This window comes from Bacillus sp. AK124, assembly GCF_053903085.1.
Map to the genome: position 1 here is coordinate 2,383,272 of NZ_CP096378.1, position 57,671 is coordinate 2,440,942.

Below are 57,671 nucleotides of genomic sequence, written 5' to 3' on the forward strand. Positions count from 1 at the left end.
ATGTTTGTTTATAAAGTCTATAATTAATTCTTTAGTATTCATTGAGATCCACCTTTCAAGCTCTTTTCATATTGTTCAGCTCTCCACATCCAGTATTTTCTTCTGAAACTATCGTATTGTTGTTGCAGTTCAGGATTATTTCTAAAGCTATCCCCCTTCTCCACTAACTGGTGCAGTACTTTATGGTATTTTTTATGAGTGGTATGAAGTATCTCCAACATCGTCCCTGGCTCTTTTTGTATTAAATGATGTAAATTAATTGGTTTGCCATCTTCCCCAATGGGCGCTTTTCCGCTTTTCATTAATTCTAAATTAGTTATATTTTTATTTGGATGCTTCATGTTGAAGTCAATGTTTTTAAGTTGATAAATTCTTCTGTCAACATCTTTCAAATTTCCTTTTGGTTTTACTTTACCTTTAACTTCAACTGCATTGTACTTTTCTTTATTTAACCATGGTACTGAGATATTACCACCTGTAAACGGTTTTCTGCTTATATCAGAGACTTTCTTCGCAAACTGAATAAGACTGTCTTTTATATGCTCCCCATTAAGTGCATGATAAGGAACTTTACCCCCGCCTGCAAGCTGAACTTGCGGCGCAAAAGGGTTGTGTATTTGAATCCCTTTTATGTTTGAAGCAACCCTTTGCATCGATTTCTTGAAAGACGCTACGCTTTTTTCCAAAGCTTGTTTCGATACTTTTTTAGAAGCTTTAGTTGCTTTGGCAGCGACCTGCCCTACCTTCCCCGCTTTGGCGGCTTTTGCTGCTTTGTCAACGCCTTTAGAACCAACAATCGATGTCCCGACCATTCCAACGGCATAGCTAAACCATCTGGCTTGGGTGTAAGAATCACCATTGACGACATCTCGTTGATACGAGTCTTCAATTCCTTTTTTTATAATATTGAATGTGACATCAGGATGATGAAGTGTAAAGTTAATGCCCTCAATCGTTTCGTCTGCGTGAACGACCATGTCCCATAGGCCTACCGCAGTATCGACGACTGCATTTTTGAGTCCTTCAGCACTTCCTTTAATTGCGTTGCCAAAATCACGAGCGCCTTCAATTTGATTGAAATATCGCTGTTGCCAAGGGGAAAGGTTTTCGTACCCTATTTCCGCAGCCATCTCATAAAACTCTGAAGCCGTTGAAAAATTGAAATCATCAAGCTTCTTCTTGAGTTCAGAAATTTTATTATCCTGTTTGCTAACCTCGCTAACTTCTTTTTCAAGCTTTGATCTCTTATCCAGCTTATCCAACATGACGCCCATCGCTGTGTCTTGGCCACCACGTAAAGCATCCATCTCATCTGGCTTTAAAATCGAGCCCTTTTGGTAACCGGTGATTTCAATTTTAGGGCCTGTGTACATCTTTTCAAGCCTACTTATGTATCTCTGCATCGTTTCCAGGTCGTTTTCTGCGGTTTTTAGAGCGCTTGTCTGTTCCCTGTCGAACGTATGCAGCTTTTCAATTGTCTGATTGATTTCCTTTAAGGATTTCTGATTCTGTTCATGAAAGTCGCTGTCGTTTAAATCCGGCAAATCAACAATATGACTGACCTTCGCGATCGTGGCGTTCGATTTAGACACCAGGTGTTTGGTTGTTCGATTGGCCGCATTCAATCCTTGTTCTAGCTCGTGCTCAAGAAAGGTTTGCGAAATAAACCCGTTATGGTTTGGTTCCAGCGAATTCAATGCGGTTTTCATTTTCTTCAGCGTGGAACTGTATTCCTCTATGAAAGTATCATAGAACTGTAGAAAAGGGGTGTGGCACTCTTTGTAAAAGGCACGGATCGCGTCGCCGCCTTTTCCTTTTAAAGCATCATCTAGTGATGCGATTTCCTCAACGCTTTTTTGGACTTTGGCGAATTCGTCTGATTGATGTTTTAATTGTTCCAGGGTTTGATCAATGGCTTTGTGTAGCGCCTGAACATCCAAAGTCTTCATGGCACTCTCCTCTAATACTAAAGTTACAATCATTTTAGAGTTTACCACTTTATAGAAGTGAATTGGGGAATAAATCCTGATCATCCATGAAAATGATTCCTTAGAATTAGAAAAAAAAACTATTCAAAAAAGACGACCAAAAATCCGGTCGTCATGTTCTATAATAATTTTCAGCTGTGTAATATCTCCACTCCCAAAATGGCTGCCCATGACACATAACATATCGGTCTAAAAATATTTCAAAATTCAAATTAAGAGGCTTATACTCCAGACCATCCTCAAGTAAATAAAGGTAGTTGGGATCTCCTTCCTTGAGCCTGTCTCTGTCAATCATTAGATCGCACTCTTCCAGCAAATGTCCAATTGGAATACCGTTAACATCCGCATAAAATTCCTCATCTTTCAGTTCTGTATCAATTTCCTTGATGTTAAATAAATGCAGACCTCCGCCAATATTCACTCCATCTAAAAGACTATCAAAAATTCTAGCTCCATTATGTAGAGTTAAAAATTTTTTATAATCATCAGGAAGAGATAATTGGTGATGTGTTTCGAAAGCTCGTATATCGCTTTGAGAGGCTCCGCTGCCAGAGAATGTGACAAGAGCATCTGTAATTTCACCTTCAGAGCCAAGAATCCTAATGACTCCATTTTGATCTAATAAGCTCTTTAAACCATGCACGGTATTCTGAACAAAACTTGTCAAGTGCATCCCCTCGCATTTACAGATTATTTATTTCTCCAACAACATGAATCTTTCTTATGAGCATCTATTTGAAGAGGAAGCAAATTGTTCAGGATGTCGTAATCATCACAAGTTTGTCTTTTAAGGATTTCCAATTACCGTATTATGTGAATTCGGATTAATTAAGGTTATTTTATTTAAAAGTTTAGGGGTACACAGCAGCAAACCAATAGCTGCATGAAACAGCCTCCTTGCAAATCTAAACCCGACTTTCACTTGAACAAAAGGTACAGTCTTATGCTCAAATGTTTCCTCTGAGGCACAACTAAATCACTCCAGAAATATAATATCTTTTATTTCCGCTCTAAATCTTTGCTTTTCACTTCCTTTAATATCTCCCTAAGCAACTGTTGAGTTTCCTCGTTTTGTTTGCGATTTATCTTGTTTTCCTTTACCAATACGATCATGTAATATAAAAATAAAATGATAGCAGAAAGGATAAGCAAATTAGGCAGCAGCACACTTAACATCTTATATGTAAACCTCCTATTAAAAGATGGCAGTCAAACGATATAGACACCTTTTTCCATTGAATATGTGAATCCCCTTTTTGCTTGAGTGAACAGTTGCACTTTGCCGCTCTTTAAAAACTTGTTACATAAAACGAATTCTTCAAGCGGCGGTCACTGATCATATCAACTTTTAAAATGGAGTTTTTTATTTCTTCAAATTTTGACAAAAACAGGGCAGGTCTTGTTGAAACCTGCGCTTTCCCGAGAAATAATTGTGCGAGTCAAACCAATTTTTCATTTCTGTTTGCCTTTTCTGTAGATCAGCCATCCGGCCAGAATGATCAAAAGGCCTGATGCGTCATAGGCAAGGTCGAATAAGAGGCGGTTCGGGCTTAGCGGGTTGACGTGGTGAATCTGAAGAAGATGATGATTGATGATGCCCTCGAGGAAATTAAACCAGCCCGCTCCAAGCAAAGAGGCTCCCCAAAAGATGTGCTGCGGCCGGCTGCTGCTCAAGTCACCTTTGTTCCACAACAGGATCCCGCCGATAAAAAGGATGACGAGCGAAAACAGATGGAACAGTCCGTCGCTCATAATTTGGTGAGAGCGGTCTGTGTCCATGTACACGCTGTGCCATTGAAGCAATTGGTGAAAAACGATGCCGTCGATCATGGCGATGATGCCGACACCGAACAGAAAAGGTCCCCAAAACGCTTTTTTGTTTTTCATATGATTTGTCCTCCTTTATTTGCTAATCTGTTATGTACCCGCCGGCTTAAAAGATCAAACCGGTTATGTTTACATTCTCTCTCGAAAGCGATTATCCTCTTTTTACCATATGAGTATTTAAAAAGCTGATCCGAAAAGGTGTCTTCATTCCTTTCAGATCAGCTTTTTTATTTATGAAAGGCGGGAAGCCCGCACACGTTTTGTTTCCATGTCGTTAATAGTAAGTGTCTCGGGGTCAATCACGACACCGTAATCTTGCAATGCTGATTCAATGCTGACAAACTCATTGAAGACGTCGTCCAGCACCTTTTCCGGTTCACGTTCCAGCGGATTTCCCCAGCCTCCGCCGCCTGCACGGTAAAATTGGATGATGCCGCCCGCAGGCATTTCGACTTCAAAAGCCGTTTCCGCGATCTCTCTGGCTTCGTCTGTTCCATACCCGACGATCACCTTGTTGCTTGGTGCATCACCTGCTCCGCAAAAGCCTTTTGTTGTATTTCGGACCCCTGCCATCATGACGCTTGTCCGGCTTTCTTTTAAGTGCTGGATCTGAACGTCCAACCCGGGGGTGCCTCTCCATCGGCCTGCTCCCGTAAAATCGCTCGTATATTCATGCTTTAATACACGGCTCGGGTATTGAACTTCAGTCATTTCAATCGATGGCAGAATAACTCCTGTCATAACGGGAGGATAAAGCCCCCATCCGTCCGTTTCGTATGCAGCCCCCGCACCGCCGGTATAGCCGTAAAAATTCAGGTTCACCCACGGCTTCCCGTCGTCGTATTTTCCGTGAGAATAAGCGAGAGGAAGCTTATGGGCGTTCACTCCGACGCGTTTTGGCGCACATTGGGAAATAGCCTCGAGAACAGCTTCGGCTATTTCTGCTCCTACGCACGCAGTCGCGTGTCCGCACGGTGCCGGCAGCTGCGGGTTCACAACTGTTCCTAATGGCGCAGTTACTGTTACCGGATTCATATATCCTTCATTGATCGGAATATCCTCATCACAGCAAGTCGAAATACCGACAAAAGCAAACGAAGTCGTATTTGAAAGCGGGCTGTTGATGAAGCCCTTTACTTGCGGGGAGGAGCCGGTAAAGTCAATGTGAAGATCGCTGCCTTTGACGGTCACCGTTGCGCGAACCTTAATATCGCGGTTGCCTTGAAAGTCGTGATCAGCAAATGTTTCACCGACATAGGTGCCGTCCGGCCAGCTGCTGATTTCATCGCGAACCCTGTTTTCTGTATATTGAATCCGGTTGTCAATGGCCGTAATCACCTTCTCGGCGCCATACTTATCCAGCATCGTTTGGATTCGGGAGGCAGCGACCTTGCATGCCCCGATCATCGCGTTTAAGTCGCCTTCAAGCCAATGGGAAAGCCGGTTGTTTGCAACGATTAAATCGAATACATCCCTGCGCTTTTCTCCCCGCTCATAAATTTTTAATGGCGGAATCCGCAGCCCGTCATGCCAAATGTCTTTTGAGCGCGGATTGTACCCTCCGGCAACCGGACCTCCATTATCGGCCATATGGCTTCGGACAGCAGGAAGCAGGATCGGCTTGCGATTATAAAAAACCGGCATGACGATCGTCCAGTCAAGGCTGTGTGAGCCTCCATGATACGGATCATTCACCAGAAGAATATCTCCGGGGTGAAGATCGTACCGAAAGGCGTCCAATAAATGGTCAACTGCGCCTACTACCGCATAAAGGTGCAGCGTACAGCCCGGGGCTTGCGCGACAAGACGCGATTTTTTGCCGGAAAGGTCAAAGACGCCCGTCGTAAAATCGTGCGCTTCGTTAAACAATGGTGAACGGGCCGTTCTCGTAACAGTGGCGCTCATTTCCCTGGCAACCGCATCAAGAGAACCGCCGACCACCTGTGATAGAATAAAGTCCTGATTAATCATAGCTGCTCCTCCTTTTGAGAGTACGTAAAGACGAGGAGCTCGCCTTTTTTCACATGTTGGTTTACCGTGCTTTCATAAAAGATTTCCTCACGATCTCCCGTTCTTGACAGAGATCCGTATTCTCCCCTTTCGCTAAAAGGCAGAAGAAGGTTGAAATAAATATCGTCCTCCTGGTTAAGCAGAGACACTTTCATTTCCTCCCCATTATCCGTCCACTCCCGGGAAACCATTTTAAAACCGTGGTAAAGCTCCAATTCCTCTGCAGAGACAAGCATCCGTTGACCAAATAAAGCAGGCGGCCCGAAGCCTTTTGAAGCTGAAGGATACCCGGGCGCCAGAACGATTGATTTCGTTTCGGCTTCCGCGCCAAGCTCCGGATAAAAAACGGCCTGCGGGCCTGTCCCGTAAATCGGCGGAAATTCTTCATTGGTCCCTTGTCCGTTTTGAATGGCTTTATATACCGCTTCAGCGATGAAATGGCCGGTAATGCTTGGAGCTAATGCTGTCGCTGCAGGAAATTCCGGATCCAAAATCGTTCCCAGCCTCGTCTTCGTTTGAAAAGGTTGAAGCGTTCCTTCATTGATCGGTATATCATCTGCAATCCTCGCCAGGAACGGCCAAACGGCAAACGCCTTCGTTAAAGCGGCAGGCGAATTAACCGGCTTTACGGATTGCGCCGATGATCTGCTCAAATCGATCTCAACCGCATCGTCCTTCTTTGAGATTTGCACATGAATTGTACTCTTGCTTCCTTTGGAAACTTCAAACTCTTGGACAGCGCTCATTTCAGTTTCAGGCAGGTGAGAGACATGATGCTCAACCCTTTTTCGGCTGTATTCAAACATGCCGTCGATCGATTCGGTCACTGTTTTTTGGCCGTAGCTGCCAAGAAACGTTTTCAATTGCTGTTTGGCGCCATGCAAACATGTATACATCGCTTCCAAATCCGCTTTAAAAGAAGCGGGCACCCGGCTGTTTGATAATAAGAAACGAAGAATATCGGTCTGCAGAACACCTTGCTTATAAAGCTTCACCGGCGTAATTCTAATATTTTCCTGCCATACTTCAAATGCATCGGGATGGAATCCGCCCGGATACTCGCCGGCCAAATCGATCATCTGAGCGCGGACAGCGGGGAAGAGTACGAGCTCCCCTTCAAGGAATAACGGCGCCGCCATTGTGAGCGACTGTCCTTTCGTTCCGCCGCTGTATGGATCTGCCACGAGCAACACATCTCCATCTGCGATATCAAATGAAAAATAGTCGAACAGATTTTCCACGCTGTCTTTTAAGGCGAACAAATGTTCAGGCTCATATTGATGTTGAACCGCGATTTTCAGCTCATTCGTAAAAATCGCTGTAGCAAATGCCCGGTCTTGCGAAAGCAAAGGAGAACGGGAGATTCGCTGCAAATTATCCCCGACTTCTCTGCCGATCGATTGGAGCTTGCGATAAAGAATTTGAGCTTGGATCATGCATTTCCACCTCTTGTCGCCTGTTGAGAATGCTTGACTTCGATGACACAGTTGCGGTATGAATCGATTAGAGCCTCATGTCCCGGATAAACAACAATGGTCGTACCCCACTGCTCAATAATGGCCGGACCGACAATCAGGTTGCCCGGCTCAAGCATTGATCCGTTGAAAATAGGCGTTTTCGTCGGTTCGATGTCAAAATACATAACGCGTTCACCGGATTTCGCTTTTGAAGGATCCTCCTGCTCAAACGGCTCCTCCTTCAGCTTTAACGGCTCTCTGACCCCAACCAGGTCAAGGCGGAGATTTAAAATTTCAATGTCGTGCTCAGGGTCTTTATGGGCAAACATTCTTTCATGAAGGTCATGGAAATCAGCAACTGTTGCTTCAAGATTCAATTCTGTAATCCTCCGCGTCCTTGATTTCACCGGTACGGTTACTTCATGGACTTCCCCGGCATAGCGCATATCGATAAAGCGGCGGGTTTCATATTGATTGGTGACCGATTGGCCTCCAAGTTTCTCGCGGGCCGTCTGTTCCATCTTTTCAAAATCGGCGTTCATCGCTTGCAAATCAACGTTTTTCAAACTTTCAAAGCGCGTCCGGAGCTCCGTTACTTTAAGGTTTGCTGCTACATCTCCGAGCGCACAAAAAACCGGGGCAAGGGACGGAACAATAACGGTTTTAATGCCGAGGTCTTCCGCCTGCTTGCCTGCATGGATGGCTCCCGCACCGCCTACAGCCATCAGGGCGAAGTTCCTTGGATCATGGCCTCGCTGTGTCGTCACAAAGTGGACTGCATTTGACATATCGCTATTGACGATTTGCGAGATCGCAAGCGCTGCTTCCACTGTCGAAATCCCGAGCGGTTCGGCAATTCGTGTACGGATCGCCTTTTCAGCCAGTGAACGGTCAAGCTTCATTTCTCCGCCTAGAAAGTTATCTGGGTTAATATAGCCTAAGAAAACATTCACGTCCGTAACAGTCGGTTCTTCTCCGCCTCTTCCGTAGCAGGCCGGCCCCGGATTGGAGCCTGCGCTTCGCGGACCGACTTGTAAAGCTCCGCCGCTATCAATCCAGGCGATGCTTCCGCCGCCGGAGCCGATCGTGTGGATATCCATCATTGGCAAAGCAACCCGGTATCTGCTGATCCAGTTTTCCGTCGTGATCGCCGGATTTAATTTTTCGATAACCGAGACATCATAGCTTGTTCCGCCCATGTCTACGGTAATGACGTTCTCGTAGCCTGACTTTTCACCGATAAAGGAAGCAGCTGTCACTCCTCCGGCGGGACCTGAGAGAAGGCCTCCTGCGGCAAACTTCCCGCTTTGAATGACATTTTGCACCCCGCCATTTGATTGCATGACAAACAGTTCTCCAGTAAATCCGTCTTCGCGAAGCCGTTCGTCAAGATGGTTCAAATAGCTTTGCATGGAAGGGCCTGTGAACGCATTGACAATGGTCGTGCTTACCCGTTCAAATTCCCGAATCTGCGGCAGCACTTCATATGATAACGATACAAACATGCCGGGAGCTTCCTCATGAATAATCTCTTTAACACGGATTTCATGTGAAGGATTCATGAAGCTGAACAGAAAGCACACAGCAACCGCCTCGATCCCCTCTTGGATAAACCCGCGGACTGCCTGGCGGACGGCTTCTTCATCAAGCTCAGTTACGACATTTCCTGTATGATCCAATCGTTCAGGAATCCCCACACGATACCTTCTTGGGACAATTTGATAAGGAGCTTCCAAGCGCGGAGAAAACACGCTTTCTTTGTACGCGCGGCGGAATTCGATTTCGTCCCGAAACCCATCCGTTGTGAGAAGCCCCACCTTTGCTCCGTTATATTCCAGCAAGGCATTAGTGGCAACTGTTGTTCCATGGACAACCAATGGACTATTGGCTAACAGATCCTTTACGTCTATTCCGATGATTTCAGCCATTTTTTTAATCCCGTTCATCACACCATCAGACTGGTCAGGGGTTGAAGGCGTCTTCGTCGAAACCATTTTTCCACCCTTGTTGACAGCCACTAAATCTGTAAACGTCCCGCCGACATCAATTCCAAATACCCATTGGTTTTTTTCATTCATCATTGAAAACCTTTCCTCCTTATCCGCTTAAAAACCAGACGATTCCTCTGTCACTTCTCCGATTTCGTAACGGAGATTTAATTTTGTGAAAATAAACGTAAAAATGATATAAATCAAAAATGCAAGTACAGTAGAGTTAATCGGCCCGATGCCGAACGTTATCTTTGAAGCGGTAAAACCTCCGATGATCACCGAAAGAATCGCCGCAACGTTCAGCTTCGAATAAGTTGTTCCAGCCCCGAATTGATAGTGTTTTTTCTTGATGACAGGTGCTGTGATCCAATGATCGGCGATCATCACTCCTGCGATCGGGGGAACATACAAACCTAAAAATGTTAAGAATGGCACAAACATATTTTGGACACCTAATAATGCAATAATAATTCCGATCACACCCATGATCGCCACAAGTGCTTTCTTAGGAATGTTCACAACATTGCGAAGCCCAAGAGATCCGGTATACAAATTGTTATCATTCGTCGTCCACTGCGCAAAAACGATGATGAAAAATGCCAAAAATCCAAGCCCAAGCTTGCTCATAGCGGCTGGAATATTCGGTGTTGACCCGATATCCGGAACATTCGCGGCAATGGCCATTGCCGCTCCTGCAACAAGACAGAAAACACCCCCAAGGAAATAACCTACAGACGCGCCTATTCCTCCTGAAACCACTCCTTTTGCATATCTTGTCACATCAGGAAAAACAACCGCACCCAATGCAGCATTTCCAACTACAATTGTAATTCCGGCAAATATCGTCATAGGGTCCCCTGTCGGATGAAACGTCAGCAAGTTATGCCAGCTTCCAGAATAATTGACAGCACTCACAATGCCCCATATAGAAAAGATCACGACTAAAGGTACAGCGATAAAGCTTAAAGCGGCAAGTCCGCGATATCCTATAAAAGCGGTAAGTATCATTAAAATGCCGCCCCAAACGATGGCGACTTCAGGCTTTGCAAGCCAAACACCCGGAAACATTTCAGAAATGGTCGTGCCGAAAAAAGCAACCTGCCAGCCAAACCAGCCGATTCCCAGCGTCAGCGCCAAGATGATTCCAAAAAGGCCCGATCCGTAGCGTCCAAAAGCCTGACGGGCAAGAACGGTTGTCGATATTCCGTATTTTGCACCCATTACACCTTGAAAAAAGCCATAGACCGCAAGAATCAGCATACCTAAGACGGCAGCCAAAACGGCGTGCGCAAAATTCAATCCCTGGATCAGCGCTCCTCCAGTCACAATCGTCGACAATGAGATAATCCAGGCACAGCTTGTAATCGTAATGTTAAAAATCGATTTTCTTTTATTTTCAGGCACTGATGTAACAGCAAAATCATCAGCATTTGTATAGGAAGGTTTTTTACTGTTGTTTTCCATTTTCATGCTCCTTCGTTTCATCATGTAGGTTGTTACACCATATTCGTATCAATCGTTACCCCTCGTTTTAACGTATTGCCGATTGTACATGCCCTTTCAGCAGAGGTGATTAATTTCTTTTTATAGTCGGTCGGAAGATGCTCGGGCAATTTGACGCTAACCGTACATTTTTCAACACGGGACGGGCCATCGGGCGCTTTAGCGGCGGAAACAGAAACTGAAAATTCATCCTCCTGCACTTCTATGCCGTCCCTTTCAAACATCCTTTGCAAAGAAATGGTGATACACATCCCTAATGAAGCTTCCAACAGCTCAATCGGCGAAAGGCCGTCTGAATTCGGAGTGAAAGACCCCTTGGCCTGCATACCGGCTTCATGAAAAATCCCAAACTCTCCATTTGTTTTTTGAATAATAGACAAGTTTAATTCCTCCTTTGGCCAATCAGCCCGAAAAATTCAAAATGAACCAATTCTTCAGTCATTTCATCAACTGAAAACTTGGGGACATAATTCAGATCATGCTTTGGCCCAAACAGCCATTTTGATAGTGTGCCCAACACAAGACTTGTTAACATGGTGGCCTGCAGATCAGTATTATGGGAGGAATTTAGCATGCCAAGCTCTGTAGCCCTTTGGATGTTCTTTTTAAATGCTTGTTCAACACTGATCAGCGCCTCTTCGATTGCCTCCCTGATTTCCGGATCGGCGCCTTGTCCCTTGACTAATAAAAACGTCATTAAGTTTCGGTTCTCCTGTGCAAACGTAAAAATTCTTTTCATAAGGGCTGTCGTGGATTGGATCATGTCATCTGTAAGAGCAAACGTCTGCCTGTAGCCTTGATGAATGGCTGCAAGAAGGTTTTCTTTCCCCTTGTCTATGATTTCCTTGGCGATTTCTTCTTTGCTTTTGAAGTGCCAGTAAAAAGTTCCCTGTGCAACGCCAGCCTGTTTTACGATGTCTGATATTTTTGTCGCATGATATCCTTTCGTAGCAAAAATCTCAAGCGCGATATGTAGCAATTCTTCTCTTGTATCCGTATTTCCCAAGTGTTTCCCTCCTTACCCTCAATCTCGATTGACAAGTCAGTCAGTTTTAGGGCCGTTAATCCTATTGGATTTGTAAGAATAATCTTATACAATGTTTTTTTCCTAGTCAAGTTGCTAACCTTTCCATTTTTCGCGCAATTACAAAATATGAGCAAAGCAAAACCTCTATTTCATTCTTTCATCCCTCTCACGGCCACTGGATCAAACGGCTTTCGGTTTATTTTTTCAAGAGATTTACAGTTTCATCGACTAATTCTAATAACGTTTTTTTATGATGTGATGATGAAACTTTTTGATGATCTAATTCCCGCAGCCTCGAATAAATGTCTTTCCGCTCATTTTGGAGTTCGCGTATGGCTTGTATCTCGGCATTGTTCAGTTGTTCCAGTCTTAATCGGAGCGCCTCTCTTTCGTTGAACACGTTCCCACCCCCTAACAAAATATTACTTGTAGTTTATAGGACTTTTTTCAGTTTAACAATTCTTCTTTCATGAAAATTTGCTTGTACGATTTGGATGAGCTGAATTTTGCCGGGATTCCAACTTGCTTTTTATGGAGAGATTTTACGGCTTTGAACACGAGGAACCGGACTTACAAAAACCAAAGAGAACTCAGCCGGAGTCCTCTTTGGTTTTTTTATCGCTACATCACCTTATTGAATCTCAAAATCTTCTTGAAACATGATTTTCAAAAAAGAAAAACATGATATAGATACAAAGCTGCAAATTTTGAATTCTTTTCATCAATCAGCACTTGCATCATGAACTCCTTTTCGCCAAAATACAAAGTGTCCCTCAAAAACAACAAGACTTTCAGCTTTGAAATAATCGTTCCAATTACCGCAAAAAGGAGTTTTTAAAAATATGATCATTTTAATACTTATAGCCGGGATTTTGGCCGGAATGGCCATTCCTGTTCAAACCTCAATTAATTCACGGCTAGGCATGAAGATCGGGTCTCCTTACGGGGCGGCGGCCATATCTTTTTTTGCCGGTACGCTTATCCTGGTCATTGTCGCCTTAGTGACAGAGCGCCATTTTTTGTCTATCATCGGACTTCTCCCTTCCATCCCCTTGTGGATCCTCATTGGAGGCGGATGTTTAGGCGTTTTTTATTTAACTTCAAATATTTTGTTGCTTCCGCGTCTTGGATCAGCACTGACAGTTGTCGTCACTTTGCTTGGACAGATGGTGATGGCTCTGGCCATCGATCACTTCGGATGGTTTCATATTCCCGTTCATGAATTAAACTTTCCTAGAATCATCGGCATTTTGTTCATCATCTCCGGGGTTTTCATTATCAAAAAATATTAATAGCAAGGGAGTTCATCACCGATGAAAAACAACACTATGAACGTTTTTCTTTACATGATGCTCGGGCTTTTTGCCGGAATGGCATCACCGATTCAAACATCTATTAATTCAGAGCTGAGAAATGCTCTCCAATCACCTTTTATCGCTTCACTTATTTCGTTTTTGGTTGGAATGGTCATTCTTCTCTTTCTTACGTCGATCATTGAACATCGGCGGTTATTTCATTTAAACAATTTACATACAGCAAAAACCTTTATCACGGGCAGCCCTTGGTGGCTCTGGACTGGCGGAATACTTGGCGTCATCTTTATCACATCCAATATTTTGCTTTTGCCGATTGTCGGAGCGTCACTTACTGTTGTTTTGGCTTTAAGCGGCCAAATGATCATCGCCCTCATCATCGATCATTTTGGCTGGTTCGGAACCCCCAAACACCGCTTAAATGTGCAGCGCATGCTGGGAATTGTCCTGATGATCACGGGAATTATCATCATTCAGCATTTTTGATGCCAGTCATTTTTGCACCTTCTACTTGCTGGAATTCAGGCATTCGTTTTTCTTTAAAATGAATAAAAGGGCGGTGTCCGCCCTTTATTTACAGCAAGTTAGTTTACATAAAACATTTACAGTAAACCGATTTTAAGCAAATAAAAAAAGCCATTTTATTCAAATGACTTAAGTGAAGTGCTGCAATTGCCGTATGCAAGTAAGAAAGTTTTAAACCACACTCCTCAAAGTGGGTGTCTGCAGAAACGTTCCTGTCGTCCTTTCGAGGAAGGCATGACATTCCGGTTCCGATATAAAACTCCCTATTACAGCTTAAAGGTTAAAACTTAATTATCATTACGTACAATGCAGCGTAATTGAATTATATGATAAAAACATTAAAAATGCAACCTCTTGCCTGAAGAGAATATGACGCTCTATAATAAGTTGAATATTTACAAAATTCTGCAATATCGTGGCGTTCGTACAACCCTTCATGTCCATCTGTTCATAGACTGTCTATTGAGGTGATGTCTTGTGGTAAAAATTTTTATCGATCCCGGCCATGGCGGGACTGATACAGGTGCTTCAGCTAATGGTTTGCAAGAAAAACAGTTAACATTGCAAACCGCCTTGGCTTTAAGAAACATGCTGCTGAATGAATATCAAAATGTTTCAGTCCTGTTGAGCAGGACAAGCGACCAAACCGTCAGTCTGACGCAACGCACGAACGCCGCGAACAGCTGGGGAGCGGACTACTTTCTATCGATTCACATGAATGCCGGGGGCGGGACAGGTTTCGAGGATTACATTTATCCCGGCGTCGGCGCACCTACCACCACCTATCGGGATATCATGCATGAAGAGATTTTAAAAGTTGTCGATTTCAGGGATCGCGGCAAGAAAACGGCCAATTTTCATGTTCTAAGAGAAACAGCCATGCCCGCACTCCTTACGGAAAATGGCTTTGTAGACAATACAAGCGACGCCGAGAAACTGAAGTCTTCCGCGTTTATTCAATCCATTGCCAGAGGCCACGCCAACGGACTCGCAAGGGCATTTAACCTTTCCAAAAACGCAGCATCTCTCTATAAAGTGCAGATCGGCGCTTTCAGGACCAAAGCCAATGCCGATTCGCTTGCCGCTCAAGCGGAAGCGAAAGGGTTTGATGCCCTTGTGATTTACAGGGACAGCCTTTACAAAGTGCAAATTGGCGCTTTTTCTTCAAAAGAAAATGCCGAAGCGCTCGTTCAGCAAGCCAAAAACGCCGGATTTGACGCTTTCATTTACCAGGAATAGGGACAATCATCAAGAAAAGCCCGCGATCTGTCTCGTATAGATCGCAGGCTTTTTTCATGCTTTTGCAGCTTTACTTTGAATCGCCGGCTTTTGCGTTTGATTCGATGCATGGCTGTTCAACACCATTCCGATAATCACAAGTGCCATGCCGCTCCATGAGATGGCACCAGGAAGCGGACTTGAAAGAAGCAAAATTTCACCAGCGGCAGCAAACAGCACTTCAAACGATTGTGTGGCCTCGACAGCCCCTAATTTTCGCATATCCCCTTTTACAAGATCGGTTGCGGCAAAGAACAGCACAGTTGCGCATATTCCGGAAAAGACAGCCACCAAACCTGACTGAATGACTTGTCCCCGGCTGGGCGCACCCGCCGATGCCAGCCCGTACAGTGAGAGGATCAGCCAAAACGGAAGGCTTGCCAACGTCATCCCCAATACCCGCTGATAAGCATCAAGGCGCCCGGCGCATGCTTCCATCATTTTTCTGTTCCCGAGCGGATATGCAAATGAAGCCAACATAACCGGCACAACGAACAGCAGCATCTCATGCAAAGAAAGCTGTGCCGCATGCTCAGCCTGCATCAGCGCCACCCCGATTAAAATGATCAACGACATCGCCAGCCCTTTATAGGGAATTTTGCCCCTCATCTGTACGGGACCTGTTTTTGTTTGGATGGTTTCGTAAAAAAGCGGCGCCAAAAGGGAGCCGGAAATAATCGTGATTTGCCATGTTCCTGCGATCAGCCAGCCCGGCCCGTAAGCCGCCGCAAAACAGAGTGGCGCATAAAAGAGGCCGAAGCCGACGATGCTCCATCTCAGCCAAATGCCCGGTGCTTTTTTGATTTCCTGAAAAAGTTCTTTTACGTTCCCCCTCAGCCAGACAATGACAAATAAAAGAGGCGCCATAAAGATAAATCTTAGCGATGCGCTCCAGATCCAGCTTCCACCTTCAAGCTCCATCGCCCTGTTTAAAACGAATGTAAAAGCAAAAAAGAAGGCTGCAAAAACGCCCAGTATAATCGGCCTCACAATCCCCTCACTCCTTTTCCTGATGTCCGGCCAATCGGTCTCCGAGACTGAGCCAGTTTTCCTCGGCAAGCTTGATGGCCGCATTCCGATCCCCCTGTCTGCAGGCATCGATGATGTTCTGATGCTGTTCGACAGATTTCAAGCTGCCGATCGAGGAAAACTGCGACATCTCAAGGCGGTAAATTTTTGAAGAAATTCTCTCCAATGCCCGGGTAATTTCCGGGTTTTTTGATGCTTGTAAAAACACCTCATGAAAAGCAGCATCCGATTCGATTGCTTCGATAATGTCTTCTTTTTGAATCGCTTGCTGCAACGTTTGATTATGCCTCTCCAGTTGATCAAGGTCTGAATCCATTAAAAAAGGAAACGACAGCTTGACAGCCAGCGCATGCAGTGCTGCAGTGACTGTAAAAGCGTGTTCAGCTTCCTCGCGATTTAACGGTGCTACACGTGTTGCTGAACCCGGAACAGTTTCAACAAGTCCTTCATCTTCCAGTCGTTTGAGCGCCTCCCTGACAGGTGTGCGGCTGATACCAAACTGCTCTGCAAGCTCCTGATCATGCAGACGCTCCCCCGGCTTTAGTTCCAAATGTACGATGGTGCGCTTCAGCGTTTGATACACTTCTTCCCGAAGCGAAATTCGTTTGATTCGTTTAATGTTATTTTTCATCATAAAACCAATATATCGGATTTTGGTTTTATGCACAACCAAATTTTTTATCTAACCCCTTTCTCTTTAGCGGCGTATTTTCTTTTCGCCTGGCAATCTTTGCAGATGCCGTACAGTTCCAATCGGTGATGTGTCACTTTAAATCCGGTCAGCCGTGCCGCAATGTCTTTTACTTTCTCCAGTTGCGGACAATGAAAATCGACGATTTTCCCGCATACTTCGCATATGACATGATCATGTTCCTCTAGAGCCAGATCAAAACGAAGCGGATCGGTAAACCCCATTTCTTTTATAAGGCCCTCTTGTTTAAAATAGCGGATGGTGTTGTATATCGTCGCTGTACTGACGGCAGGATATATCTCCCTCAATGATTGTTGAATTTCAGCTATTGTGGGGTGGTTCCTGTTGGCTAAAAAATAATGGTAGATGGCCAGCCGCTGCGGCGTCATTCGAATGCCTTTCCGTTTAAGCTGCGCCATCGCTTCCTGCTTTACATTCGTTTCGTTTTCGATACCTCTTTCGTCACTGCCCCTTTTTTCCCTTGAATCTTCCGATATTCTTTGCCTGGCTGCCTTAGAAACGGAGTGCTTTAGATGTGATGTTCATTTAATAAACGTTCTCCTTGATCCGATCGAGCGCCTGCCAAGGCATCAGGGCACAGTTATGGCGGGCCCGTAACGGATGGACGCCAATCAGGGAAACGGCATCTCCCAGCAGATCCTCTGCCGGTTCTTCTCCTTTTCTGATCATATTTTCCATCGCTTCACGCATTAGCCCGGCTTCTTTTAACGTCTTTCCTTTTATCAGTTCAGTCATGATTGATGAGGAAGCCATGCTGATGCTGCACCCATCTCCGATAAAAGCTGCGTCTTCGATCTTTTCATTTTTAATGTCGATAAACAAAGTCATCACATCACCGCATGTTGGATTTTTGTAATGGACGTAATACACGCCGTGTTTATCGATTTTTCGAAAATTTCGCCTGTATCTTGCATGATCCATAATGACGGACCGATACAGCTCTTCCAGTTTCGGCATGAAATGATGCTCCTTCCCTTTTAAACAGTTTATTTTGGTTGAAAGAACAAACGGATTTAGTTATACTTCCGTTATTAAATCGTAATTATTACGATTTAATAATAACCGATCAAGAAGCTCACCGCAAATGAAAAGACACAATGAAACTGCCTCTTCTAATAAAGAGACAGATCCAAACGCAAAGGGGGAAGGGTTTATTATGAAGGAGCCAGACCGCATTCAACTCGATTCTTTTCACATGACAATTTTATCTGATGGAGCATTTCGAGTTTCAAGGGATTTCTTTTTGGCGGGAGGAGACCCCCATGAAGCAGAACATTATCCTGAAGAATTTGAAGTAGCGCTGAACTTTATCTGCCTGGAAACGAACGAAAAACGGATACTGATTGATACGGGATTTGGCGAAACAGGCGGACAAGAAAGCGGGCACTTGATTCATCACCTGACACAGGCGGGAATTAAGCCTGATTCCATAGACTTTGTCATTTTGTCACACAGTCATTTAGATCATACGGGAGGTCTTCTGAATAACGGGATACCCGCTTTTCCAAACGCTGTTCATCTGATCAGTGAAGCAGAATGGCTGTACGCAAAACAATCGCCTGCCTCTGAACAGTTTCGCATTCTCTCCGCTGTCCGGCCGCTTTTGAAGCTGCTGACAGAAGATACCGAACTGCTTCCCGGACTGAAGCTGATCCATACGCCCGGACATACACCTGGACACTTGACTATTGAATTACAGACAAAAGACGGGGTCTGTCAGATCATCAATGACGTATTTCACATTCCCGAAAGCATCTCCAATCCAAAGCTGCGGGTTTCGCTTGAGCATGACCCTAAAGAGGGGGAAAAGACAAGAAGACTGCTGGCCCGGCAGGCTTATAACGGACAGGTCCTGCTCCACGGGTGTCATTTCCCCTACCCTGGTTTCGGGTTAATCGAAAAGCAGGGCTCACTTTTTCAATGGAAACCGGTCCAATACGAAAAGAAAACTCGCTGAATCAGCGAGTTTTCCAATTTAAACTAAGATATCAACGACAAACTGTGACCAAGATTCAAGTCTGTCATAGACGCTTTTATCTTTCAGATCACTGGCTTTCATCCACCGGCCGGCAATCTGCTCCTTTTCTTTAACTTCAACGTGTGCGCCCGGTTTTAATTCAAGCGCTGAAAGGATTCCGATATGTACTTTTCCGACGCTGTTTTCATCATCATTAATCAGTCCGAGCGTCACCATTTTTTCTTTATCTGATTCCTCAATCAGAAGCTCTTCATCAAGTTCACGGTCTGTGTTTAACTTCAGAATACCGGAAAAATCAAGCCCTTCGGCAAAGTTCATGTGGCCGCCGAAGCCGAGTGACAGCTTGTTGTGAAGCCGCGCTTCCCCTCCGCCTTCGAGCCGCTCGTATACAAATATTTCGTCTTCTCTTTTGATGACAACATAAGGGATCGGCTGTTTAAACGCAGGATCTTCTTCGGCGTCTCCCCTTCTCATTTCACTGAAGTGCTGTTCAATATGCGCCATGATCTTCTCGACCTTCTCACCGTCGCTGTTGACGCCTTGGAAGGTCAGCGTTTCATTTGCAAATACGTTTTCCCGCGGGACCACGAGAATGATTTCATCCATTTTTCCCATTGTATCCGTTTCCTCCTCAAAGTGAAAAGAGCAGATTCGTTCTGCTCTCATTTTGCCGTGTATCTATAACTGAAAGGCGGGGCTTGGGCGCGGATGCGCCCTTTTAGCCCGGCCGGCTTACTTATCGTCAAAGTAAAAATCGTCGTCTCTTATCGGTTCAACTGTTGCTTTTTTGTAGCCGTTTCCTTTCATTGAGAAGAAGTCGTGTGACTTCGTTTTCGTATTCAACCCGTTCAACACGATCGGATTGATCTCTTCTTCTTCAAAATAAGCTTCAAAGCCAAGGTTCATCAGCGCTTTGTTGGCATTATAGCGGATAAACTTCTTCACGTCGTGTGAAAGGCCGACCTGGTCGTACAGATCTTCTGTATATTCAAGCTCATTTTCATAAAGCTCTTTTAATAGATCAATGGCAAACGCGTACAGCTCTTCTTTTTTCTCAGGTGTCTGCTGATTGTAAATCTCCTGAGCGAGCAGGCCGACATAGACGCCATGAATCGCTTCGTCCCGCAAGATCAGGTTGATGATTTCGCCGCTTTGCATCAGCTTGCCCTGTCCGTAAAAATAAAGCGGGTAGTAGAAGCCGCTGTAGAACAGGAAGCTTTCTAAATAAACGGATGCGACCATCGCTTTAAACAGCGAAATTTTATCACCCTGGCGAATTTTCTCATAGAGTCCGACAATGACCTGAGCTTTTTTCTGCAAATATTTGTTTTGTTTAACCCATTCAAAGACTTCGTTGATCGTCTCTGTCGGGGCAAGCGTCATGAAAATGTTTGAATAGGACTTGGCGTGGACCGCGTTTTCCATCATCGCCATGAAGTTCAGCACCGCTTTGCGCTGATGCCCTTCCACATGCTCAGCGACAAGGGGCATTCCCGTGTTCCCCTGCTCTGTATCGAGAAGCGTCAGCCCCGCGAGCACCTTCATGTATGTGTCCTGTTCATTTTTACCCAAGTACTTCCATGTCAGAAGGTCTCCATTAAGCGCAATCTCTTCCGGAAGCCAAAATTGCTTCACATTTTGGTTGTAAAACATTTGGGTAAAATCATCTTCATGCTTTGACCAGTTTGCTGCATCATAAATTTTCGTCACTTTCGCATACTCTCCTTTAATCAAACGACACAAGAAAGGCAGCCTTCTTGCCCTGTATCCTTCGTTCTTGCATAGTAAAGTGTTTTGATTCCTTTATGGTGGGCATAAAGATCGATCCGGTTCAGATCGCGTGTCGTCATTGTATCTTTCAGGAACAATGTAAAGCTTATGCCTTGGTCAACGTGCTGCTGAATCGTCGAGATCATGTCGACAACTCTGAACATGTCCATATCATACGCTTCTTTATAGTAGAACCAGTTGCTCGGCGCAAGTCCAGGCATCGGATAGTACGTCTTGGAGTTGCCGTAGGTTCTTTCTTCAATCCGCTCCATGATCGGCATGACTGATGCCGTGCTTGACTGTACATATGAAATGGACCCGGTCGGTGCGATGCACAGTCTGTAGCTGTGATACAATCCGTGTTCTTTGACAAACTGTTTCAGCTGTTCCCAGTCTTCTTTTGTCGGGATGTGCATGCCTTCAAAAAGCTTGGCCACTTTTTCGAATTTAGGCGAGAAATCTTGAGTAACATACTTTTCGAAGTATTCACCCGTTGCGTAAGCCGAACCTTCGTAGTTATGGTACGTCTCACCTTTTTCTTTGGCGATTTCGGCAGACCGTTCAATCGAGTAAAAGTTCATCATCATAAAGAAAGTGTTCGCGAAGTCCCTCGCTTCCTCACTTTCGTAGGCGATATTGTTCTGTGCCAGGAATCCGTGCAGGTTCATCGCTCCAAGGCCGATGGATTTCATCGCTTTGTTCGCTTTTTTGACCGCCGGTGCGTTCGTAATGTTCGTCGTTTCAGAAACGTGCGTCAGCGAATCGGTTGCAAGCTTAACCGTCTGCTCAAGCGATTTGTTTTTCATGACGTTCAATATGTTCAATGAACCAAGGTTGCAGGAGATGTCAAGGCCGATCTCATCTTCTTGACCGTAGTCTGTGTATGAAGAAACCTGTGAAGCCTGAAGAACCTCTGAGCAAAGGTTGGAAAATTTAACCTTGGAAATATGATTGTTCGCATGCGCGTTGTTGACATTGTCCTGGAACATAATGTACGGATATCCTGATTCCGATCTTAACATCGCAAGCTTTTCGAGCATCTTGCGCGGGTGGATTTTTTCTTTTTTGACGCGCGGATCTTCCACAAGCCGGTCGTACATCTCGTTCATGTCCATTTCATCGAGGTGCTCGCCGTACGCTTTATAAACGGTGTGCGGATAGAATACGTATGCCGCTTTATCCTCTCTTGCAAGCTCGATGAATTTATCTGGAATGACGACTCCGATGGACAATGTTTTCACCCGGACATCCTCATCAGCCGAAATCTTCTTCGTATCGAGGAAATCGTTGATGTCGCGGTGGAAAATGTTTAAGTATGCAGCCCCTGAGCCTTGTCTTTGTCCCATCTGATCAGCGTAACGGAATGCGTTGTCAAGAAGCTTCATCACGCCGACGACGCCTTTTGTCGCGTTTTCGACGTCTTTGATCGCTTCGCCTTTCGCACGCAGTTTTGAAAGGTTCAACGATACGCCTCCGCCTAGCTTTGACAGCTGCATTGAAATATCAATCGCTCTCGAGATGTCGTTCAAGGAATCATTGACTTCCAAGAGGAAGCAGCTGACCAGCTCTCCTCGGCGTTTGCGGCCGGCATTTAAGAACGTCGGCGTGCTCGGCTGATACTCCTGGTTGATCATCATTCTGACGAATTCCTTCGCCTTCTCCTTATCCCCGTTTGCAAAAAATAAAGCTACGATAGAGATTCTGTCTTCATAGCGTTCAAGAATTTTTTTCTTGTCGTTTGTCTTCAGCGCATAGTCATTGTAAAACTTAAAAGCGCTCATAAAGGACGGGAATCTGAATTTTTTAGCGTAAGCCTCTTTGAACACTTCCTTGATTTCTTCGAACGTGTAGCGGCTTAAAAACTCTTCTTCATAGTAGTCATTCTTGATTAAGTAATCGATTTTCTCTTTCAGATCATGGAAAAATACCGTATTTTGGTTGATATAGTCTACAAAATAACTATGTACAGCTTCTTTATCTTTATCAAACTGGAATTTCCCGTCTTTTTGGATCATGATCTCATTGTTTAACTGGATCCATTTTGGCACTTGATTTTGTGACAATTCTTTCTACCTCCTGAGTAAACAGTTCAACGTCTTTGGCCGTCCCGCTGAGCTCAAATTTGCCGAGAATCGGAACCTGATACTGCTTCGAGATTTTTTCTGCGCTTTTCGCAAAATTGTCTCCCCACACTCTGTTTCCGCTTGCCGCAACTCCCAAAAGAAGATGGGCGTTTTTCTCAAGAAACATCTCAGTCGTTTTCGGAACTTCCCCAAACCCTGTCGTGTACGTGATCAAAACAAACGGTTCGTCTAGATACTCCTCTGTGCTGACTTTCCGTTTATTGCGAAAAGGCGTCTTATCCACAAAGCGCTGAACGTTTCCCGTTTTTGAATCAAATACGATCTGAATCATCATTATCACGACCTAGTAAAATTGTTTCCGAGTCTTTCAACTCGAACCTTACACAATATATAGTATACTATCATTCAAGAAAACACAATATATTGTGCTCAGGTTGATGAAAGTTCACAATTTGCTTCAGCTTAGGAGGCCTAAGGCCAAAGAAATATGAGTAGAATGAGAGCCGTTCGCTCATCCTACTCACAAACCGAAATCTATCATAACACGAAAAAAATTGAGTTAGTAGACTAGACTTTTTCGCTTATTTTTTGTAAGTGTCACAGCACTTGTTCTCGCATACCTCTTTAATATCGGCTTCGATGCCGAGTTCCTTAAGAACCGACTGAACAGCCGTCATGATCGACGCTTCCCTGACAAGTTCTTTTCCGTTGACGAGAATACTTGTGCCGTATTCATAGCAGGAATCATCTTCACACGTCTCTTCCCAATGGTTGATGACGATCTTAGGTTTCATTGTTCGCTCATTCCTTTTCATTTTCAAACTGAATTGATGTAAACACTACTTAGTTTAGCGATTAGATGCCGCTTTGTAAATTTGAATGCCTCGGTCTTTCACAGGACGTGATGACGGCGGCGTTTTAGACAGGATGTCCAGCAATTGGTATCCGTTCCTTTTATTCCCAGACTCCTGCTCGGACCGGCAACGGCCGCAGTTGATTGTAAAGTCGCCTCGAAAACGACAAAATCCCAAAACAGTAAACTGTTTCAGGATTTTGTCAGGCAATCTGAAAAGACCATGCCAGGCATGGTCTTTTAGCCGTAAATCGCTATTCGAGTTCGAGTTGAACGTTTTTTTGCGGTGCAAATGTGGAAATGGCATGTTTGTATATAAGCTGCTGCTTTCCTTCCGATTCAATCAACACTGTAAAGTTGTCAAATCCTTTTACTTGTCCGCGCAGCTGAAATCCATTCAGTAAAAAGACCGTGACAAATGTACTTTCTTTCCGAATCTGATTCAAAAACTGATCTTGAATATTTATCGATTTCATGTTTCTGGTCCTCCTTGTTTCTCTATACCATACTGTTTCGATTAAAGTTCGAGCTTTCCTGCTATGTAAGTGAAAATTTCCTGTTTTTTCTGCTCGATATTGACAGGGGGCGTCATGTCATACCAGGCGACATCCATTTGATTTCTGAACCATGTCAGCTGTCTTTTGGCGTAGCGTCTCGAATTCCGCTTCAACGTCTCAACCGCCTCTTCCAAGGACGCTCTGCCTTCAAGGTGCGCATAAAGCTCTTTGTACCCGATGGCCTGAACAGACTGGCAATTTCTTATGTTTTCATCATAAAGCTGTTTCACTTCATTCAGCAGCCCCTCATCCATCATCTGGTCTACGCGGCTGTTGATCCTGTCATACAGCACTTCCCGCTCCATCGTCAAACCGATGAGAGCCGTGGTGTATAAAAGCTCTTTCCGCTGTCCTTCCATATGTTCAGACATCGTTTTTCCTGTCGTATGGAAAATTTCAAGCGCCCTGATGACCCTTCGTTTATTGTTTGGATGAATGGCTTTTGCCGCTCCGGGATCGCGCTCTTTCAATAGACAGTGAACATATTCGGCTCCTCTCTTGTCAGAGAGCGCCTCCATCTCCGCTCGGAACTCAGGGTCGCCCGCTTCCTCTGTGAATGAATAGTCGTAAAGGACAGACTGGATATAGAGCCCTGTCCCCCCCACAATCATCGGAAGCTTCCCTCGCCTGCCAATCTCTGCGATTTTTTGTCTGACGATCTCCTGATATTCAGCAACCGAGAAAGATTCCGTCGGTTCTTTAATATCGATCAAGTGATGCGGAACCCCGTTCATTTCTTCTTCTTTAATTTTTGCTGTGCCGATATCCATTCTTTTGTAAATCTGCATCGAATCTCCGCTGATAATTTCCGCATTCAAATGCTCGGCCAGCATCACGCTTAATTTTGTTTTACCGACAGCGGTCGGTCCGATCAAAACGATGACCGGCGGTTTCGTTTTATTCACTGCTGATCACTCTCTTTAAACAAGCTCCTCCCATTATACCATTTCACGTTCAAAAACACCCATTTCATTTTACCCGTTTTCATTGTTTTCCAAACATTCCCTCACCACCCTATCGGCTCATTCCCCACGATTTCTCTTGTGGAACCCTTAAAAGTATGCCGGTGCCTCTCCTTTATTCCATCGCTTACATACACGACTCCGCCAAATCTGATCGGGGGAGCCGCAGAATATGCCAGATAGGTCGTGCCCCCGATTTCATGATAATGCGTGCCGTCCGCCCGCGGAATCGCGGGCCCCGTAATCGCGTAATACCTGTGATAATGTCCCTTATCGAAAGAAGTGATGCCGGAATAAAAATGAACGTGCCCATCTGTATTGCTCCCGTTTGCCGGCTGGGAAAAGCCTTCAATTAGGTGGTAATGGCCATTGGCAGTCGATGTTCTCGCCCTGTAGGCGTGGGCATGGGGAGGCGCTTTTGACCAATCCGACTGATACAGCGTCATGTTTCATTCACTCCTTTTTAAGGGCGGCTTCACTAAAAAATACGACGGGCGCCCAAGCAAAAACGGCTGGGCAGAATACAGTGATGTTAGTCAGGTTTCATTTTATTATTGGAGGGATTTTTTTATGAATCATTTCGAGCACGCTCCTGTATACGGCGACGACAACCAGCGCATCATCGGCAGACCTTTCTTTGGCGGACCTTTTGGGCGCCCGTTTTTCGGCCCGCGTCCGTTTTTCGGTCCGGGCCCCTTCTTCGGAGGTTTTTTGGGCGGACTTACTGCCGGAGCGCTTCTCGGCCCTTGGGGATATCCGTATCCGCCGTATCCTTACTATCCTTTTTTCTGACAGATAAAGGCTCTTCCAGGGGCCTTTTTACATAACTTTTTTCTTGACTTAGAACTTTTGCATCAATTAAGATGGATTTTACCAACCGGTTAGTAATACGGGTTTTTTTTATGTCTAAAAAAGAAGAAATCTTTGAAGCGGCCTCATGACGATTGCGGAATACACCTTTAACACTTTAAGATCGTTTATGGGCTGCGTTTTTTGATATTCGAATGAAAACTAACTTTGTACAAGCGCCCTTGCTGCGGCAGCATGTCTTAAACCGCAGCGTGAGTTGTGTGAAAAGAGCGCTGGCAAATGGTCAAAGTCTTTTGTTTCAATTGGAACTGCTGGCTGACGAAGAGAAAGCTCTCCTTTTGAATCATGGAATAACATTGATAGAGGAGGATTTCATATGATTGCAGGCTACATTTTTCTGCTGATCGCCATCTTGTCAGAAGCGGCGGCAGCCGCCATGCTGAAAATCTCTGACGGGTTCGCGCGCTGGCGGCCGTCGGTTCTCGTAGTGATCGGCTACGGTCTCGCATTTTACATGATGTCGCTCACATTGCAGGTCATCCCGCTAAGCCTCTCCTATGCGACTTGGAGCGGAGCTGGCACCGTTCTGACTGCAATCATCGGCGTCTTGTGGTTTCAAGAAAAGCTGAACCGGCGAAATATCGCCGGCATTATTTGTCTCGTGTCAGGCGTTGTCCTGATCAATCTGTCATAAGGAGGAGAATGTCATGAAAGGCATGATCTTTTTGGCGGCTGCCATTTTGTCCGAAGTATTCGGAAGCACGATGCTGAAGCTGTCAGAAGGCTTTAGCGCCCCCCTGCCCGCGGCCGGTGTCATAATCGGTTTTGCGGCTTCTTTTACGTTTCTGAGCTTTTCATTAAAAACACTGCCTTTATCTGCGGCTTATGCGACTTGGGCCGGCACCGGGACGGCTTTGACAGCTGCGATCGGGTATTTTATATTTCAGGAGCCATTCAATCTCAAAACTCTTATTGGGCTTGTATTGATCATCTGCGGCGTCTTTTTGCTCAATTCAAAGCATGCTGACGCCGCAGACCAAAAAGCTCAGCTCACGATCGAAATCTAATCCGCTTTGGAGACGACAATCTTCGGGTCTAATTCAATGGCGACATTGCCCTGAACCGCCCTTGATATCATACAGGATGTCTCCGCCTTTTCAGCCAGTCTTTCGGCAAGTTGGACCTCTTTTTCCGCCGCTTCTTTCGGAAGGCGGATCAGAGGTCTGTGAATGATTTTTTCGTACGTAAACACCCCGCCTGTCACATCGACAACAGCCTCGGATTCCATCGTCAGGCTCTCTTTTTCCAATCCGCTTCTTTCCATCATGGCTGCAAGCGTGATGATATAGCAAGTCGCAGCGGCGCCGAGCAGCATTTCGTCAGGGTTTGTCCCTGCCCCCGGACCGTCCATTTCCTTTGGAATTGAAATTTCTGTTTTTAAATTCCCGCTTTCAATCCTTCCGATGTCGTTACGTTTTCCAGGCCAGTCTGCCTGAAGGTAAAAATGATGTTTAGCCATAAAAAATACCTCCTTTTTTTATCCTGCTTAAAGTCTACCGGTATTTGACCTTTCTGTCTGTTGATTTGCCTAAAAAACCGGTAAACCGTGACAGCCGTCTAACACACGGGGCATGAGCGGAACATAGAATACAACGAAAATCCGCGCAAGAAAGGACGAAAAGAAATGGAGAATGTAGAACATTTACAGCAGACACCGGCTCCCGAACAGCATATGCATATCCCCCAGTATCAGCACGCCGAAGCAGCCGTGCACCACATCAAATGTCCGTTGTTTCCGCACTTGAAACATAAGACGTTGTGCACAGTTGCGCCTTTTGTTCATTACGGTTTAAATGAAGCGCAAACCACTTCCTATCACCACGCCATGGAAGAAGTAGCGGCAATGGCTTATTTAATGGGCATGGGTATGGACCCTCACTTGGCCTACTGTACAGTTGAGTCATGGGAAATCAACGAAACATTCTACTAATTAGACTGAACGGTCAAAAATAAAGAGAAAAGACCGTTCAGTCTCAGGAAAAGTTAAAGCAGACGCCAGAGTCCGGCGTGTTCATTGGCGAAATCAGCCAGTGAACGCGGTTTTTTTCCCGTGATGCGTTCCACTGTATCTGTGATGCGGTTTTCTTTGCCATTCTTGATTTTCTCGTCTAGTTCCGACATGAATCCGGCATAATCGGGAGATAATCCTGCTTTTATATACCTTTCCCTCAAAGCGGACACTTCGACATTGACATGCCTGACGTCGCGGCCTGCCGCTCTGCCGATGATTGCCGCGGCTTCAGCATAACTCAAGGCTTCCGGCCCGGTCAAGATATGGCTCGTATTATGCGGCTTTTGATCAAGCAATGCGCGCACAGCCACTTCAGCAATATCGTCTGCATCTATAAACCCGACTTTGCCGCTGCCTGACGCCGTGACGATTTCATTTTTCTTCCGAATCGAAGCGCCATGCTGATGGTCAAAATTCTGCATGAAATATGAAGGCTTTAGCACCGTCCATTCAGGAACATATCGCCTGACCGCGTGATGAAGCTTCCCGAATACAGGTCCGTCTTCATCAATAATGGCAGCGCTGAGCAGAACAATGCGGCGGACGCAGGATGCCGCTGCCATTTCCAAAAACGGCACAACGAGCGGCGACGGTTCGAATACACCGACAGGCGCAACCAAATACAATGAGTTCGTGTTTTTTAATGCGTCTCTGTAAGTTTTTTGATCATTCCAGTCAAAATACACATGTTCCGTTCCGGCCATTGCAGGCATTCTCCGGCTTGCGATCCGGACACCGGCCCCCGAACGTACAAGCCGTTTGGCGATTCGGCTTCCAGTCGTGCCGGTTCCACCGGTAATCAATATTTTTTTCTCCACTTTTATCACTCCTTGTTACGTCATTAAAAAGTCTGCAGCCGTCCCCCCGAACGATTCGATGACAGTCAGAGGATTCCAATAATCTTTGTAGTGGACAATTTTGCCCTCTTTCATGTTTACAAGGCTGATGTACTGTTGGTTATAAGGAAGCCCCGTCTCGCACACCGTGCCTTCACATTCAAATTCGACAGCTGCATAGCCCGTATTTGCCATTTGATGAATAGTGGGCGCTGTGAAGCGGACAATATCGATCTTTTCGGGAAAATCCTTTATATATTCGTAAATCGCCGACTTTCCTTCTAGTTTTTTAGGAAAACCTGGCGGTGCATATGGATGCTCAAACACCGCGTCTTGATCCCAAAGCTGTATCCACTTTTCCATATCCTTTTCGAGCATCGACTGCAAAAATTGTTCCACGACATCGGTTATCGTATGCGCCATTTTCTTTCCCCCATTCTTTTTTGACCAATTGGTCTAAAATAGTGATAAAAACGAGCGGCAGCCCATCTTCCTTGACGAAAAAATTCTTTAATCAAGAACAGACAGGCTGACATCGATCAAATCCTGAAGGGCGTCAAAGTCCCCCGTTAACTTCGCCTGAAACGTGAGCGACAGCCGGGTTTGATTTAAAAAACGGGCAACTGCTGAAAGATCTTGACCTCCCTTCTTTAGTTCCCCCTGTGACTCGGCCCGGACAAGCGCTTTGTAAAAGGCGGTTTCCAGTTGCTTTGTCTGCTTATCAAAGTATTCGGCAACCTCTTGATCACGGGGAATTTGTTCAATTGCACTGTTGATGATATAGCATGCCTTTGAGCGCTCGGGGTCTTTCAGAGCGTTTAAGCTTTCCTGAAAGATCTGCCGAACCGATTGCTTCACTGAGCCGGGGCTTTCAAGCCTGGCGATTACTTGAGCATTTTTATCATCAAGATATCTTGTAAGAGCGGCAATAAACAGATCCCGTTTCGTGCCGAATGTATTGTACAGACTTTGCCTGGCAATTCCCAGGCGGCTGAGCAGCTCTTGCATCGATGCGCCTTCATAGCCGAATTGGCCGAAAACCTCCATTGCTTTATGAAGGACGAGGGCGGTATCGAATTCTTTGCTTCTTCCCAAGCCTTTATCACCTCCTTTATTTGAAGAATACTCTTTTTAGATCGATCAGTCAAGAATTATCCGCTTCACGGATCTATTCACCATTCCGATTGAGAAAATCGGCGCATGATCCTTCAGCGCCGGTCATAGACATAGCATAAAACCCCTGTCACATACAGAGGAACAAAAGGAAGTGTGCCCGTTGTTTATTTATACGGTTCAGCCGGGAGATTCATTATTTGTCATCGGTGCCAGGTTCGGAATTTCGATTGACCAGATCCGATTGGTAAACGGGTTGGTCGAAACAAACATTGTCCCCGGACAGGCTCTTTTAATACCGCTTTATACATATACGGTTCAGCAGGGAGACAATTATGATTCGATTGCCCGCCGGACGTTTGTAACCGCCGAAGCATTGCAAAAAGCAAATCCGTCTGTAACGCCTGCCAATATGAGGCCGGGGATGAAAGTGACGATTCCGGAATTACCGAAAAAACCGATCACCGCTTTAGGATATTACACATTGAGAAACCCAGGCTTAGACCAGGAATTGATTCATAATTTTGCCCCCTACGCCACATATCTGGCATTTTTTGAATACCATATTTCAAGCGACGGATCGTTAAGCGAGCTGAATGATTCACCGGCGGTACAAACGGCCTGGAGGCGGCGCGTTCCTCCCCTCATGACAGTCACCAATCTGACAGAAACAGGCTTTAGTCCGTCTCTTGCGCACCGCGTATTAAATCAGCCTGCCGTAAGAAAGCGACTCATCGACAATATTGTTCAAACGATTTCCAGAAAAGGATATGCTGGCGTCAATATTGATTTCGAACAGATTGTGGAGGAAGACAGAGATTTATTTTCAGGTTTTCTCCGCCTGTTGAAAGAGCGGCTGAAGCCTTCCGGTTATGTGTTGACGGTTGCCGTTCCGCCGAAAACAAATGAAAATATCGCCTGGCTGAAAGGGTATGACTATGGCGGAATCGGCGCAGTGAGCGACCTTGTCTTTATCATGGCATACGACTGGCACCACGGAACAAGCGAACCCGGCCCCGTCGCTCCGATCAATGAAGTCCGGCAGACGATTCAATTTGCCCTTCGCCATATTCCAAAAGAAAAAATCATTCTCGGCTTTCCGCTTTACGGCTATAACTGGACGCTGCCCTATCAGCCTGGTACCGTATACCCGGGAATCGCCAACCAAGGCGCCGTTCAGCTCGCCATGAAGCACCAGGTACCGATTCAATATGATACAAAGTCTGAGTCCCCTTTTCTCCAATACACAGATGAACAAGGCAGAAGGCACATCATATGGTTTGAAGACGCACGCAGTATTGGAAAAAAACTGCAACTCATCATCGAATACGGACTTGGCGGCGGCGGTGTCTGGCAGCTCACGCTCAGTTTTCCGCAAGGAACCTGGCTCTTGACCAAATTCTTTCGCGTCAGAAAAGCCTGACAGCAACATGTAATTTATTGTAAAACAGCAAACAGAATAATCCCGCTAACGAACCTTGATACTAATGATGTGTCCTTCACACCATAACAAATCTGAAAGGAATGTTTGCAATTGAATAATGGGATTCATGAAACATTGGAACTGCATGAGCTGTTAATGTTTAAAAACCTTTGCCTGACTAAGTCATCAACAATGACGGGAATGGTGCAGGATCAAGAGCTTCGCGACATCTTGGAACGGGATGCTTCCCAAACAAAGCATCAGATCGAGCATTTGCAAGGACTGCTGTCAATGAGAGGTGAAACCGTATGAACGAATTCATCCAAAACATGACAGGAATGGGCGCGATGACTGAACAAGTGATAGCGACCGACTTTTTAATCTCAGCGAAAACCGGTGTCAAAAACATTGCCACTGCTATCACAGAAACATCTTCTCCAGAAGTGCGTGAAACGCTTAAGCAGTATTTAAACGACGCGATTGATACTCATGAACAGATCACAAACTATATGATGTCAAAAGGTTATTACCATCCTGCCAATTTATCTCAACAAATTCAAGTTGATACCAAAGCTGCCGAAACAGCTAAAGATCTTCCGCAACTGTAATGAAAACGCGTGAATCCCCCGCAGTCCATACGCGGGGGATTCTTATTTAAACGGTTTCTTCTTTTTTCTCATCATAATCAATGACTGCCTTTGGAAGGGCCGTATATTTCGCCCAGTAAAATACCGCAATCGATCCTGCTGCGATCAAGATTAAATCGACCGGCGTCCTCAATAGGCCCACGCCGTTACCGAATGAGCCGAGATACGACAAAATCAAGAGCATGACATAATAACCGACAATCCACCAGCTTGATTTAAGCTGCTGTGCAAACGAAACATCGTCTTGGGGAACATATTTTTTACACGCGCAATAAACGGCAAACATCACGAGCTGCGATCCGAGCAGCCATGACACGGTGTTCCAGCCTGACCAATAGACGATATACGACGCAAATACGAAGGAGACAGGAGCAATGACAGCCATCCCCTTGATTTGCAGAGGCTTGTTGAGTTGCTTGGCATTCACATTCAGCGCTGCCGCTGAAACCGGAGCAATCGCATAGGAAAGAATCAAGGCTACAGAGCAAACATTGACGAGCGCGTCCCAAGACGGAAAAGGAAGCGTCCAAAAAACGGCGAGCGCGAACGACAGCCACAACGACGGACGCGGAATTCCCGTCGATTTATTCACCTTGGCAAACACTTTGAACAACGTGCCGTTCCGCGCCCATGCATAAACCAAGCGCGACGTCGTATTCATAAAAATATTGCCGTTTCCGCCGGGTGATAAGATCGCATCCAGAACGACAAGAGTGGCAAGCCAGCCCATCCCGAGAAGCACCGCGATGTCTTTGAATGGAAGAGAAAATTCCTTGCCGATCGCTTTCCAGCCGTCATTCAGCATATCAGTCGGGATGGCTCCGATAAACACCACTTGCAGTATCGTATAAATGCAAGCCGAAACAATGATGCAAATCAGCAGAGCGACCGGGATGTTCCGCTGCGGATTTTTCACTTCACCGGCGACCGAAACGATCGGATGAAGACCGAGGTATGCAAACATCACCCCGCCGGTCGAAATGGACGCCTGCACCCCGTCAAAGCCAAACGGGGCAAATTCTCCCGCAAAGTTGGCCGACTTAAAATGGAATATCAATACGACAATGATCGTCAAAGGAACAAAATACTTAAAAACCGAAATGATTAAATTTGATTTCGCAAACGCTTTGACACTCCAATAATTGAGTAAAAAGAACAAACAAAGCAGCACAAACTGCAAAAGCCAGCCGATAATCGTCGGCGATTCAGAACCTTTTATCGTCAAACCGGGAAACCAATAAGCTACGTATTGCCTGACAGCGGTCACTTCGATTGAAATCAGGCTTGTATAGGCAACGATCGTGATAAATGAAATCAAGTATCCGACAAGGTGGCCGTGGGTATACACCGGATAGCGGATAATCCCGCCCGTCCGCGGCAAAGCAGCTCCCAGCTCGGCATAAACGAGGCCGATTAAAAGGATAATGACGCCGCCGATAATCCACGAAAAGCTTCCCGCGGGCCCGGCTTTTGAAGCGACATTGCTGACGGCAAACAGCCAAGCCGAGCCGAATATCGCTCCCATGCCGATCAAAATCAGGTCAAGCAGAGAGATCGTTTTTTTGAAATTGCCCTGATTTGACAAATCACTTCCTCCTTTTTAATACATTTAATAGAAGGTAGTATGTTCAAAAAGCGCCTCTGTATACTTTTCCCGCTTCCTTTCGGCTGCAACAAAAAACCCGGGGATTTCCCGGGTTCCTTCATATGGTTATTTCACTCCTGCCGGTGCTAAAAATGACTCAATTTCATCTGCGGCTTTCTCGGCTCCTCCTGCTTGTTTAATGTGCTCTTGCATGTCCTTTACGCGTTTCAGGACATCCAGGTTACCGTCCGTCTGGGAGACGGCTTCCCGCAATGAAGCAACTGTTGTGTCCTCCGGCTGTAAATGCTTGCCAAGCCCGAGTTCTTCGACGCGGCGGGCAGTGATTTCCTGTTCAGGCATTTGCGGGACGGCAACAAGCGGTACACCGGCATTCAATCCTTCCATCGTACTGTTCATACCCCCATGGGTGATGAAAAGCTCTGCTTTCTTCAGGATTTCCAGCTGGGGAACGCGCTGATGAATCGAAAAGTTATCAGGTATGTCGTCAAAGCTTTCAGGATCGATTGTCGTGCCGACAGCCATGATCACCTGCCACTTCGTGTCCCTGAATGCTTCGATGCACATATGATAAAATTCCGGCCAGGCATTGAACGCCGTCCCTAAAGAAATCAGCATGACAGGACGGCCGCTGTCCGAAATAACCGGCGTGTCTTTTTCCTGAAACTTGCGTTTGGCTAGAGAAGGACCGACAAAAGAGAACCGTTCATCAAACGTTTCGCCGTAAGGCTGAAAAGCACGAGGCATAAATACAATGTTCAATTTTGCCGGTTCGAACATCTCTTCAAAATTAAATGACGGAAGATTCGCATTTTTCAAAGCGGCTTCTTGCTCAGGCGTGAGCTCGATCTTAAACTCTTCAGACATTGATTTGAATGAAAAATGTTCGTTCTGTGCATATGTAGAACAAAGGCGAACCGCCTCTATTCCAAACTTCTCAGCCAGCATTTTTCCCGCCATGGCCATAAAGTCAAAAAGGATGAGGTCAGGCTTGTCATTCTCATAAAGCGCTTCAAGCTGAGGAAGAACCTCCTCCATTTCTTTCATAAACATCATCGGAGCCTGTGTCATATCCTTTTTATTTTTCATCAGCTCCCGAATTTGCTGCGGATCGATATTTAAAGTTGAGCGGTAGTTGAGCGGCTCTGCCCCAGTTTCCTCAACAGCTTTCACAAACTCATCCGTTACCGGATATGTTACCCGATAACCGCGTTTGACAAGGCTTGCCGTTAAAGCAAGCGTCGGATTAATATGCCCGTGAGCGGGAATATTAAAAATCGCGATATGTTTTTGGCCCATTTTTTAACCTCCCGTTATTTTTCGCTTCATAACAGTAACGATGATTTTAAATCTCTTTCACTATGTTAAACAACATATTATAGATAATAAAGGAAAAACCCTTCAAAATTAAATTAAAATTAAAAAATACTAATATAGTCCTTTTTCTCACAAAAAAACACCAAACTTTAGACCTTAGTTTAAGGCCGCACTCGACTTTATTCCCCTTTTCGATACTGCCGACTTATATTTCAATCGTTTTAAAACAAAAAACAACCGTCAAAACAGCACTCGTTTTAACGGATGTCATGAAATTGCCATATTTTAAATTTAGTTTAAATTATTCTGTAAATGATGGTAAATACAAAAAAATTTTTATAATGTTATTTTGTCGCGCTTCCTGCTTCATTTCCTTTCAAAACTATCGTTTATCGTTTCCTTCTCATCATAATTAGATATGAAAGGACTGTTGTTATTGGTATATACAGCGGAACATCTTGATGATTATTTAATGGAACAAGCATCCAACAATCATTTTCACGGCAGCATTTTGCTGGCAGACTCAAACGGTATTCTGCTATCGAAAGGATACGGTTATGCTAATTGCAAGGACAAAGTGAAGAATAAACCGTCTACACGCTACCAAATTGCTTCGCTGACAAAGCAATTCACAGCCATAGCGGTCATGCAGCTGCAAGAAAAGGGGCTGCTTCGTACTGATGATCCGGTACAAAACTATTTAGAAGGCTATCCGAACGGCGACAGCATTACCATCAAACATTTATTAAGCCATACGTCCGGAATTCCTGATTTTCTAGAGGAAGAATTGCTCGATATTGAGCTGGAGCGCGCACCGTTAGACCAATTTATCGGCCGGTTTATTGACAAACCGCTCGAATTTCGCCCGGGACAAATGTTTAATTACAGCAATTCAGGATACATATTACTCACAAAAATCATTGAAACAATCACAAATGAAGCTTATGGAGATGTCATTCAAGAATTGATCTTTGACCCTTTAGGCATGAAAAACTCCGGTTTCTTCGCTTCCCCGGAAGATATTTCGCCCACAGTCGGATACTTATGCCTGAATCGCGAAATGATCAAAGCGCCTATCGTATACGGCTACGGGGAAAGCGGGCTGTATTCAACCGTTGAAGACTTGTACTTATGGGACAGGGCGCTTTACACTGAAAAGCTTGTCACAAAAGGCGCTTTGAAAGAAGCGCTTTACAGCTGTGTCAAAAAACCGGCTTTTGCAGCCGAAGGCCCTTCTCCGGCACTCATTCAAAACAATTCGATCGGATACGGATGGTTTATTAATCATCAAAACAAGTATAAAATATGGCATGATGGAGAAATCCACGGTTTTATCAGCTCGATTAACCGATACATAAACGAGAAAAAAGTGCTGATTATGCTCAGCAATTGCAACCTGTCAAAAACAGACGAGATTTTGGCAAACGTGGAAGAAGCTTTATTGCAAATATAGAAGCTAAAAACAAAGAAAGGCAGCGGGAGCGGTATGATCAAAAAACTATTCACTATCATCATCATGGCAAGTATCATCGCGGTCGGATTCGTCTGCAAAGATTCCTGGCTCGGCGTCATCAGGGACGGAGGCGTTTATTCGGTGCTATTCAGCATGCTGCTTGTGGCGGCCTGTGTATTTTTCCCGATCGTCCCGTTTGCGCTCATTGCCGGATTAAACGGCGCTTTGTTCGGAATCGCAAACGGCGTGCTGATCACGCTGACAGGGTCGATGCTCGGCACCATGCTCTTGTTCTTCCTCTCACGTTACGGATTCAGAGATTTGGCTCGCAAACGCTTAACGAAATACCCGAAAATGAGCGAATATGAAGCCTATTTTAACCAAAATGCTTTTACAGCCGTACTATTGGGCAGACTGATCCCCGTTATCCCCGCCGTTGTCATGAATATTGTCTGCGGATTAAGCAAGGTGAAATGGGCTGTCTTTTTCGCGGCTTCGACACTTGGAAAAATCCCTAACGTTCTCGTCGTCTCGATCGCAGGTGCCAATTTCAGTGAAAACAAGCTGATCTCTATCGGTGTCTACGGCTTATACATGGCGATCATAGCGCTTGTCATCTACAGAAAGTATCCCCATCTGACTCAAAAACATAAAGAGACCAAACAGACAGGGAAGCCTTCTTGACCCGCTGAGGCGGCAATGATAGCCGCCGCCTTCGTTTTTCGGTTGAACGTCAGCCGATTACAACAGCCGTACCATATCCGATTAGTTCGGAGGTACCCTGGCCTGCAGATAGTTCGAACCTTAGACCGACGATCGCGTTTGCTCCGAGTTCTTCAGCTTGATTCACGAGCCGTTCCCTCACAGCTTTTTTCGAATCCTCAAGCATTTGGGTGTAATTTTTTAATTCTCCGCCAATGACCGACTTCAATCCTGACAGAATATCTTTTCCGATATTCCGCGACTGAACGATGCTGCTGGTGACAAGCCCTTTGACTTCGACGATATTTTGATTCGCGATTGTATCTGTTGTGACGATGATCATTCATATCCTCCCTTTTCCTATACTTACTAGCTACCATACCATATACGCCGGAAGCGTGCAGTTATTTATCCATCATATCGGCTGGATTTTTAAAATGTTAAGTTTTTTATGCAAAGTTTTACCACATTGCATAGCCGCATCGTTTCAATCGCGGGATTTCCGTAAAATGGAAAATGACTCGAAAGAAGTGAATATAGATAACTTTATAGCGTTGTTAATTTCAGCTTCACAAGAAAAATTGAGTTTCTTTTGAATGCACTTCTTCATGTTAACACTCTTTCATCCCAGTTGATTCTTCTTCCACTTCCTTATTTTAGTCCTGAAGTTTTTAAATGGAGCCACAGAGTTGACGTGAATGAACCTTATAGCAGGCCACTTCGGGTTTTCACCTGTCCAATTCAAAGTACCTTGGGTGAATAATTCTTCATCCGTGAGCGTATCAATCCAAGACTGAAGTTGTGCCTCTGCTTTCTTGAATTCTTGGCGAAGCTCAGTTAACGAAAAGTGAGAATACATATCGTAAAAAGATTGATAAAGAGCACCCAGTTGGTTCCATTTATAATGAGGAGAGGGAGTGACAACGGTTTTTCCCAAGCGCTCATCCCTGTCCCAGCTCATCAACAGGTTTAACCATCCGAGCTGATAAGCAAGGATTTCCCCTGGCGTTCGATCTACGTCTTGATCCCGAACATCTCTAAACTGATCGGGGATATCGTCAAACTCCCCATCTAGTAACAAATAACGCTTATGAATTTCTTCTTTTAAATGTTTCTTGGACTCGTACACCGTAATCCCTCCTTGATATCAACTATAGTGTACACTACACGGATTGTCCGCCTTATTTTAAAACAAATCATGAACTTTTAAGAGCAGTTTGCGAGACTTCCCTTACATTGCATGTATATTAATTTGTTCGACGGTTCTCGCTTCAATATGAGGTAATGTGAATCGGCTCCCCTGCCGTCGACTCTACGTCAACCTCTCTTGATACCCAAATTCAATTCAAATGCCTCCATGCATCACTAGAATCGGCTTCCCTTCACCTATTCGCGAATATTCAATTGTCAGTCCGTCAATTTCAAAGGTGCCGATGCTTCTTTCATAATTTCTTCATCCTTTACTTTCATCATGTTTCAGAAAATCCATACAACATAAAAAACGGCTGGGCGGTCCCGCCCAACCATTCGAATATGTTAAGATTTTTTGCGTTTGCAAGTCAATAAATATAGCAATCCGCCAGCCAATACAAAGACTGTGAATATGGCAAACGAGCGGCTGAATACAGCGCCCCAGGCATTGTCCATTGCCGGAAGCGCAGAATAGCCGAACCCGCGCACTGCCATCAAGCCTCCTGCAAATGCGACGCCTATTCCTTCAGATAAAAAACAGGCAAAATTCAGCATCCCCATTCCAGCGCCTGCAGCCTCTTCTTCCAAGCTTTCTGCGGCACTATTGGAAATCGACGTCTTCACAAATGAAAGACCGCCAAATATAAACACGAGCAGCATCGTCATCAACCATGGTGTCCGGTCACCGAACTGTGACGCGGCCGCTATGGTTGCCAAGATCAATAACCATCCAAGAGTAAAAACAAACCGGCTGCCGAAGCGATCGGTAAGGGCTCCCCCCGCGACGCCGAAAAAGATAACGCCCACACTACCCGGAAGCATAATGCCGCTTCCGATAATATCGGCATTTAAACTGAACAAGACTGTCATCATATATGGAACGACAGAGACGATTCCCGCAACGCTTCCCAATACGATACATCCTGCCAAAACGACGCCTATATATCTGCGATTCTTGATTAAAGACCGGTCAATAAAAGGATGTTCCGCATATCGGGTATGAACCGCAGCTCCAATCAAGCAAAAAATGCCCGCCGCTAAATAAAAGACATGATACAGCGATATATATACAGCGAACATCACAATGCTGATTGTCAGCAGGACGATCCCAATGATATCCAGATTTGCTTTTACAGCGGCTTCAGCAGGCATATTTCTGAGGAAGAATGGAATCGACATCAGCGCCGCCATCGGAAGAAGGAACAGAAACGACCAATGAATATGATGTACAATCATTCCGCCGATAGCCGGACCTATTCCCTCGCCCATTGCCACCAGTGATCCGACAAGGCCGAACGCTTTGCCCCGGCCCTCCGGACGAACATAGCGTGTAATGATGACCAGGATAAGCGCGGGTACAGCGGAAGCCCCGGCTCCTTGAACAAAGCGCGCAAAGATCACGGCCGTGAAATAAGACTGAGCCGAAAGACCTATTAATGAACCTCCGCCATAGATGATTAGTCCGGCCACAAACAGCTTTCTGACACCATACATATCAGAAAGCCTGCTGTAAACGACCGAACCAGCAGCAAAGGAAATGATAAAACTCGTATTCACCCAATTTGCCGCGGCAGGCGACACGCCAAATTGATTTTTTATGTCCGGCAATGCAACATTAAATACGGTTTCGTTCATCACACTGAAGAAAGCGACAAAGCTAAGCCACCAAAACGCCTTCTTTTGATGCTTGAAGGACTGCATTTTACTGTTTTTCAATTGAATGATACCCCCAAAATTATAGGGGAATCACGCAGTTTATAGGGTTAATGATGCGCTTTCCCCTCAAATGTTAACCCATTTATTTTTTTGCACTTCATCATTCATGCGCCTCCTCATATTTGATTTTTAAATTATACAATTGATCAACAAAGGGATCAATGTAAGGAACATAAGCTGAACTTTCACATTGCAAAAAAAGGCCAATGAAGAATACCGGTGCAGTACCCTTCATTGACCTTTATTCGTGACATACTGAGCAAGCCAGCCTTGTCCTGTGCTTTTCCGAAAGCTTAATCAAATTCCCTGTTTAATAATTTTTTCAGTTCCTTTTTTTGTTTTTTCGATACGAGAATATACAAAATATCGCCTGATTTAATTTTCGTTTCTCCGTGCGGCGTGACCAAATCCCCGTTTCGGATGATCGCATTGATCAGGGCATCTTTCGGAAAGCTGATGTCTTTCAGTGCCTGCCCGGTGATGGCTGTTTGGTCATCGACTTCAAATTCGATAATTTCGGCGTTCGCCTTGCCGATGGAAACAAGCTCGAGCGAATGCGGCGCTTCGACTTTCTGCGGTCCGTTCAATTTCAATTTTTCTGCGAAGACCGATATGGTTGATCCTTGGATCAAAGCAGATGTTAAAACGACGAAGAATACGACATTGAAGACCAATTGGCTGTTTTCAAGCCCCATCGTCATGGGGAATGTTGCGAGAACGATCGGAACGGCCCCTTTTAATCCGGCCCACGACAAGAAGATTTTTTCGTTAAAATGAAAGCCCATTTTGATGGTCGACAGAAAAACGGCAACCGGTCTGGCGATAAAAATTAAAATCAGCGAAAGCAGGAAGCCTTTGAAAATGATATCGAAAGATAAAAATTGGGCAGGAAAAACCAATAATCCTAGAATAATAAACATCAAAATCTGCATCATCCAGGCAAAGCCTTCATTAAACCTGAAAATAGAATGTCGGTAAGTCAAATCTTGATTTCCGATGACAAGCGCAGCAATGTAGACGGCAAGCAAGCCGCTCGCCCCGATGACATCTGTAAGACTGTAGGTAAGAAGCGCAAAAGCAAGAGCAAAGATCGGATAAAGTCCGCTTGAATCCAAGTTGATTTTATTGATGGCAAAGCTGGCGAACCGCCCGAGTACATATCCGAGCAAAAGCCCCATTCCCATCTGCCAGAAAAATGAAATCACAAGCATGAAATAAGATGAATGATCAGCCGTCAGCAGCTGGATGAGCGATAAAGTCAAAAACATCGCCATCGGATCATTTGTACCCGACTCTGCTTCCAGTGTAGAGCTCAATCTGTCTCTAATATTCTGGCCTTTCAAAACGGCGAAAATCGCGGCCGCATCTGTAGAACCGACAATCGCTCCGAATAAAAAGCCTTCCATCCAGGAAACATTAAAAATCAGTTTGGCCGCAACCGCAACCACACAGGTGGTCAGCAAAACGCCAATCGTTGCGAGCGACAATGAAGGAACGGCGACCGCTTTGATTGAAGACCATTTTGTTTGCAGACCGCCTTCAAAAAGGATGACGACGAGTGCGATAACTCCGATCAGCTGGGCTAACTCGGGATTATTAAAATAAATAATTCCGAGACCGTCGCTCCCCATGATCATCCCGACAATCAAGAACAAGACGAGAGCGGGCACTCCGAGCCTAGTCGAAAATTTCGTTGTCAGTACACCGATAATCAGCAATAAGGCCGCTAATAAAATAAACTGCTCCATATTAATGTGTTCCAACCATTTATCCTCCTCCCAATCTTAACCGATACTGGTGCTGTCCCCCGTTCTTTTACCCGAACAGGCACCCTCATAAAACGTATGTAACAAACGATGTTCGCGTATGCTCGTGTATGGGACCGTCCTTCAGTCTTCACTCCGTCCGTGAAACTTTGTGCCTGCAATCGCAATAATCCCAATAATGATTGTGATTGGAATCCAAATCACGGCAAACGGATGCGCAGGCTCAGCAAGTGCGGCGATGACGGCCCCCAGGCAATAGAGCACAATCGTCAAAGCGCGAAGCCATGCGTCCTTATGGATGACCTTTTGGTCGTTTTTGCTGAGGAACCGTTTTGTCACATCTTCGAAAAAGTTTGCGAGCGTCCCCGTTAGGACAGTAGTGGAAATCCCTGCAATGCCGAGCTTTCTGGCTGCTGTAGTCTGAAGCCCCATCGCCATGCTTAACAGCAAGATCAAAAAGTGTGGCGAACTTTCATAGAAAGTCAGACAAGCAAATAGAAGCAATACGGCTGCTTCAACAGCAAGTGCAATCGTGACGCCTGACGGCCAGAACGATTTTTCTTGTTTTCCGACAATGGCTGCTGAAATAATCACGCCGATGATAAATCCGAACAATGCGATCAGCGAGTACACGGCGGTCGCATGAAGAGAATTGCCGATTGATAATCCTAACAGTACGATATTCCCGGTCATATTAGCAGTAAATACGTGACCGATACTTAAGTACCCAATCACATCTACAATACCTGCTGTCAAACAGAGAAGCAAAAGCATGATGTTTCGTTCAAGAGCAGCATTCAATGTGATTCAATCCTTTCGAAGCTATTCTGCCCGGCGGAATGTTAAACCATTCCATCCGGTATGTCATGAGCCTTTCCTAAGGGAAAACTCGATTTGGGGGCTTTTTTATTGTTAGAAAAAGAGGGGTTCTTAACGAAAAAATGCGGGCGATCCGATCATGCACCTCAGCAAAACACTTATCGCTCATCGTGTTACATCTACAATTCAATTGTATCATAAGCATTAAAATTTTTTATAAATGAAGTTCTTAAAAACTTGTTTTTAAGAACCGGGAACACATTTCTTACTGTTTAGGAAGCAGCCGATCGGCGTTTATTGCATGATCCGTCTGTTTGCCTTAAATAAAAACGAACGAGCCGCCTTTTAAAAGCGACTCTTTCCCATTCCTTCAATACTTGCAAAGTTCATGGTTACACGCGGGAGGACTGATTCACTTCATATGCCGCCCGTATTCCCGATTCAATCGCTCCCTGCATCCACCCGTGAGTGAGGGAAGCGTGCTCCCCGGCGAAATACACCCTTCCCTCAGGCATAGGAATATAAGGATACAGCTCCAATTCCTGACCAGGTTCGAAAGCTGTAAATGCTCCCGCTGAAAAAGGATTTTGCGTCCAGCTGAAAGAAGCGCCTGATACAAACTCGGAATACACGATATCTCCATATATTCTCGCTAAATTTTTCAGCGTATAGCGGATCCGCTCTTCTTCCGGCTGACTGTCCCATATCAGCGCTTCATCAGCCCACGTATAGCTCGCTAAAATAACAGCATGACCGTGTGCCCCTATGCCGCTGCTTGGGTAATATGAAAAGCGAATCGGCAAATCGGTAATGGATCTCCCGCCGCGCTGCCCGACTCTTTCCCAAAACCTGCTCTTAAATTCGATTCCTATTTTTGTCGCGGCAATATAGTTAAGCTCCCGAATCGCTCTCCGCTTATGGTAGGAAAACGAATCAAACGGCTCAAATGTCACAAATCGCAAAGTTGAAAAAGGAATTGTTACGATTGTGAAATCACTTGTCAGAGCTGAATGTTCTGCCGACTGTTGGTGGATACAATGGGCTGTCACACTGTTTTCAGTTTGAGATATTTTCATCAATTTATGACCAAATAAAATATCGCCCTTTAATTGCGGAAGAAAAGCTTGCGTCAGCAAGTCCATGCCACCTGTAATCTCATAGAAACGAGACGGCGATGTAAAAAAGATCGATTCCCTTAATACTTCGACAAGTGACAATCCCATGTACGCTTCCATGTCCAAAAGCACACCAATCATATCAATGGAGCCGTGTGAAAAATGAGTGTTGAGAAAAGAGCCCAACGATTCGTTTCTGTATTGTTTTTCAACAATACGCCAATTTCTCGCCGGATCTTGGCTGATAAAATTGAGGATAGGCTGCAATGCAGAAAGCATCAGCTGTTCAGCCGTTTTCCCCTGCTCATGGGGAGCAGCCGGGAATCTTAAAACACCCGGATGTCTTTCAAACTCATGAAGACGAGTTTTCACGCCGTTGACGTAAAGAATATCCATGGGGGTTCTGTTGATAAACTCATTGACAGGCAGATTAAATTTCTTAATGTATTCTATCGTTAAAGTATGAATATCGGGGATGCGCATCGGACCGGCATTGAAATACAACCCTTCGCTAAAGGGCGCACGGGAAGTAAAAACACGTCCTCCCGCTCTGTCATTCGCTTCCACGATCGTCACTCTGTGCCCGGCACTCTTTAATAAAGACGCTGCGACAAGCCCGGACAACCCGGCACCAACGATCATTACTTGCTTGGGATACTGTGTTGTTTGAAGGCCGTTTCTAATGATATAAAGCATGTCTCCCTCAGTTAATTGAAAATTCAATTTACTCAGCGCCCTTTTCGGTGGATTTATTGCATTATATTCCGTTTAAAGGACGCCAATCACCATTTTCATCCTCTCTGCACGAAGACTCCGCATGAGGGCGCAGTTGCAAATGGGTCAACTATTTTTAAAAATGTAAATCAATATCCTATACCGAATTGATAAAGATACATAGGATAAACTATGTATCTTTAGGGAGGTGAAACATATGAGCGGAGGTTACGGATACGGAAGCGGTTTTGCTTTAATTGTTGTCCTGTTCATTCTCTTAATCATCATTGGTGCCAGCTGGTTCGGCGGTGGTTATGGAGGCTATTAAGTTCTAAAATGGTTCTGTTTTAAAAAGCAATAACCTATGACCTTCTCCTTATTTTACATGTTCTCCCCTCTTGCTTATCGTTATTGACTCCATTATGAAAGGCTCTTTTTAAAAGAGCCTTTTTTTAATACAACACAGGAAAACGCGCCTCTATTGAGCTTCACTTTGCTCCAAAGAAACTCTATTTTCCACTATGCTTTTGTTTCGCTTTTTGCTTTCTGAGTAAATACTTTTGTTCTTTTTCCTTTTCCCGCTGCTCTTTTGTCAGCCGCTGTTTCTTTCGTTTTCTTGCTTCCAGCTCTTGTTTTATCGCTTCTTGCGCCTTATGAGACACACCGGCATTTTTCAATTCTTTAGACACTTGCCGCTGCAGCCTTTTCGGATTTATTTTGCGCGGGCGGCGGGCGTCCAGCCTAACTCCTTCCTGATCTGCTTGTGACAGTGCCTGTAAAAGTTGATGATGAACAAAATGCAAAACTTCCGAATCCTTCGGCTCTTTGCCAAACAAATGCCGGACGGCTCTCAGCTTACCTTCAATCACAACTTCAATGACTCCTATCCAAAACTGACCATCATAGTAAACCGTTAATTTCATAACGATTCCCTCCTCCATCAACATGTACTTCAGAGAATGACGGACATCCCGAGGAGGGGAAGGTTACTGGCATGATCAATCATGCATCCGGACTACCAACCGAATCGTGTTTTTTCATTCTCCGCTAAAAATTTTATCAATTTTTCCAGCTTAGGAAAAGGGGTAAAGTTCTTTTATATTCAGTACAATAATATAATGCAAACCCTCCCCTGAGCCAGATAGGCTCTGGCTGAAAAAGAAGCTGCTCAGATCTCATTGACACCGTTTAACCTCTTCTATTTGCGTTTGACTTGAAAAAGAGATAAAATGATTTTTAAATCGTAATAATTACGTTTTGTTTGCCGTATTGAAAGAGAGACCATATAAATAAACAACCAAAGGCGGCAAGAGAAGGCTGAATAGAGAGCTTGCGAAAGGAGTGAAAAGCTCAAGGTGACGATGAAATGCGGAGCTTACCCCACTGTCTCCCCGGTTATCGGTTTCACCTTTCGGGACAGTTATCGACCGGGGCTTACTTAGTTCTTTATCATTTTACCGCTTTCAAATCGTAATAATTCTGTTTTACTTGGAGGAAAGATACATATGGCGACATGGGATTTAAGTAATATGAAACATCATATCTTTATCTGCAACGGCAGCAGCTGCAATCGGGTCGGAGCTGAGGAACTGACTCAAGTGATTCGGCAAGAAATTTCAGACCGGGAGCTTGACGATGTCATTCATACAACGCGCACGCGGTGTAATGGAAGATGCCAAGATAAGTGCGTGGTCATCCACTATCCGAAAGGAACATGGTATAAAGATTTAAAACCGGAGGATGTCCCCCTCCTGATTGACTCGCTTTGTACCAATGAAGATTATCAAGAAAAAGCAAGCCATTTGTATGATGGCCAACGTTTCGAACGTTCATCTGGCGTCATCGCCGGGATTCCAAAAGACAAAGAAAAAGTAATCAAAGTATCAAAAAAATTGTAAATGAGGTCGAATGATCATGCCTTTAACTAAAAAGAAAATTCCTGTCACTATTCTCACTGGATATTTAGGCGCCGGGAAAACCACACTTTTAAATCGAATACTTACAGAAAAACACAATCAAAAGATTGCGGTTATTGTCAATGAGTACGGAGAAGTCGGGATAGACAATCAGCTCGTCGTTGATTCTGAAGAAGAAATTTTGGAAATGAACAACGGCTGTATCTGTTGCACGGTCCGCGGAGATTTGATTCGCATTCTGAGAACTCTTGTATTCTCAATGGATCAAGGGAAAGTTGCATTCGACCGGGTTATAATCGAAACAACAGGACTGGCTGACCCAGCACCTGTTGCCCAGACTTTTTTTATGGATGAGCTGCTGTCCGACATATTTGAAGTTGACAGCATCGTCACGGTAGTAGACAGCAAGCATATCGCCAGACATCTGGATGATCAGGATGAAGCTCAAGAACAAATTGCTTTTGCTGACGTCATCATCCTCAATAAAACAGATTTAGTATCAAATGACGATTTGGAATCCTTGGAGCAAAGACTTGTCAACATTAATCCTGCGGCTAAGAGGCTGCATGCCAGAGATTGCAAGATCAATTTAAAAGATATCCTGGGGATCAATACGTTTGACGTCAATCGAAAACTTGAAATCGACCCTCATTTTCTAGAGGATCATCATCACCATCATCATGATGATAAAGTGTCTTCTATTGCTTTTCGGGAAGAGAAGCCTCTTGATTTGGCAAAAGTGGATCATTGGATGAGTTATCTCGTACGGGAAAAAGGCGAAGATTTATTACGTTATAAAGGGATCCTTTATATTAAAGAGGAAGAATATCGAATCGTATTCCAAGGGTTGCATATGCTGTTTTCAGGACGTCCGGATCGCAAGTGGAACGAAAACGAGACAAAACAAAGCGAACTTGTTTTCATTGGAAAGGACTTGGACAAAGAGGAACTGGAGCGGCAATTTAAAAATTGCATCGCAAAGTAACATTTCTCGCTTTGTTGGCCCTCTCTTTGCTTAATAGAAAGACCCGAGATTTGATTTTGCGAGTCTTTTTCAAGGGCAAAATGAGGTTTTAAGCAGGTTATCTCCTGCTTTTCTTTTTTTATAAGGACTTCCCTGTGTCCCCTGACTATCGGCCTGCATAGTAGTTTACAGCCGCTCTTTTGGGAAAAGGCCCTCCATTTTGGCGGATATAAAACAAGCACTCAATCAAAGGATTAAGTGCTTAATAAGACATGAGAGAAAATACCAATATAAAAAAGGTCAATAGACCTAACTCTAGAAGCCCATAATTAGGGTTTAACTTCAGTTTGCCATTCCTACTGTCACTTCTCCATCATGGTAAAACTCAATGACATAGCCAAGTTCACTATACATAAACGTATCTGAACCAACCGCAGTCACGTCATCAATAACAGTTAAGGCGTTTTCTAAAGTAGTCTTAACTGCCGGATCATCAGAAGGATTCCACAGAATAATGACAGAAGTGTCAGTTATACCGTTATCTTCTAACCATTTGAATAATTCATCAGAATATTCAATTCTCTTTTTGTTTTTTACCTTTTCCCAATCAATTCTTGCCCAACTTGTTATAGGAAACTGCTTACTTAGAGAATTAAAGTATTCCCCAGTGAGCTCCTCAGATAAAATTTCTTTTTGCTCTCCTAAAGCTTCTAAACACTCATCAAATAAATCCAAAATATCCACCTCTATCTGTTAAGATGCTTCAATAGCGCTTTGAATGTCTTCTCGTCACCATCAAAAGGAATATAATATTTTTTTGCTTCTTTTTTTCCCTTTCGGAAATCTTCAATATTTATATGAGGTCCCTTTTCGGGATCGTAATCCAAACGCCACCTTACTTTTTTGTCACTAGATCTTCTGCCGATAATTTTACCATAACCTGCGCTTACTTCTAACCTCCCTACAAGTGGTTTTGAGTCCGGCCCTAGATCTCCAATAATCTCCATGGCTTTATTTCTAGCTTGCTCGTAAGTTTTTACCTTTGGAAGGGCTATTTCTTTTCCACTTTTAGATGGTTTCCCAATAGATTTAGAGGATTTAAATAAAACACTCTTCTTCTTATCCTCAAGCAGCTCTCTCAGCAAAGGCGTATTTTTCACATTAGGGGCCTCTCCCGCTCTTTGGAGCATCCCTTCTAATGCAGGAGTATAGCGATTTTTAGGCGGGCTGAAATGTTGTTTAAAAGAGTTAACACTTTTCTTTGCTGTTTGGGCTGCAGCCTTGCCAGCTTTGCCGAGACTTTTTGAGCCTGATACGACAGTAGGCCCGGCCTCTGCCAACCCCCATATCGTACCAATCGCATAAGCAATATAGTGTCCGCGAGAATATGAATCCCCATGTACCATCTTTTCATCCCAAGAATCTGCAATTGATTGCAACATACTTTCAAAAGTGGCTTTGTAATCATACTCAAGTACTGAATTTACAGTTGCTTTTGGGTTTTTAACAAAGTTGTCTGCGTGTCCAATAAGAACTTTACCTGTTTCAATCGTTCCTTGGATCGTATCTTTTGCAAATTCATATCCTCCAACCACAAAGCCTTTCATACTTTCTAAGACATGTTTTCCATCTTCCAGAGTTCCTTTAATTGGATCTGCTCTGAACTCATAAGCTTCTTCAATGGCAGTAACATAATTCATCTGTTCAGATGTAAGATTATCATATCCAATCTCTCTAGCAACTTTGAGAAACTCATCCGGATCATCATACAACTTTTCAAGTTTATTCTTCAACGTATCAGTATGACTCATAGGTTCTATTTTGCTGGCCTCTTTTTCAAGCTTTGATCTCTTATCGAGCTTATCCAACATGACACCCATTGCTGTGTCTTGTCCACCACGCAAAGTATCCATCTCATCTGGCTTTAAAATCGAACCTTTTTGATAGCCGGTAATTTCAATTTTAGGCCCTGTGTACATTTTTTCAAGCCTGGTTATGTATCTCTGCATCGTTTCCAGGTCGTTTTCAGCGGTTTTAAGAGCACTTGTCTGTTCGCGGTCAAAAGTGTGCAGCTTTTCAATTGTCTGATTGATTTCCTTTAAGGCTTTCTGATTCTGTTCGTGAAAGCCGCTGTCATTCAAATCAGGCAAATCGACAATGTGGCTGACTTTTGCGACCGTGGCGTTTGTTTTAGATACCAAACGCTTCGTTGTGCGGTCGGCTGAATTCACCCCTTGTTCGAGCTCGTGTTCGAGAAAGGTTTGCGATATAAATCCGTTATGATTCGGTTCAAAGGAATTCAGCGCATTTTTGATTTTTTTCAATGCAGACTGATATTCCCTAATAAGAGTTTCGTAAAACTGAAGGAATGGAGTATGGCATTCTTCATAAAAGTTACGTATCGCGTCTCCCCCTTTCCCCTTTAAAGCATCATCAAGTGATGTAATGCCCTCAACACTTTTTTTAACTTTGGCAATTTCGTCTGATTGATGTTTTAATTGTTCCAGCGTTTGATCAATGGCTTTGTGCAACGCTTGAACATCCAGAGTCTTCATAGCATTCTCCTCTAATACTAAAGTGACATATCTCGAGATATTTTACCACTTTATAGAAATAATTGGTGAATAAAACCTGTCAACCCATGAAAATGAATCTTTTAGATTAGGTCATTGAACCTATTTGTTAAGGGATTGAAATACATAAAAAAAGCCGCTAATTAAACGGCTAAAAGGATATTCCAAAAACTCATTTTTAGATTAAATAACAAAATAATGATTGGGTGCGCTTGTGATGTTTCTTGAAGCTGTGTTGATATCATCGTTGTTCGAAAAATGACTGAGAAAGCCAAGTCCAATTATCATAATTCCTAAACCGATCTTCATTTTAGACTTCATACAAACATTCCCCCTTCAATATTTGCTTTTGAGCATAGACCATCTTTTTAAGACAGATGAGACTATCCTCTGTTTTTCCATTATAATCTAGATAGGTGCCGGCTAACAATGCCAGCTCTTCCAAATACGGAAATCCTTTGCTTGTTTCCAGTCGGTTGAAAATTTTAAAAAGTGATGTAGTTTCACCCCGTCTTATATAAAGTGACTCGAGAGCTTCAAAAAGGCTTATAAACAGATGATCTTTAAGCTCCACAGCACTTCTAAGCCCTTTTCGGTAATAATCCTTGGCTTTATCATGCTTATTTTGTTTGAAATTGATTAGTGCCAAGTCGTGATATGCTTGCGGCAAATTTTTTGATTTTAATTTTTTATATTGAATGAGAGCTTGTTCAATATATCTTGCAGCCTTATTTAAGTTGTCCATTTTGTGATAGCAGTTGCCAAGGTTGTAAAAAGCAGAAGCGTATATCTGTGGATTTTTCTTTTTTAATAGTTCTGCGCCTCTAAGTGCTTGATTTAGGTGTGGAAGAGCCTTTTCATGATTCTCTAAATCATCATAATTCCCAGCAATGACAAAATGACACTGAATAAGGCGAACAGAATAGAGTTCATATTTTTTGTAAATGTTATATGCACGCTCTGCAAAGTACATCGAAACGTGGGTCATTTTCATGTGGTAATAGACTTCAGCCATTTTAAAGTGAAATTCCGCTTTTTCAATCGAATCTGATATAGCAGGAAATTGACGTTCCGCTCTTTTATAATAAGTAATTGCCTTCGTATATTCTCCATTCCTAAATTCGTACATCCCTCGAAAAAAATGATAATAATACGTAAGCATATGATCTAATTTTCGTTTATTCCCTTCAATTCTCTTCAAATATTCTGATAATTCCATCTGTTTTTCACCCGAAGGTGCTATATATTCTATCATTATACTGTGGCGGAAAGCCATCAACTGATAATAGATTAGTAAATCCTGATCTTCTTCCATAACCTCTATATCCCTTTCAATTTCAGCTTTAAGCATTTCGGCGTCTGTCACATTGAATTTTTGAATATGCTGGTGCCACTCAGTAATTTTCATCCCCACTTCTGCAGATGAGATTCTATCCAACCTTTTCACCCTTCCCTTAACTATACTAATGATGTAAATTTTAACAATATTTCATCATTCGAAAAAGACGTTCGGGCCACCGCAATTAAATTTTCGGTTCCCCCCGCAACAGCAATTTGAGAAAGGGTTAAGAACTATTGATTTAATGGGGGTGATTTTAGGTGATTAAAGTTAGATGCTATTGCGGCTTTTTAAAAGGGAGCGCTATATAATCCCAAGAGCTGTCGAAAAATTGTAAATGGCTCGCCGTTTGACCAGATAGTATTTGTCCTTTTTCAACCCCATCTCCATATAAATCTCAATGTCCTTTATTTTTTGAGAGCAACAGGCTGGGAATTCATATACTTCTACCTAATCATAAACTTTATATAATGGCCTTTTTTGAACGTTGAAGATTGCATCACCGATTTCTAGGCAAATATACAATTATGTATAGACAAACTTCCAGTCCAAAAATAGTCGAATATAATTCTTTATTATAAATCGTAAGATAAAAAGGAGTGATAGGGCTTGTTTTATGATCAATATCCTGTAAACCCGTTTTCATTCCCATCTTTTCATCGGCCATTTGGAATTGAATCCAGTACCTATGTTCGGAATATGCGAGCATTTAGAGATCTTGACCACCTTCGCAGAAATATTGTTCGTTTATTGGGCAGGATGGGGTATGTATTAGTCAGAATTGGAGTGGATCAATTTAATAATCTAGGAGTTACAGGCCAAAGACCCGGTACAGCCTACCAAGAGCTATGTGAAATCTGGATTTATCATAAACACCTTGAGGGCAGAAGTTACGAGGAAACCGTTCTTGCTGAATGTACTACTGATGAAGAGGCTAAAAGACATGTCGATCAGGTTGTCGCCGCGCTACAGGGAATGGTTCGACCTATAGAGCCTTAATTGTTAGAATTTGCTTCATTAAAGTAGAATCAGAATCACATTCAAACCATGCATCATTAGGGGAAAAGGGCCATTAAAAGCGGATACAACCCGTGCACAAATAGTGTCCGCAGGCTCTCCGTCATGGACTCGCTCTTCACGTTCGTTTTTCTTGTCTTTAACGTATGACAAAGTAGAATAACCAAAAGCCCACCATTTTATCCCCTTTTAAAAAGTACTCAATTAGAGATCGAGTGCTTGCTATATGCAATTATTCTTCATCGTCCCACTCTTCGTCTTCTTCCCAGTTTTCTTTAGACTCCTTAAGGTTTTCTATGAAAAACTCTAGAAAATTAGTAGCTACTTTTCGACCATAACCCTCTTGATTATCCCAAAGTATAACTGGGCATTCACCATCTACCATCCTGTTTGTATCAAGACAATAAGAGAATTCATCTACGTATTCAATGACTACGATACCATCAATTAAACCATAGTGATCTCTGTAATCTTCAGTAACTGTTACTACTCTTGAAACTTTTCCATGACCTAAAATATCTACACCGTAAATTCCACCGGACCCATAGTTTTTTAAAAACCATTTATAACTTTCGGGTAGTTTTACATTTAGGTTTTCTTGAATATCATTAATTTTTTCGATGCTAATGCCACCTGTAAAATCATCATCTTCAGCATTTTCTTTTATGAATTGTTCAACTTCCGAATAGTTCACAGAAATCACCTCTTAATCTTGATTCTCAAATTGTTTCATTCTTTTTTCTTCGTGATTTTTTAATTCTGTTACTCCAGCCAAACTTATTACTTTCTTGATAGATACAAACAGCTTATTAAACATTTGATCTGATTTTGCTTCAATTCGAGAGGCTAGCCAAAATGCTAAATGCGCTCCAATTTTTGGGGAAGAGCACGGGTTTCATGTTGCCGAAAAAGCAATCACCGGCTAAAAAATTAAATCAGTGTTTCAATGACTGAAGCGGACTCCTAAAGGGTCTGCTTTTTTGTTCTTAACAGCCCTCGGGATTATCCGAGAGCTGTCGTGAGATTGTAAATTGACCCGCCGTTTTATTTGATCGTATTTATCCTTTTAAGGCCATCTTCATATAAATCTCAAGGAGCCTTTTAATCTTTCACATTGCTTTTCATTAACCATTCTACTTCCGTTAATTCTTGTTTTTGAACGTCTTTTGTGTGTTTTTTTGTGAAATGGACCTTAAGAGCTTCTTCGTTTTCCCAAATCTCCCAGAGCATGATTTTGCGTTCTGATGGTTCAAGGGGATACGCATGGAATTTAATGCATCCTTCTTCTTTGTTCGTTTCTTCCTCAAGTATTTTGAATTCCTTCATTATTTCATTGAGGTCTTTATCACTGATAATTTTTAAGCATGCCGTTATGTAATGCATCCAAATTCCCCCTTCAAATCATTTCATAGCCTTTCATTATAACATTTTCTCAAAAAATGAAAACAACTGCGAAATTTGTCTAATGGCTGCCTTATGGGTTTCCACTTAAAAAAGGGCTCTCTATGAGATGAAGCCCTTTTTCCCTATCTTGAGAATAACCGGACGATATACGTGCCGCTTCCTGATGTTCTGGACACTAAACTTTTTAATGGGTGTTGAAACAATCCGTCTAAAAGTGGTCAAAATGTGGCCAATAAAATGAAAATCGCTCTCAGCCGTTGATGTAGCATGGGCTGTGAGCGATTAGATATTTACATGACCCGCTTAAACATCTTCTCCATCTCATAGGTGGAGTAGTGGATGATAATCGGCCGGCCGTGCGGGCATGTGAATGGGTCGGATGTTCTGCGCAGCTCATCGAGCAGGGCGGTGATTTCGTCGTCCCGCAGATGATGGTTGGCTTTGATGGAGCCTTTGCAGCTCATCATGATTGCGGCTTCTTCGCGCAGTTTTTTGATGTCGATCGTGCGGTCATCAAGGACCTGTTGAATGATGTCTTCAATGATCGTCGTTTCTTCCCCTTTTGGAAACCAAGTCGGGTGGCATCGGACGATATAGCTGCCGGCGCCGAACGATTCGAGAAAGACGCCGACTTTGGCTAAGTCGTCCAAGTGCTGGTCGATCGTCAGCGCTTCATTTTTTGAATAATGGAATGTCAGCGGCACAAGCAGGTCCTGGACTTCCGATTCGACTTCCCCGACTTTTTCACGGAAATATTCGTATTTGATCCGCTCCTGTGCGGCGTGCTGATCGATGATGTACAGCCCGTTTTCATTTTGGGCGAGAATGTAGGTGCCGTGCATTTGGCCGATCGGATACATGATCGGTACCCTTTCTTTTGGCGTCTCTTCGTCATGGGCGTTTTCGCCTGCCTGTTCCGGTTCGGCTTGTACGGCCGGTTCGGCTTCCGCCGTATACTCTTCCGCTCCAGGCCATTCAGGTTCGGTGTCTTGCATAATGCTTTCTTCGCGCTCTGCGGGAGCGGGAGGAGGCGGGTCTTTGACTACCGAGCTTAATTTCATCGCCGAAAACGATGGCTCCGGCTTATATTCTCTTTCAATATCAGGATCAGATAGAGGTGCCGGCTCTCGTACCTGGTCGAAAACAAGCTTTTGCTGTTCCGGTTTATTGATCAGAGGTGCGGTTTTTTTCGGAACTTGCACGCTTGGAATGAGCTGCTGCTGTTTAAAGACGTCTTTGATGGCGTCGCGAATCAGTTCGTGAAGCTCCGTCTCTTTGCTCAGCCTGACCTCCAGCTTTGACGGATGCACGTTGACATCCACAAGCAGCGGGTCCATGTTGATTTCAATAAACGTGATCGGATGGCGGCCGATCGGAAGAAGCGTATGGTAGCCCTCGTGGATCGCTTTCACGAGCGGAAAATTTTTAATGTATCTGCCGTTGACGACAGATGACATGTAATTTCGCGATGCACGCGTAATTTCAGGAAGGGCGATATAGCCTTTCACTTCAAAATCAAGAGATCTCGCTTCAAGCGGGAGCATTTTTTTGGCAACCGCCGTGCCGTAAATCGCCGCAAGCACGTGGCGGACATCGCCGTTTCCGTTTGTCTGCAGAAGCGTTTTCCCTTGATGACGCAGCCTGATCGAAACTTCCGGGTGGGCAAGGGCGATTCTGTTGACCACATCTGTAATGTTGCCAAGCTCCGTATGGATCGTTTTCATATATTTCAGCCTTGCCGGCGTATTGAAAAACAGATTGGTAACCGTAATTTCGGTTCCTCTGCGGCTTGACGCTTTTTGCTCGGAAATGATTCTTCCCCCCTGAAGCGTCAAATGGGTGCCTGCTCCTTCTCCGGTGCTCGTTTTAATGCTTAGATGTGAGACAGACGCGATACTTGGCAAAGCTTCTCCGCGAAATCCGAGCGTTCTGACGCGAAACAGATCGTTTTCGTCTTTGATTTTGCTTGTGGCATGACGCAAAAAAGCCGTTCTGCAGTCTTCTGCATCCATCCCTTCGCCGTCGTCAAGCACTTTAATCGAGGCGAGACCCGCTTCTTCAACATCGATTTCAATCACGGAGCTGTTCGCATCGATTGCATTTTCGACAAGCTCTTTGACGACCGACGCAGGCCTTTCCACTACTTCACCCGCCGCGATTTTATTCGATAAATCGTCTGGCAGCTGAACAATTTTTGCCAAGTTGGGTCACCTCTTTATTACTTTAATTTTTTTTGCAGCCTGTACAGTTCATTCATGACTTGTATAGGCGTCATATCGAGCAGATCCATCGATTTAAATTCGGCTAAAACAGCCTGCTCTTTTTTGGAGAGCTTCGTCTCTTTTTCTTTCGGCTTGTCCGTTTCAAAAAATGACAGCTGGGCCGGTTGATCTGCAACAGTTGCCGCGACTTCTTCCGCCGCCTCTTTTACCGTATTCGGAGCCGTTGATGGAACCGCTTCTTTGGCGCCGGATTCAAGCTCTTTCAGGATCGTTTTCGCCCTGCTGATCAAACCGTCGGGCAATTCGGCAAGCTGCGCGACATGGATACCGTAGCTTTTATCTGCTGCGCCTTCTTTTATCTGGTGAAGGAATACGACCTTTCCTTCGTATTCTTCCGCACGAACGTGAACATTCTTCAAGTCGGCAAGCTTTTCTTCAAGGGATGTCAGCTCGTGATAGTGAGTGGAAAACAAAGTCTTCGCGCCGATGTGCTCGTGAACGTACTCGATGATCGCCTGCGCAAGCGCCATTCCGTCGTAAGTAGACGTACCCCGGCCGATTTCGTCAAATAGAATCAAGCTGTTTTTCGTCGCATGAACGATCGCATTTTTGGCTTCAAGCATTTCCACCATAAACGTGCTCTGTCCGGATATCAGATCATCCGCAGCACCGATTCTTGTAAAGATCTGATCAAAGATCGGCAGCACCGCTTTTTTGGCAGGAACAAAACAGCCGATCTGCGCCAAAATGGAGATCAGCGCCATCTGTCTCATATACGTGCTTTTCCCTGACATATTCGGCCCGGTGATTAAAAGCATCTGTCTGCCTTTGCCCATTTCGCAGCTGTTCGGAACGTAAGACTGGCTGTCCATCACCTTTTCTACGACCGGATGCCGTCCGTCGATCACCTGAACGACGTCCTCGGAAAACTCCGGTTTAACATAGTGGCGGCTTTCGCTGATCGTCGCAAAACATTGGAGCACATCAAGCTCGCTCATCATTTTTGCCAGCTGCTGCAGGCGCGGGATATATTCCTTCACCTTGCTGCGAAGCTCGGAAAACAGCTCATACTCCAGTTCGCAAATATTGTTTTCCGCTTCGAGAATCAGCGCTTCTTTTTCTTTCAGCTCCGGCGTGATGTAGCGTTCTGCATTGGTCAGCGTCTGCTTCCGTTCATAGCGGCCTTCTTCAAGCAGATGGATGTTGGCTTTCGTCACTTCAATATAATAGCCGAACACCTTGTTAAAGCCGACTTTTAAAGAGCGGATTCCCGTGTACTCGCGTTCCTGCTGCTCAAGCCTTGCGATCCAGTCCTTTCCGTTCTTGCTTGCGTCCCTGTATTCATCCAGCTTCGCGTGATAGCCGTCTTTGATCAAGTTCCCCTCTTTTAATGAAAGCGGCGGATTCTCGTATAGCGCATCTTCCAAAAGATTCAAAAGATCGCCGCACGGATCGATTTTCTCGGCGCGCGCTTTTGCTTTCGGATGGTCGAGGGAGCCGACAAGCTGTTTGATGGCCGGCACTTGTTTCAGCGATTCCTTTAGCTGGATCAAATCTCGGGCATTGACGTTGCCGTAAGCGACCCTTCCGGCGAGCCGCTCGAGATCGTATACTTCCTTCAGCCGTTCGCGCAAATCTTCCCGCTCAAACAAATGGGCGATCAGCGTTTCGACGATTTCCTGGCGCTCTTCAATCTGTCCCTTTCTGATCAGCGGCCTGTCGATCCATTGCTTTAACAGCCGCCCTCCCATTGCCGTTTTCGTTTCATCCAAAAGCCAAAGAAGCGAGCCTTTTTTGTTTTTCGAACGGATCGTTTCCGTCAGTTCAAGATTGCGTTTCGAATACAAATCGATTTTCATCGCTTCTTCGAGCTCGTAAGCCTGAACGTTTTGAAGGTGGTCAAGGCTTCTTTTCTGCGTCCGCTTCAAGTAGACGTAAAGCCTCATAAACGTATCGACAAGCTCTTTGGACGCCAGACCGTTCACAATGTCAGGCCATTCATCTGCTTGTTCATCCTCGAAAGAGATCGTGGCGCCGCAGCGCTCTTTCAGCAGCGCGACATCTTTCTCGTCAAAG

Annotated in this window: 59 protein-coding genes, 1 other RNA gene and 3 pseudogenes (2 of these 63 cut by a window edge); 17 read left to right on the plus strand and 46 right to left on the minus strand. The window is 44.4% G+C overall.

The features are described from left to right. From M1E06_RS11905 to M1E06_RS11960, 12 genes and pseudogenes are all read right to left on the minus strand, one after another. Positions 1-42 carry the 5' end (the start) of an SMI1/KNR4 family protein gene (locus tag M1E06_RS11905; RefSeq protein WP_026579690.1) on the minus strand. Its footprint begins 408 nt before the window's first position, so the window shows 42 of its 450 coding nt (coding positions 1-42); the start codon lies at positions 40-42; the stop codon falls past the left edge of the window. Continuing rightward, the gene (locus M1E06_RS11910; protein ID WP_456270552.1) at positions 39-1,949 is read right to left on the minus strand and encodes a T7SS effector LXG polymorphic toxin; all 1,911 of its coding nucleotides are present in this window, start codon (positions 1,947-1,949) and stop codon (positions 39-41) included. The genes M1E06_RS11905 and M1E06_RS11910 overlap by 4 nt, the downstream gene beginning before the upstream one ends. A 151-nt stretch (positions 1,950-2,100) precedes the next feature. Next, positions 2,101-2,661, minus strand: coding sequence for an SMI1/KNR4 family protein (locus tag M1E06_RS11915; protein WP_223254797.1), 561 nt, complete (start codon positions 2,659-2,661; stop codon positions 2,101-2,103). 326 nt (positions 2,662-2,987) lie between these two features. Next, complete coding sequence (locus M1E06_RS11920) at positions 2,988-3,164, minus strand: hypothetical protein (RefSeq protein ID WP_020451524.1); 177 nt, start codon at positions 3,162-3,164, stop codon at positions 2,988-2,990. Positions 3,165-3,440: 276 nt separating this feature from the next. After that, positions 3,441-3,875 (minus strand): DUF2243 domain-containing protein, encoded by a 435-nt coding sequence (locus M1E06_RS11925; RefSeq protein ID WP_059231919.1) that lies wholly within the window; start codon positions 3,873-3,875, stop codon positions 3,441-3,443. A gap of 171 nt (positions 3,876-4,046) precedes the next feature. After that, the gene (locus M1E06_RS11930; protein ID WP_096748107.1) at positions 4,047-5,786 is read right to left on the minus strand and encodes a hydantoinase B/oxoprolinase family protein; all 1,740 of its coding nucleotides are present in this window, start codon (positions 5,784-5,786) and stop codon (positions 4,047-4,049) included. Then, positions 5,783-7,261, minus strand: a complete 1,479-nt coding sequence (locus tag M1E06_RS11935; RefSeq protein ID WP_096748106.1) for a hydantoinase B/oxoprolinase family protein — start codon at positions 7,259-7,261, stop codon at positions 5,783-5,785. The genes M1E06_RS11930 and M1E06_RS11935 overlap by 4 nt, the downstream gene beginning before the upstream one ends. Then, on the minus strand, positions 7,258-9,363 hold the full coding sequence (locus M1E06_RS11940; RefSeq protein ID WP_130569528.1) for a hydantoinase/oxoprolinase family protein: 2,106 nt from the start codon (positions 9,361-9,363) through the stop codon (positions 7,258-7,260). Before M1E06_RS11940 ends, M1E06_RS11935 begins: the two co-directional genes overlap by 4 nt. A gap of 24 nt (positions 9,364-9,387) precedes the next feature. Continuing rightward, on the minus strand, positions 9,388-10,737 hold the full coding sequence (locus M1E06_RS11945; RefSeq protein ID WP_059231927.1) for a cytosine permease: 1,350 nt from the start codon (positions 10,735-10,737) through the stop codon (positions 9,388-9,390). Positions 10,738-10,769: 32 nt separating this feature from the next. Next, positions 10,770-11,156 carry an OsmC family protein gene (locus M1E06_RS11950; protein ID WP_020451518.1) on the minus strand — a complete coding sequence of 129 codons (387 nt, stop codon included), beginning with the start codon at positions 11,154-11,156 and terminating at the stop codon, positions 10,770-10,772. A 2-nt stretch (positions 11,157-11,158) separates the two neighbouring features. Further along, the gene (locus M1E06_RS11955) at positions 11,159-11,782 is read right to left on the minus strand and encodes a TetR/AcrR family transcriptional regulator (protein ID WP_025811499.1); all 624 of its coding nucleotides are present in this window, start codon (positions 11,780-11,782) and stop codon (positions 11,159-11,161) included. Positions 11,783-12,080: 298 nt separating this feature from the next. Beyond that, positions 12,081-12,203 (minus strand): annotated as a pseudogene (locus M1E06_RS11960) (hypothetical protein); the annotation flags it as partial. A gap of 442 nt (positions 12,204-12,645) precedes the next feature. Between M1E06_RS11960 and M1E06_RS11965 the strand changes: the two are divergent. Beyond that, positions 12,646-13,095, plus strand: a complete 450-nt coding sequence (locus M1E06_RS11965) for a DMT family transporter (protein WP_023857645.1) — start codon at positions 12,646-12,648, stop codon at positions 13,093-13,095. A gap of 21 nt (positions 13,096-13,116) precedes the next feature. Beyond that, complete coding sequence (locus M1E06_RS11970) at positions 13,117-13,602, plus strand: DMT family transporter (protein ID WP_020451514.1); 486 nt, start codon at positions 13,117-13,119, stop codon at positions 13,600-13,602. A 173-nt stretch (positions 13,603-13,775) separates the two neighbouring features. On the opposite strand, the gene ssrS is transcribed toward M1E06_RS11970, so the two are convergent. Further along, positions 13,776-13,959, minus strand: a non-coding RNA gene (gene ssrS / locus M1E06_RS11975) — 6S RNA. A 159-nt stretch (positions 13,960-14,118) separates the two neighbouring features. Here ssrS and M1E06_RS11980 point away from each other — a divergent pair. Next, positions 14,119-14,880, plus strand: a complete 762-nt coding sequence (locus M1E06_RS11980) for an N-acetylmuramoyl-L-alanine amidase (protein ID WP_216904292.1) — start codon at positions 14,119-14,121, stop codon at positions 14,878-14,880. Between the two features lie 54 nt (positions 14,881-14,934). On the opposite strand, the gene M1E06_RS11985 is transcribed toward M1E06_RS11980, so the two are convergent. The 4 genes from M1E06_RS11985 to sufU form a co-directional block, all read right to left on the minus strand. Then, entirely contained in the window at positions 14,935-15,909 is a 975-nt protein-coding gene (locus M1E06_RS11985) for a DMT family transporter (protein WP_337819226.1), read from the minus strand. Positions 15,910-15,916: 7 nt separating this feature from the next. Then, entirely contained in the window at positions 15,917-16,582 is a 666-nt protein-coding gene (locus M1E06_RS11990) for a GntR family transcriptional regulator (protein WP_041817443.1), read from the minus strand. 44 nt (positions 16,583-16,626) lie between these two features. Further along, positions 16,627-17,058 (minus strand): Fur family transcriptional regulator, encoded by a 432-nt coding sequence (locus M1E06_RS11995; protein ID WP_254114915.1) that lies wholly within the window; start codon positions 17,056-17,058, stop codon positions 16,627-16,629. A gap of 127 nt (positions 17,059-17,185) precedes the next feature. Then, on the minus strand, positions 17,186-17,617 hold the full coding sequence (gene sufU / locus M1E06_RS12000) for a Fe-S cluster assembly sulfur transfer protein SufU (protein WP_026579699.1): 432 nt from the start codon (positions 17,615-17,617) through the stop codon (positions 17,186-17,188). Positions 17,618-17,744: 127 nt separating this feature from the next. Between sufU and M1E06_RS12005 the strand changes: the two genes are divergently transcribed. After that, entirely contained in the window at positions 17,745-18,617 is an 873-nt protein-coding gene (locus M1E06_RS12005) for an MBL fold metallo-hydrolase (protein ID WP_411221240.1), read from the plus strand. 18 nt (positions 18,618-18,635) lie between these two features. Here M1E06_RS12005 and M1E06_RS12010 read toward each other — a convergent pair whose 3' ends face one another. From M1E06_RS12010 to M1E06_RS12045, 8 genes are all read right to left on the minus strand, one after another. Then, positions 18,636-19,253 carry a hypothetical protein gene (locus tag M1E06_RS12010; RefSeq protein ID WP_216904286.1) on the minus strand — a complete coding sequence of 206 codons (618 nt, stop codon included), beginning with the start codon at positions 19,251-19,253 and terminating at the stop codon, positions 18,636-18,638. Positions 19,254-19,370: 117 nt separating this feature from the next. Beyond that, a complete protein-coding gene (gene nrdF / locus M1E06_RS12015; protein ID WP_020451505.1) occupies positions 19,371-20,348 on the minus strand; it encodes a class 1b ribonucleoside-diphosphate reductase subunit beta in 978 nt (325 codons plus the stop codon). A gap of 20 nt (positions 20,349-20,368) precedes the next feature. After that, positions 20,369-22,471: a class 1b ribonucleoside-diphosphate reductase subunit alpha gene (gene nrdE, locus M1E06_RS12020; protein WP_020451504.1), complete on the minus strand. Its 2,103-nt coding sequence runs from the start codon at positions 22,469-22,471 to the stop codon at positions 20,369-20,371. Beyond that, positions 22,428-22,823 (minus strand): class Ib ribonucleoside-diphosphate reductase assembly flavoprotein NrdI, encoded by a 396-nt coding sequence (gene nrdI / locus M1E06_RS12025; protein ID WP_020451503.1) that lies wholly within the window; start codon positions 22,821-22,823, stop codon positions 22,428-22,430. Before nrdI ends, nrdE begins: the two co-directional genes overlap by 44 nt. 250 nt (positions 22,824-23,073) lie before the next feature. Beyond that, the gene (locus M1E06_RS12030) at positions 23,074-23,286 is read right to left on the minus strand and encodes a hypothetical protein (RefSeq protein ID WP_020451502.1); all 213 of its coding nucleotides are present in this window, start codon (positions 23,284-23,286) and stop codon (positions 23,074-23,076) included. Positions 23,287-23,599: 313 nt separating this feature from the next. After that, on the minus strand, positions 23,600-23,821 hold the full coding sequence (hfq, locus tag M1E06_RS12035) for an RNA chaperone Hfq (protein WP_020451500.1): 222 nt from the start codon (positions 23,819-23,821) through the stop codon (positions 23,600-23,602). Between the two features lie 41 nt (positions 23,822-23,862). After that, positions 23,863-24,807, minus strand: a complete 945-nt coding sequence (gene miaA / locus M1E06_RS12040; RefSeq protein WP_020451499.1) for a tRNA (adenosine(37)-N6)-dimethylallyltransferase MiaA — start codon at positions 24,805-24,807, stop codon at positions 23,863-23,865. Positions 24,808-24,908: 101 nt separating this feature from the next. Next, positions 24,909-25,310: a YmaF family protein gene (locus M1E06_RS12045; RefSeq protein WP_020451498.1), complete on the minus strand. Its 402-nt coding sequence runs from the start codon at positions 25,308-25,310 to the stop codon at positions 24,909-24,911. Positions 25,311-25,434: 124 nt separating this feature from the next. Between M1E06_RS12045 and M1E06_RS12050 the strand changes: the two genes are divergently transcribed. The 3 genes from M1E06_RS12050 (at position 25,435) to erbB (ending at position 26,741) form a co-directional block, all read left to right on the plus strand. Continuing rightward, positions 25,435-25,656 (plus strand): hypothetical protein, encoded by a 222-nt coding sequence (locus tag M1E06_RS12050; RefSeq protein ID WP_020451497.1) that lies wholly within the window; start codon positions 25,435-25,437, stop codon positions 25,654-25,656. Positions 25,657-26,050: 394 nt separating this feature from the next. Then, entirely contained in the window at positions 26,051-26,368 is a 318-nt protein-coding gene (erbA, locus tag M1E06_RS12055) for an SMR family multidrug efflux transporter EbrA (protein ID WP_020451496.1), read from the plus strand. Between the two features lie 13 nt (positions 26,369-26,381). Beyond that, positions 26,382-26,741: an SMR family multidrug efflux transporter EbrB gene (gene erbB / locus M1E06_RS12060; RefSeq protein WP_020451495.1), complete on the plus strand. Its 360-nt coding sequence runs from the start codon at positions 26,382-26,384 to the stop codon at positions 26,739-26,741. On the opposite strand, the gene M1E06_RS12065 is transcribed toward erbB, so the two are convergent. After that, positions 26,738-27,193, minus strand: coding sequence for an OsmC family protein (locus tag M1E06_RS12065; RefSeq protein ID WP_059231941.1), 456 nt, complete (start codon positions 27,191-27,193; stop codon positions 26,738-26,740). The two genes, erbB and M1E06_RS12065, sit on opposite strands and share 4 nt — an antisense overlap. A 165-nt stretch (positions 27,194-27,358) precedes the next feature. On the opposite strand from M1E06_RS12065, the gene M1E06_RS12070 reads away from it, so the two are divergent. Continuing rightward, positions 27,359-27,664 carry a hypothetical protein gene (locus M1E06_RS12070; protein ID WP_020451493.1) on the plus strand — a complete coding sequence of 102 codons (306 nt, stop codon included), beginning with the start codon at positions 27,359-27,361 and terminating at the stop codon, positions 27,662-27,664. A gap of 53 nt (positions 27,665-27,717) precedes the next feature. Here M1E06_RS12070 and M1E06_RS12075 read toward each other — a convergent pair whose 3' ends face one another. From M1E06_RS12075 to M1E06_RS12085, 3 genes are all read right to left on the minus strand, one after another. Further along, positions 27,718-28,569 (minus strand): NmrA family NAD(P)-binding protein, encoded by an 852-nt coding sequence (locus M1E06_RS12075; RefSeq protein ID WP_189319627.1) that lies wholly within the window; start codon positions 28,567-28,569, stop codon positions 27,718-27,720. A gap of 9 nt (positions 28,570-28,578) precedes the next feature. Then, on the minus strand, positions 28,579-29,004 hold the full coding sequence (locus M1E06_RS12080) for a nuclear transport factor 2 family protein (protein WP_105978870.1): 426 nt from the start codon (positions 29,002-29,004) through the stop codon (positions 28,579-28,581). Positions 29,005-29,091: 87 nt separating this feature from the next. Then, entirely contained in the window at positions 29,092-29,676 is a 585-nt protein-coding gene (locus M1E06_RS12085) for a TetR/AcrR family transcriptional regulator (protein ID WP_020451490.1), read from the minus strand. Positions 29,677-29,857: 181 nt separating this feature from the next. On the opposite strand from M1E06_RS12085, the gene M1E06_RS12090 reads away from it, so the two are divergent. The 3 genes from M1E06_RS12090 to M1E06_RS12100 all read left to right on the plus strand — a co-directional run bounded on the left by M1E06_RS12090 (position 29,858) and on the right by M1E06_RS12100 (position 31,725). After that, positions 29,858-31,117: a glycosyl hydrolase family 18 protein gene (locus M1E06_RS12090; protein WP_216904284.1), complete on the plus strand. Its 1,260-nt coding sequence runs from the start codon at positions 29,858-29,860 to the stop codon at positions 31,115-31,117. A 111-nt stretch (positions 31,118-31,228) separates the two neighbouring features. Then, positions 31,229-31,429, plus strand: a complete 201-nt coding sequence (locus M1E06_RS12095; protein ID WP_023857660.1) for a spore coat protein — start codon at positions 31,229-31,231, stop codon at positions 31,427-31,429. Continuing rightward, positions 31,426-31,725, plus strand: a complete 300-nt coding sequence (locus M1E06_RS12100) for a spore coat protein (protein ID WP_020451487.1) — start codon at positions 31,426-31,428, stop codon at positions 31,723-31,725. Before M1E06_RS12095 ends, M1E06_RS12100 begins: the two co-directional genes overlap by 4 nt. A 46-nt stretch (positions 31,726-31,771) precedes the next feature. Here M1E06_RS12100 and M1E06_RS12105 read toward each other — a convergent pair whose 3' ends face one another. Next, positions 31,772-33,349 (minus strand): APC family permease, encoded by a 1,578-nt coding sequence (locus M1E06_RS12105; protein ID WP_020451486.1) that lies wholly within the window; start codon positions 33,347-33,349, stop codon positions 31,772-31,774. Positions 33,350-33,475: 126 nt separating this feature from the next. Next, positions 33,476-34,666, minus strand: a complete 1,191-nt coding sequence (yjiC, locus tag M1E06_RS12110; RefSeq protein ID WP_020451485.1) for a UDP-glycosyltransferase YjiC — start codon at positions 34,664-34,666, stop codon at positions 33,476-33,478. Between the two features lie 454 nt (positions 34,667-35,120). On the opposite strand from yjiC, the gene M1E06_RS12115 reads away from it, so the two are divergent. Together M1E06_RS12115 and M1E06_RS12120 are read left to right on the plus strand one after the other, a co-directional pair. Further along, on the plus strand, positions 35,121-36,137 hold the full coding sequence (locus M1E06_RS12115; protein ID WP_025811467.1) for a serine hydrolase domain-containing protein: 1,017 nt from the start codon (positions 35,121-35,123) through the stop codon (positions 36,135-36,137). Between the two features lie 33 nt (positions 36,138-36,170). Further along, positions 36,171-36,821: a TVP38/TMEM64 family protein gene (locus M1E06_RS12120; RefSeq protein ID WP_023857664.1), complete on the plus strand. Its 651-nt coding sequence runs from the start codon at positions 36,171-36,173 to the stop codon at positions 36,819-36,821. Between the two features lie 49 nt (positions 36,822-36,870). Here the strand turns inward: M1E06_RS12120 and M1E06_RS12125 are convergent, their stop codons facing one another. The 6 genes from M1E06_RS12125 to M1E06_RS12150 form a co-directional block, all read right to left on the minus strand. After that, on the minus strand, positions 36,871-37,182 hold the full coding sequence (locus M1E06_RS12125) for a YbjQ family protein (protein ID WP_003182008.1): 312 nt from the start codon (positions 37,180-37,182) through the stop codon (positions 36,871-36,873). A gap of 279 nt (positions 37,183-37,461) precedes the next feature. Beyond that, positions 37,462-37,974, minus strand: a complete 513-nt coding sequence (locus tag M1E06_RS12130; protein WP_025811465.1) for a ClbS/DfsB family four-helix bundle protein — start codon at positions 37,972-37,974, stop codon at positions 37,462-37,464. Positions 37,975-38,375: 401 nt separating this feature from the next. Continuing rightward, positions 38,376-39,746 (minus strand): MFS transporter, encoded by a 1,371-nt coding sequence (locus tag M1E06_RS12135; RefSeq protein ID WP_235442595.1) that lies wholly within the window; start codon positions 39,744-39,746, stop codon positions 38,376-38,378. A gap of 293 nt (positions 39,747-40,039) precedes the next feature. Further along, positions 40,040-41,509: a potassium/proton antiporter gene (locus M1E06_RS12140; protein WP_020451480.1), complete on the minus strand. Its 1,470-nt coding sequence runs from the start codon at positions 41,507-41,509 to the stop codon at positions 40,040-40,042. Between the two features lie 126 nt (positions 41,510-41,635). Beyond that, positions 41,636-42,313: a YoaK family protein gene (locus tag M1E06_RS12145; RefSeq protein ID WP_020451479.1), complete on the minus strand. Its 678-nt coding sequence runs from the start codon at positions 42,311-42,313 to the stop codon at positions 41,636-41,638. Between the two features lie 410 nt (positions 42,314-42,723). Next, the gene (locus M1E06_RS12150; RefSeq protein ID WP_161517516.1) at positions 42,724-44,142 is read right to left on the minus strand and encodes a flavin monoamine oxidase family protein; all 1,419 of its coding nucleotides are present in this window, start codon (positions 44,140-44,142) and stop codon (positions 42,724-42,726) included. Positions 44,143-44,377: 235 nt separating this feature from the next. On the opposite strand from M1E06_RS12150, the gene M1E06_RS12155 reads away from it, so the two are divergent. Then, positions 44,378-44,488: a YjcZ family sporulation protein gene (locus tag M1E06_RS12155; RefSeq protein WP_020451477.1), complete on the plus strand. Its 111-nt coding sequence runs from the start codon at positions 44,378-44,380 to the stop codon at positions 44,486-44,488. A 181-nt stretch (positions 44,489-44,669) separates the two neighbouring features. Here M1E06_RS12155 and M1E06_RS12160 read toward each other — a convergent pair. Beyond that, positions 44,670-45,156 (minus strand): annotated as a pseudogene (locus tag M1E06_RS12160) (YjdF family protein). Between the two features lie 509 nt (positions 45,157-45,665). Here M1E06_RS12160 and M1E06_RS12165 point away from each other — a divergent pair. Together M1E06_RS12165 and M1E06_RS12170 are read left to right on the plus strand one after the other, a co-directional pair. After that, a complete protein-coding gene (locus M1E06_RS12165; RefSeq protein ID WP_020451475.1) occupies positions 45,666-46,058 on the plus strand; it encodes a (2Fe-2S) ferredoxin domain-containing protein in 393 nt (130 codons plus the stop codon). A 10-nt stretch (positions 46,059-46,068) separates the two neighbouring features. After that, the gene (locus M1E06_RS12170; RefSeq protein ID WP_023857669.1) at positions 46,069-47,061 is read left to right on the plus strand and encodes a CobW family GTP-binding protein; all 993 of its coding nucleotides are present in this window, start codon (positions 46,069-46,071) and stop codon (positions 47,059-47,061) included. Between the two features lie 321 nt (positions 47,062-47,382). Here M1E06_RS12170 and M1E06_RS12175 read toward each other — a convergent pair whose 3' ends face one another. From M1E06_RS12175 to M1E06_RS12190, 4 genes and pseudogenes are all read right to left on the minus strand, one after another. Next, positions 47,383-47,775, minus strand: coding sequence for a CDI toxin immunity protein (locus tag M1E06_RS12175; RefSeq protein ID WP_020451473.1), 393 nt, complete (start codon positions 47,773-47,775; stop codon positions 47,383-47,385). 11 nt (positions 47,776-47,786) lie between these two features. Continuing rightward, a complete protein-coding gene (locus M1E06_RS12180; RefSeq protein WP_020451472.1) occupies positions 47,787-49,595 on the minus strand; it encodes a T7SS effector LXG polymorphic toxin in 1,809 nt (602 codons plus the stop codon). 328 nt (positions 49,596-49,923) lie between these two features. After that, positions 49,924-51,051, minus strand: a complete 1,128-nt coding sequence (locus M1E06_RS12185) for a response regulator aspartate phosphatase (RefSeq protein WP_023857670.1) — start codon at positions 51,049-51,051, stop codon at positions 49,924-49,926. 204 nt (positions 51,052-51,255) lie between these two features. After that, a pseudogene (locus M1E06_RS12190) lies at positions 51,256-51,369 on the minus strand (ArpU family transcriptional regulator); the annotation flags it as partial. A gap of 192 nt (positions 51,370-51,561) precedes the next feature. Between M1E06_RS12190 and M1E06_RS12195 the strand changes: the two are divergent. After that, positions 51,562-51,951 carry a hypothetical protein gene (locus tag M1E06_RS12195; protein ID WP_020451469.1) on the plus strand — a complete coding sequence of 130 codons (390 nt, stop codon included), beginning with the start codon at positions 51,562-51,564 and terminating at the stop codon, positions 51,949-51,951. Between the two features lie 250 nt (positions 51,952-52,201). Here M1E06_RS12195 and M1E06_RS12200 read toward each other — a convergent pair whose 3' ends face one another. The 4 genes from M1E06_RS12200 to mutS form a co-directional block, all read right to left on the minus strand. Beyond that, a complete protein-coding gene (locus M1E06_RS12200; protein WP_020451468.1) occupies positions 52,202-52,663 on the minus strand; it encodes an SMI1/KNR4 family protein in 462 nt (153 codons plus the stop codon). A gap of 407 nt (positions 52,664-53,070) precedes the next feature. After that, positions 53,071-53,352 carry a putative quinol monooxygenase gene (locus tag M1E06_RS12205; RefSeq protein ID WP_020451467.1) on the minus strand — a complete coding sequence of 94 codons (282 nt, stop codon included), beginning with the start codon at positions 53,350-53,352 and terminating at the stop codon, positions 53,071-53,073. A 311-nt stretch (positions 53,353-53,663) separates the two neighbouring features. Next, positions 53,664-55,574, minus strand: coding sequence for a DNA mismatch repair endonuclease MutL (mutL, locus tag M1E06_RS12210; protein ID WP_216904283.1), 1,911 nt, complete (start codon positions 55,572-55,574; stop codon positions 53,664-53,666). 17 nt (positions 55,575-55,591) lie between these two features. Then, positions 55,592-57,671, minus strand: partial view of a DNA mismatch repair protein MutS gene (gene mutS / locus M1E06_RS12215; RefSeq protein ID WP_216904282.1) — the 3' portion only. It continues 530 nt past the right edge of the window; only the last 2,080 of its 2,610 coding nucleotides appear in the window; its start codon lies off the right edge, out of view; the stop codon is at positions 55,592-55,594.

Coding starts and splice junctions, on each gene's coding strand:
- M1E06_RS11945 (WP_059231927.1), bottom strand. CDS start 10,737: ATGGAAAACAACAGTAAAAAACCTTCCTATACAAATGCTGATGATTTT.
- M1E06_RS12010 (WP_216904286.1), bottom strand. CDS start 19,253: ATGGGAAAAATGGATGAAATCATTCTCGTGGTCCCGCGGGAAAACGTA.
- M1E06_RS12150 (WP_161517516.1), bottom strand. CDS start 44,142: ATGCTTTATATCATTAGAAACGGCCTTCAAACAACACAGTATCCCAAG.
- M1E06_RS12070 (WP_020451493.1), top strand. CDS start 27,359: ATGGAGAATGTAGAACATTTACAGCAGACACCGGCTCCCGAACAGCAT.
- M1E06_RS12155 (WP_020451477.1), top strand. CDS start 44,378: ATGAGCGGAGGTTACGGATACGGAAGCGGTTTTGCTTTAATTGTTGTC.
- yjiC (WP_020451485.1), bottom strand. CDS start 34,666: ATGGGCCAAAAACATATCGCGATTTTTAATATTCCCGCTCACGGGCAT.
- M1E06_RS12125 (WP_003182008.1), bottom strand. CDS start 37,182: ATGATCATCGTCACAACAGATACAATCGCGAATCAAAATATCGTCGAA.
- M1E06_RS12205 (WP_020451467.1), bottom strand. CDS start 53,352: ATGCATTACATAACGGCATGCTTAAAAATTATCAGTGATAAAGACCTC.
- M1E06_RS11990 (WP_041817443.1), bottom strand. CDS start 16,582: ATGATGAAAAATAACATTAAACGAATCAAACGAATTTCGCTTCGGGAA.
- M1E06_RS12005 (WP_411221240.1), top strand. CDS start 17,745: ATGAAAAGACACAATGAAACTGCCTCTTCTAATAAAGAGACAGATCCA.
- M1E06_RS11915 (WP_223254797.1), bottom strand. CDS start 2,661: ATGCACTTGACAAGTTTTGTTCAGAATACCGTGCATGGTTTAAAGAGC.
- M1E06_RS12030 (WP_020451502.1), bottom strand. CDS start 23,286: ATGAAACCTAAGATCGTCATCAACCATTGGGAAGAGACGTGTGAAGAT.
- sufU (WP_026579699.1), bottom strand. CDS start 17,617: ATGCCGAAACTGGAAGAGCTGTATCGGTCCGTCATTATGGATCATGCA.
- M1E06_RS12120 (WP_023857664.1), top strand. CDS start 36,171: ATGATCAAAAAACTATTCACTATCATCATCATGGCAAGTATCATCGCG.
- M1E06_RS11920 (WP_020451524.1), bottom strand. CDS start 3,164: ATGTTAAGTGTGCTGCTGCCTAATTTGCTTATCCTTTCTGCTATCATT.
- erbA (WP_020451496.1), top strand. CDS start 26,051: ATGATTGCAGGCTACATTTTTCTGCTGATCGCCATCTTGTCAGAAGCG.
- M1E06_RS12065 (WP_059231941.1), bottom strand. CDS start 27,193: ATGGCTAAACATCATTTTTACCTTCAGGCAGACTGGCCTGGAAAACGT.
- M1E06_RS11910 (WP_456270552.1), bottom strand. CDS start 1,949: ATGAAGACTTTGGATGTTCAGGCGCTACACAAAGCCATTGATCAAACC.
- M1E06_RS12080 (WP_105978870.1), bottom strand. CDS start 29,004: ATGGCGCATACGATAACCGATGTCGTGGAACAATTTTTGCAGTCGATG.
- M1E06_RS11970 (WP_020451514.1), top strand. CDS start 13,117: ATGAAAAACAACACTATGAACGTTTTTCTTTACATGATGCTCGGGCTT.
- M1E06_RS11940 (WP_130569528.1), bottom strand. CDS start 9,363: ATGATGAATGAAAAAAACCAATGGGTATTTGGAATTGATGTCGGCGGG.
- M1E06_RS12045 (WP_020451498.1), bottom strand. CDS start 25,310: ATGACGCTGTATCAGTCGGATTGGTCAAAAGCGCCTCCCCATGCCCAC.
- M1E06_RS11925 (WP_059231919.1), bottom strand. CDS start 3,875: ATGAAAAACAAAAAAGCGTTTTGGGGACCTTTTCTGTTCGGTGTCGGC.
- M1E06_RS12180 (WP_020451472.1), bottom strand. CDS start 49,595: ATGAAGACTCTGGATGTTCAAGCGTTGCACAAAGCCATTGATCAAACG.
- hfq (WP_020451500.1), bottom strand. CDS start 23,821: ATGAAATCGATAAATATTCAAGATCAGTTTTTGAATCAGATTCGGAAA.
- M1E06_RS12170 (WP_023857669.1), top strand. CDS start 46,069: ATGATCATGCCTTTAACTAAAAAGAAAATTCCTGTCACTATTCTCACT.
- M1E06_RS11995 (WP_254114915.1), bottom strand. CDS start 17,058: ATGGCGCAGCTTAAACGGAAAGGCATTCGAATGACGCCGCAGCGGCTG.
- M1E06_RS12165 (WP_020451475.1), top strand. CDS start 45,666: ATGGCGACATGGGATTTAAGTAATATGAAACATCATATCTTTATCTGC.
- M1E06_RS11965 (WP_023857645.1), top strand. CDS start 12,646: ATGATCATTTTAATACTTATAGCCGGGATTTTGGCCGGAATGGCCATT.
- nrdI (WP_020451503.1), bottom strand. CDS start 22,823: ATGATTCAGATCGTATTTGATTCAAAAACGGGAAACGTTCAGCGCTTT.
- erbB (WP_020451495.1), top strand. CDS start 26,382: ATGAAAGGCATGATCTTTTTGGCGGCTGCCATTTTGTCCGAAGTATTC.
- M1E06_RS11930 (WP_096748107.1), bottom strand. CDS start 5,786: ATGATTAATCAGGACTTTATTCTATCACAGGTGGTCGGCGGTTCTCTT.
- M1E06_RS11935 (WP_096748106.1), bottom strand. CDS start 7,261: ATGATCCAAGCTCAAATTCTTTATCGCAAGCTCCAATCGATCGGCAGA.
- M1E06_RS12050 (WP_020451497.1), top strand. CDS start 25,435: ATGAATCATTTCGAGCACGCTCCTGTATACGGCGACGACAACCAGCGC.
- M1E06_RS12100 (WP_020451487.1), top strand. CDS start 31,426: ATGAACGAATTCATCCAAAACATGACAGGAATGGGCGCGATGACTGAA.